The organism is Marinococcus sp. LNHM5E3-2.1 (assembly GCF_056034365.1).
Window position 1 is genome coordinate 57672 of the sequence record NZ_JBQLIB010000010.1, and the last position, 45658, is coordinate 103329.

The 45658-nt window shown below is 48.5% G+C and carries 46 protein-coding genes and 1 tRNA gene (1 of these 47 running past the window's edge); 46 read left to right on the forward strand and 1 reads right to left on the reverse strand.

Annotation, left to right across the window (positions count from 1 at the left end; all coding sequences use genetic code 11):
• The 10 genes from holB to rsmI form a co-directional block, all read left to right on the forward strand.
• Nucleotides 1-571 carry the 3' portion of a DNA polymerase III subunit delta' gene (holB, locus tag ACTRXH_RS11870; RefSeq protein WP_474261179.1) on the forward strand. The gene continues 419 nt to the left of window position 1, outside the view, so 571 of the gene's 990 nt are visible here — the last part of the coding sequence; its start codon lies off the left edge, out of view; its stop codon occupies nt 569-571.
• A gap of 2 nt (nt 572-573) precedes the next feature.
• On the forward strand, nt 574-1389 hold the full coding sequence (locus tag ACTRXH_RS11875; protein ID WP_322525628.1) for a PSP1 domain-containing protein: 816 nt from the start codon (nt 574-576) through the stop codon (nt 1387-1389).
• 32 nt (nt 1390-1421) lie between these two features.
• Nucleotides 1422-1790: a DNA replication initiation control protein YabA gene (gene yabA, locus ACTRXH_RS11880; protein ID WP_462868267.1), complete on the forward strand. Its 369-nt coding sequence runs from the start codon at nt 1422-1424 to the stop codon at nt 1788-1790.
• 98 nt (nt 1791-1888) lie between these two features.
• Nucleotides 1889-2368: an N-acetyltransferase family protein gene (locus ACTRXH_RS11885; protein ID WP_474282244.1), complete on the forward strand. Its 480-nt coding sequence runs from the start codon at nt 1889-1891 to the stop codon at nt 2366-2368.
• On the forward strand, nt 2365-3246 hold the full coding sequence (locus ACTRXH_RS11890; protein WP_474282246.1) for an aldo/keto reductase: 882 nt from the start codon (nt 2365-2367) through the stop codon (nt 3244-3246). The genes ACTRXH_RS11885 and ACTRXH_RS11890 overlap by 4 nt, the downstream gene beginning before the upstream one ends.
• A gap of 126 nt (nt 3247-3372) precedes the next feature.
• Nucleotides 3373-5091 carry an ABC transporter ATP-binding protein gene (locus ACTRXH_RS11895; RefSeq protein WP_474277746.1) on the forward strand — a complete coding sequence of 573 codons (1719 nt, stop codon included), beginning with the start codon at nt 3373-3375 and terminating at the stop codon, nt 5089-5091.
• Nucleotides 5088-6920: an ABC transporter ATP-binding protein gene (locus ACTRXH_RS11900; RefSeq protein ID WP_474261175.1), complete on the forward strand. Its 1833-nt coding sequence runs from the start codon at nt 5088-5090 to the stop codon at nt 6918-6920. The genes ACTRXH_RS11895 and ACTRXH_RS11900 overlap by 4 nt, the downstream gene beginning before the upstream one ends.
• 40 nt (nt 6921-6960) lie before the next feature.
• Nucleotides 6961-7701, forward strand: coding sequence for a tRNA1(Val) (adenine(37)-N6)-methyltransferase (locus ACTRXH_RS11905; protein ID WP_474282248.1), 741 nt, complete (start codon nt 6961-6963; stop codon nt 7699-7701).
• Entirely contained in the window at nt 7688-7975 is a 288-nt protein-coding gene (locus ACTRXH_RS11910; protein ID WP_474282250.1) for a GIY-YIG nuclease family protein, read from the forward strand. The genes ACTRXH_RS11905 and ACTRXH_RS11910 overlap by 14 nt, the downstream gene beginning before the upstream one ends.
• The gene (gene rsmI / locus ACTRXH_RS11915; protein WP_474282252.1) at nt 7941-8810 is read left to right on the forward strand and encodes a 16S rRNA (cytidine(1402)-2'-O)-methyltransferase; all 870 of its coding nucleotides are present in this window, start codon (nt 7941-7943) and stop codon (nt 8808-8810) included. The genes ACTRXH_RS11910 and rsmI overlap by 35 nt, the downstream gene beginning before the upstream one ends.
• A 41-nt stretch (nt 8811-8851) precedes the next feature.
• On the opposite strand, the gene ACTRXH_RS11920 is transcribed toward rsmI, so the two are convergent.
• Nucleotides 8852-9145, reverse strand: a complete 294-nt coding sequence (locus ACTRXH_RS11920) for an AbrB/MazE/SpoVT family DNA-binding domain-containing protein (protein ID WP_022792877.1) — start codon at nt 9143-9145, stop codon at nt 8852-8854.
• A 452-nt stretch (nt 9146-9597) separates the two neighbouring features.
• On the opposite strand from ACTRXH_RS11920, the gene ACTRXH_RS11925 reads away from it, so the two are divergent.
• From ACTRXH_RS11925 to lysS, 36 genes are all read left to right on the forward strand, one after another.
• On the forward strand, nt 9598-9786 hold the full coding sequence (locus tag ACTRXH_RS11925; protein ID WP_474261170.1) for a hypothetical protein: 189 nt from the start codon (nt 9598-9600) through the stop codon (nt 9784-9786).
• Nucleotides 9787-9794: 8 nt separating this feature from the next.
• Nucleotides 9795-11786: a methionine--tRNA ligase gene (gene metG, locus ACTRXH_RS11930; protein WP_474282282.1), complete on the forward strand. Its 1992-nt coding sequence runs from the start codon at nt 9795-9797 to the stop codon at nt 11784-11786.
• Between the two features lie 18 nt (nt 11787-11804).
• Nucleotides 11805-12569 (forward strand): TatD family hydrolase, encoded by a 765-nt coding sequence (locus tag ACTRXH_RS11935; protein ID WP_474282254.1) that lies wholly within the window; start codon nt 11805-11807, stop codon nt 12567-12569.
• Between the two features lie 88 nt (nt 12570-12657).
• The gene (rnmV, locus tag ACTRXH_RS11940; protein ID WP_474282256.1) at nt 12658-13224 is read left to right on the forward strand and encodes a ribonuclease M5; all 567 of its coding nucleotides are present in this window, start codon (nt 12658-12660) and stop codon (nt 13222-13224) included.
• Complete coding sequence (gene rsmA, locus ACTRXH_RS11945) at nt 13221-14099, forward strand: 16S rRNA (adenine(1518)-N(6)/adenine(1519)-N(6))-dimethyltransferase RsmA (protein ID WP_474282258.1); 879 nt, start codon at nt 13221-13223, stop codon at nt 14097-14099. The genes rnmV and rsmA overlap by 4 nt, the downstream gene beginning before the upstream one ends.
• A 120-nt stretch (nt 14100-14219) precedes the next feature.
• Nucleotides 14220-14474: a Veg family protein gene (locus tag ACTRXH_RS11950; protein WP_022792872.1), complete on the forward strand. Its 255-nt coding sequence runs from the start codon at nt 14220-14222 to the stop codon at nt 14472-14474.
• 251 nt (nt 14475-14725) lie between these two features.
• Nucleotides 14726-15589, forward strand: coding sequence for a 4-(cytidine 5'-diphospho)-2-C-methyl-D-erythritol kinase (ispE, locus tag ACTRXH_RS11955; RefSeq protein WP_474282260.1), 864 nt, complete (start codon nt 14726-14728; stop codon nt 15587-15589).
• A gap of 59 nt (nt 15590-15648) precedes the next feature.
• On the forward strand, nt 15649-16491 hold the full coding sequence (gene purR, locus ACTRXH_RS11960) for a pur operon repressor (RefSeq protein WP_474261167.1): 843 nt from the start codon (nt 15649-15651) through the stop codon (nt 16489-16491).
• Nucleotides 16488-16865 (forward strand): RidA family protein, encoded by a 378-nt coding sequence (locus ACTRXH_RS11965; protein ID WP_322525282.1) that lies wholly within the window; start codon nt 16488-16490, stop codon nt 16863-16865. Before purR ends, ACTRXH_RS11965 begins: the two co-directional genes overlap by 4 nt.
• A 341-nt stretch (nt 16866-17206) precedes the next feature.
• Complete coding sequence (spoVG, locus tag ACTRXH_RS11970) at nt 17207-17503, forward strand: septation regulator SpoVG (protein ID WP_474261166.1); 297 nt, start codon at nt 17207-17209, stop codon at nt 17501-17503.
• A gap of 185 nt (nt 17504-17688) precedes the next feature.
• Nucleotides 17689-19077, forward strand: coding sequence for a bifunctional UDP-N-acetylglucosamine diphosphorylase/glucosamine-1-phosphate N-acetyltransferase GlmU (gene glmU, locus ACTRXH_RS11975; RefSeq protein ID WP_474282262.1), 1389 nt, complete (start codon nt 17689-17691; stop codon nt 19075-19077).
• Nucleotides 19078-19093: 16 nt separating this feature from the next.
• Complete coding sequence (locus ACTRXH_RS11980) at nt 19094-20044, forward strand: ribose-phosphate diphosphokinase (RefSeq protein ID WP_091615026.1); 951 nt, start codon at nt 19094-19096, stop codon at nt 20042-20044.
• A gap of 126 nt (nt 20045-20170) precedes the next feature.
• Entirely contained in the window at nt 20171-20839 is a 669-nt protein-coding gene (locus ACTRXH_RS11985; RefSeq protein ID WP_474261164.1) for a 50S ribosomal protein L25/general stress protein Ctc, read from the forward strand.
• 233 nt (nt 20840-21072) lie between these two features.
• Nucleotides 21073-21627, forward strand: coding sequence for an aminoacyl-tRNA hydrolase (gene pth / locus ACTRXH_RS11990; protein WP_474261163.1), 555 nt, complete (start codon nt 21073-21075; stop codon nt 21625-21627).
• 81 nt (nt 21628-21708) lie between these two features.
• Entirely contained in the window at nt 21709-25248 is a 3540-nt protein-coding gene (gene mfd, locus ACTRXH_RS11995) for a transcription-repair coupling factor (RefSeq protein ID WP_474282264.1), read from the forward strand.
• Between the two features lie 25 nt (nt 25249-25273).
• Entirely contained in the window at nt 25274-26836 is a 1563-nt protein-coding gene (locus ACTRXH_RS12000) for a putative polysaccharide biosynthesis protein (protein ID WP_474261161.1), read from the forward strand.
• Complete coding sequence (gene yabN, locus ACTRXH_RS12005; RefSeq protein WP_474282266.1) at nt 26836-28320, forward strand: bifunctional methyltransferase/pyrophosphohydrolase YabN; 1485 nt, start codon at nt 26836-26838, stop codon at nt 28318-28320. Before ACTRXH_RS12000 ends, yabN begins: the two co-directional genes overlap by 1 nt.
• A gap of 2 nt (nt 28321-28322) precedes the next feature.
• Nucleotides 28323-28577, forward strand: coding sequence for an RNA-binding S4 domain-containing protein (locus tag ACTRXH_RS12010; RefSeq protein ID WP_091615012.1), 255 nt, complete (start codon nt 28323-28325; stop codon nt 28575-28577).
• Nucleotides 28578-28798: 221 nt separating this feature from the next.
• Nucleotides 28799-29191, forward strand: coding sequence for an FtsB family cell division protein (locus ACTRXH_RS12015; protein WP_474261159.1), 393 nt, complete (start codon nt 28799-28801; stop codon nt 29189-29191).
• 129 nt (nt 29192-29320) lie between these two features.
• The gene (locus tag ACTRXH_RS12020) at nt 29321-29758 is read left to right on the forward strand and encodes a S1 domain-containing RNA-binding protein (RefSeq protein WP_322525271.1); all 438 of its coding nucleotides are present in this window, start codon (nt 29321-29323) and stop codon (nt 29756-29758) included.
• 147 nt (nt 29759-29905) lie between these two features.
• A tRNA-Met gene (locus ACTRXH_RS12025) sits at nt 29906-29982 on the forward strand.
• A 166-nt stretch (nt 29983-30148) separates the two neighbouring features.
• Nucleotides 30149-30910: a threonine/serine exporter family protein gene (locus ACTRXH_RS12030; protein ID WP_322525270.1), complete on the forward strand. Its 762-nt coding sequence runs from the start codon at nt 30149-30151 to the stop codon at nt 30908-30910.
• A gap of 24 nt (nt 30911-30934) precedes the next feature.
• Entirely contained in the window at nt 30935-31387 is a 453-nt protein-coding gene (locus tag ACTRXH_RS12035; protein ID WP_022792856.1) for a threonine/serine exporter family protein, read from the forward strand.
• Nucleotides 31371-32741: a tRNA lysidine(34) synthetase TilS gene (gene tilS / locus ACTRXH_RS12040; protein ID WP_474282268.1), complete on the forward strand. Its 1371-nt coding sequence runs from the start codon at nt 31371-31373 to the stop codon at nt 32739-32741. The genes ACTRXH_RS12035 and tilS overlap by 17 nt, the downstream gene beginning before the upstream one ends.
• Before the next feature lie 218 nt (nt 32742-32959).
• Nucleotides 32960-33502: a hypoxanthine phosphoribosyltransferase gene (hpt, locus tag ACTRXH_RS12045; RefSeq protein WP_027847186.1), complete on the forward strand. Its 543-nt coding sequence runs from the start codon at nt 32960-32962 to the stop codon at nt 33500-33502.
• A gap of 67 nt (nt 33503-33569) precedes the next feature.
• Entirely contained in the window at nt 33570-35606 is a 2037-nt protein-coding gene (ftsH, locus tag ACTRXH_RS12050) for an ATP-dependent zinc metalloprotease FtsH (RefSeq protein ID WP_474261157.1), read from the forward strand.
• A gap of 215 nt (nt 35607-35821) precedes the next feature.
• Complete coding sequence (gene hslO, locus ACTRXH_RS12055; protein ID WP_298786971.1) at nt 35822-36715, forward strand: Hsp33 family molecular chaperone HslO; 894 nt, start codon at nt 35822-35824, stop codon at nt 36713-36715.
• Between the two features lie 109 nt (nt 36716-36824).
• Entirely contained in the window at nt 36825-37757 is a 933-nt protein-coding gene (cysK, locus tag ACTRXH_RS12060) for a cysteine synthase A (RefSeq protein WP_474282270.1), read from the forward strand.
• A 234-nt stretch (nt 37758-37991) separates the two neighbouring features.
• On the forward strand, nt 37992-39455 hold the full coding sequence (locus ACTRXH_RS12065; RefSeq protein WP_474282272.1) for an anthranilate synthase component I family protein: 1464 nt from the start codon (nt 37992-37994) through the stop codon (nt 39453-39455).
• Between the two features lie 27 nt (nt 39456-39482).
• Nucleotides 39483-40070 (forward strand): aminodeoxychorismate/anthranilate synthase component II, encoded by a 588-nt coding sequence (gene pabA, locus ACTRXH_RS12070; protein WP_474282274.1) that lies wholly within the window; start codon nt 39483-39485, stop codon nt 40068-40070.
• Between the two features lie 2 nt (nt 40071-40072).
• Complete coding sequence (gene pabC / locus ACTRXH_RS12075) at nt 40073-40909, forward strand: aminodeoxychorismate lyase (protein ID WP_474282276.1); 837 nt, start codon at nt 40073-40075, stop codon at nt 40907-40909.
• Nucleotides 40910-40936: 27 nt separating this feature from the next.
• Nucleotides 40937-41779, forward strand: coding sequence for a dihydropteroate synthase (gene folP / locus ACTRXH_RS12080; protein ID WP_474277724.1), 843 nt, complete (start codon nt 40937-40939; stop codon nt 41777-41779).
• The gene (folB, locus tag ACTRXH_RS12085) at nt 41772-42134 is read left to right on the forward strand and encodes a dihydroneopterin aldolase (RefSeq protein WP_474282278.1); all 363 of its coding nucleotides are present in this window, start codon (nt 41772-41774) and stop codon (nt 42132-42134) included. Before folP ends, folB begins: the two co-directional genes overlap by 8 nt.
• A complete protein-coding gene (gene folK / locus ACTRXH_RS12090; protein WP_474261148.1) occupies nt 42134-42649 on the forward strand; it encodes a 2-amino-4-hydroxy-6-hydroxymethyldihydropteridine diphosphokinase in 516 nt (171 codons plus the stop codon). The genes folB and folK overlap by 1 nt, the downstream gene beginning before the upstream one ends.
• A 32-nt stretch (nt 42650-42681) precedes the next feature.
• The gene (gene dusB / locus ACTRXH_RS12095) at nt 42682-43671 is read left to right on the forward strand and encodes a tRNA dihydrouridine synthase DusB (protein ID WP_322525259.1); all 990 of its coding nucleotides are present in this window, start codon (nt 42682-42684) and stop codon (nt 43669-43671) included.
• Between the two features lie 127 nt (nt 43672-43798).
• Nucleotides 43799-45301 carry a lysine--tRNA ligase gene (lysS, locus tag ACTRXH_RS12100; protein WP_474282280.1) on the forward strand — a complete coding sequence of 501 codons (1503 nt, stop codon included), beginning with the start codon at nt 43799-43801 and terminating at the stop codon, nt 45299-45301.
• The last annotated feature ends 357 nt before the right edge of the window (nt 45302-45658 follow it).

Genomic DNA, 45658 nt, shown 5'->3' on the forward strand with positions numbered 1-45658 from the left:
TCTCGCCATTTTATTAACGGAGAATGCTCATTTTCTGCTGGACACGATTCAGTCCCGCGCCCAAAAGATTGCGTTTTCTCCTCCCTCCGTGGAGCGTCGCCGCCATTTGTTTCAGGAAAGGGAAGGTACAGGGGAAATTGCGGCCGGCCTGCTTGCAAAACTGCCTCATGTCCCTGAGCGTGAAAACGACGCAGCACAGGCTGAGTGGATTGTACAGGGCCGAAATCTAGTGATACAATTAACGGAAGAGGTGCATCAGCGCCTTCACAGTGCACTATTGACACTGCAGGATAAATGGCTTGTACATTTTTCAGATAGAGAAGAACTGGACATCGGCTTAGATATGCTGCTTTTTTGGTATCGCGACCTCCTGTCGATCACATACGGTTCGGATGACATCACATACTTCGATCAAAAAGCGACGTTGGAACGAGTAGCCCTTCGTTTTTCAGAGATGGAGGTCGTTGCCCGACTGCAGGCAATTTTAGAAGCAAAGCGCCGGCTCCGGGCTAACGCGAATGCGCAGCTTCTGATGGAACAGCTGCTGATCCAGTTACAGGAGGGATCATGACATTGCATGATGTAGTAGGCGTCCGGTTTAAAAAGGCGGGAAAGATTTATTACTTTTCCCCGAACGGCCATGACGCACAGGTAGAAAGCTGGGTCATAGTAGAAACGGCCAGAGGAATTGAGTACGGGAAAGTAGTGCTTGAAAATAAGCAGGTCAGCGGCGACGACGTCGTATTGCCGCTTAAAAAAGTTATGAGGCTTGCCGATGAGGATGATCATGCTGCTGTGAAAGAAAATAAACAGCTTGAGCAGGAAGCATATGATCTCGGCTGCGAAAAAATTGCGACGCACCAGCTGGATATGAATCTGGTGAATGTGGAATACACCTTTGACCGGAATAAAATTTTGTTTTATTTCACGGCGGAAGGACGGGTAGATTTCCGTCAGCTGGTGAAGGATTTAGCTTCCCAGTTTCGTACAAGGATTGAACTCCGGCAGATCGGGGTCCGGGACGAAGCTAAAATGCTCGGCGGGATCGGCCCGTGCGGAAGAATGCTTTGCTGTTCGACGTTTCTCGGGGATTTTGAGCCGGTTTCCATTAAGATGGCAAAAGATCAGAATCTTTCCTTAAATCCGGCAAAGATTTCCGGCCTGTGCGGCAGGCTTATGTGCTGTCTGAAATATGAAAACGATCATTATGAAACAGCCAAGCGTGAAATGCCGGACGTCGGAGAGCATATTAATACCCCGGAAGGCAAAGGAAAGGTAGCCGGTATTAATATTTTAGAACGTCTCGTACAGGTGAACTACGCAGAAGAAGAGAGAGTATTGGAATTTTCGCTGGATGAGCTGCTTGATGAAGGCTTTATCGCAGGATAACAGTTAAACGGACGGAGAAGGTGGGGGTGCGAGTGGATAAAAAAGAAATCTTCTCCCAGGTGATTCATATGGAAGAGCGGATTGGAAGGCTCCATGATGAACTGGGAGAGCTCAAAGAACAGCTGGCGATGCTTATTGAAGAGAACCAGGCACTCGTACTTGAAAATCAGCATCTGCGTCAGCGGGTGGAAGACAGCGGTGAGGAAATTCAGGAAAAGGAATTAGCCGGAGGGACGTCCCAGCCGGGTCCGAGCCGCATTCAGACGAGCAGTATGGGGGAGGGCTATGACAACCTCGCCCGCTTGTACCATGAAGGCTTCCACATTTGTAATATGCATTACGGCAGCCTGCGGACGGACGGAGACTGTTTATTCTGCCTCTCGTTTTTAAATCAAAAATAAGGAACAAGCAATCTGGAACCGCCTGTCTGTAAAGACAAGCGGTTTCGTTTATATCTTCAGAAGACAAAGTGATGCATTTTCAGCGAGGAGGACATGCAATGATCAGGCCTGTACGAGAGGAAGACTATGAAGCGGTGCGCGGGGTTGCTGAGATCACGTGGGAGCATACGTATGAAAATTTAATACCAGCCCGGGCAAGAGAGGCGTTCATTGAAGCTGCTTACTCTAAAAAAATGTTTGATGTTAAGCGTGGGGAATCCATATTTTTAGCGGCGGTTAGCGAAAGTGTTCTGATAGGCTATATTAACTTGCTCCAGCAGGAGGAAGCAGAGCTCGCAGCTCTTTACGTACTGCCCCGGTATCAGCGCGCCGGCTGGGGACAAAAGCTGTTCGACGCCGGGATGGAATATATTTCTGCTGAAAAGAAAACGATGACAGTGTACGTGGAAGAGGGAAACACCCGGGCTGAAGCTTTTTATGAAAAGCAGGGCTTCCGGGAAACAGAGCGCTTCACAGAAATGTTCATGGAAACGCCGTTAAAAACAATAAAGATGGAGAGAGGATTGAATCATCAATGAGTGATATTTCAAAAACCATCAAAGAACACGTTCAAGGTCGCACGGTGACCCTCCGGGACGGCACAGAGCTTCCGTCGCTTGGTCAGGGCACATGGCATATGGGAGACAATGCCGGGCTGAGAGAGCAGGAAATAGAAGCACTGCGGACAGGACTTGATTATGGAATGACGGTGATTGATACAGCCGAAATGTACGGGGGAGGTAAAGCAGAGCAGCTGGCCGGAGAGGCATTGGAAGGAAGAAGAGAGGAAGCCTTTCTCGTTTCCAAGGTTCTTCCCAATAACGCAGGCGGCGAGAAGCTTGAAAAGGCGTGCGAAGGATCACTTAGCCGTCTCGGGGTGGAACAGCTGGATTTGTATTTACTCCACTGGCGCGGAAGCGTGCCTCTCAAAGAAACCGTGAAGGGTATGGAAAAATTAAAAGCAGATGGAAAAATCAAACGGTGGGGCGTTTCCAACCTCGATACCCGGGAGATGAGGGAACTGCTCTCGCTCGAACACGGAGGTAATGCTGTCTGCAATCAAGTATTATATCATCTGGCTTCAAGGGGGATTGAATTTGATCTGATGCCTTGGATGAAGGAGCAGCGGATGCCGGTAATGGCATACTGTCCACTTGATCAGGGAGGAGGGCGTACGCTTGGGGAAAGCCGGACCCTGCAGAGAATCGCTGAGCGCCGGGGCATGAGCCCGCTGCAGATTGCTCTTGCCTGGACCATTCGCTCAGGGATGGTGTTAAGTATTCCGAAGACCTCCAATCCGGAGCATGTGCGGGAGAATGCCGAGGCGGCTAGTATTACACTGACAAATGAAGAAGTCGAAATGCTAGATAGTGCTTTTCCGAAGCCGCAGACAAAGCAACCGCTCGATATCGTGTAGCTGCCCACCGGCCTTTTCGTATGAGAAGGCCGGTTTTTATGCTGGATCGAGAAGAAATAAGCTGCAGGCGTGTGCTAAAATATAAATAATTCTTTACGCGGGCAGAAATGTGCAAGGGGTCTTTTGATGAAAACTATTTTACGCTACGTTCGTCCTTATAAAGCAGCAGCGGTATTGTCTTTTTTTCTGCTTTTGATTGAATTATCGGTTGAATTATTTCAGCCGCTTCTTCTTGCGAGACTGATTGATGAAGGTCTGGCAAACAATGATATCGGCCTGGTCGTAAGCCTTGGGTTTGCGATGGCAGGTCTTGCCCTGCTCAGCTTTGGTGTCGGGGTACTGAACTGTTTTTTCGCAGATCACGTCGGGCACAGCACCGGCTTTGATCTGCGCAATGAAATGTATAAGCGTGTCCAGGAGTCGAGCCTGGAGAATCTGCAGGATTTCCCGCAGTCCTCGTTACTGACCAGGCTCACCAATGATATTACCCAGGTGCAAAACTTGATTGTAATGATGCTCCGGTTTATGCTTCGTTCGCCGCTTTTGCTAATTGGCGCGACAGTTATGGCTTTTGTGGTAAATGCCCGAATGGCGCTCGTACTGGTGATTTTTATTCCTTTTTTACTGTTGATCCTCGCATGGCTGATGACAAAGGGAATGATTTATTTCGGCAGTTTGCAAAAGCGTATCGATGCCGTAAACAGGGTGATGAAGGAAAACCTTGGCGGCCTTAGGCTTGTACGGGTTTTTGGCCGCGAGCAGCATGAAATTAAACGTTTTTTTGTGCAGAATGAAGCTCTCCAGGCGAGTGCTGTCAAAGCTTTTCGTTATACAGCTCTTACTTCGCCGATCCTTTTGTTTTTAATGAACGCAGCGATTGTGCTCATGCTTTGGATCGGAGGCTCTGCCGTGCAGAACAACGAGGCCCAGGTAGGTGAGGTGGTAGCGGTAGTGAACTATGCTGCAAGAATGACTGGCGCGCTTGGCGTTGTCGGCATGCTGATTACACTGCTTGCCCGGGCGAGAACTTCCGCCTCGCGGATTGAAGAAGTGCTCGAAGGTGCCGAAAAGGAAAATTCCGGCCAGGAGGACGTAAAAGAAGAAGGAAGTATAGACGTCCAGTTTGAGAATGTGACTTTTGCTTATAGCGACAGCCGGGTTCCGGCTCTGAATGATGTGACGTTTCACGTGAAACGCGGCGAGCAGATGGCGGTTCTCGGGGCGACCGGGGCTGGTAAATCTTCTTTGTTCCAGTTAATGCTTCGTTTGTATGAGCCGGTCAGCGGCCGTCTTTTTATTGATAATGCAGACACCAGGGATCTTAACATTGCTTCGTTAAGAACCCAGATCGGCTACGTCCCCCAGGAGGCAAAATTGTTTTCAGGAACGATTCAGGAAAATATTCAGTGGGGGCGTGAGGAAGCCGGAGCTGAGGAAATGAGCAGAGCGGTGGAGACGGCTCAGCTTGAGGAAACGATCCGGGCCCTGCCTGAGCAGGAGCAGACGATGATCGGCCAAAATGGCGTAAATCTTTCGGGGGGCCAGAAACAGCGGGTGACGATTGCCCGGGCATTGCTGAGAAACCCGGGGCTTTTGCTCCTCGATGACAGTACGAGCGCGTTGGATGCGGAAACGGAGGCACAGTTTCTGGAAGCGCTTGAAGCGTACCCGTGTACCTCCATTTTAGTAACTCAAAAGCTTTCTACGGCACTGAAGGCGGATAAAATGCTGCTTCTTGAGCATGGGGAAGTCATTGGATTCGGCACTCATGAAGAGCTGTATGAGGAGTCTGCATTCTACAGACAGCTGTATCAATCACAGTATGGGAAGGAGGCGGCGACATGAAAAGGCACTGGATTACCTCGCCGTTTCAATATAAACATCCGGACATTGATCCTTCCCAGGCAGACGACCGCCCGGACACTGACCAGATACAGAACTGGAAACGTACCACCGCCCGGCTCTGGTCTTATCTGTCCGTTCAGAAATGGCGGCTGACGGCTGTTTTTGTCTGCGTGCTTTTCACTGCCGCCTTTATGCTTTCGGGGCCGCTGCTTCTTGGTCATATCGTTGACCAGTATTTAGTGCCGCAGCGGCTCGAAGGGCTTGGAACGATACTGTTACTGTTGTTTGCTGTGTACGTTGGGTGGGGAGTCATGAGCACCATCCAGACTTATGTGATGATTTCTCTTGCCCAACAGGCCGTTTTTAAGCTTCGCTACCACCTTTTTTCTCATCTGCAGACATTGCCGCTGTCGTTTTTTGACAAACGGCAGGATGGCTCTATCATGAGCAGAATGACGAACGATATGGATAACATATCAACTACCTTAAACACCTCGGTCGTGCAGATCATGACCAGCCTGTTAACGTTTACCGGTATTCTCGTTATTATGTTAGTGATCAGCCCGCTTCTCACCTTTTTTACGCTTTTGTTTCTACCGGTCATGTTTTTGGGTCTGCGCTGGATTACCAGGCGGACCAGACTGTTGTTTCAAAAGCAGCAGCAGGCGGTCGGGGCAGTGAATGGGTATGCTGAAGAAACGATTTCCGGCCAGTCGATCGTGAAGGTATTTTCCAAAGAGCCGCGCGTCATGAAAAACTTTGAACAGGAAAGCGAAACCCTTCGTCATGCAGGATTTTGGGCTCAGACGTATTCCGGTTTTATCCCGAAATGGATGAATTTTTTAAACAATATTAATTTCGCGATTACGGCAGGAGCCGGAGGAATTTTGGCGTATTATGGTGTCGGTGCAGTTACTATTGGTACGATCGTGATTTTTGTGGAATATTCCCGTCAGTTTACCCGGCCGTTGAACGACCTGGCGAATCAGTTTAATGCTCTGTTTGCGGCGCTTGCCGGGGCAGAGAGAATTTTTTCGTTTCTGGACGAAAAGGCGGAGGATCACCGGGAGGAGAGAGGAACAGCCAAGACTGTTTCCGGGGAAGTAAAGTTTCAGGAAGTTACGTTTGGCTATGAAAACGAAAAGGTGCTCCGCGGCATTGATTTTCATGTGAATGCCGGCGAGACAGCTGCTTTTATAGGCCCTACCGGTTCCGGAAAAACGACCGTTATGAATTTAATTATCGGTTTTTACACGGCGGAAGCCGGAGAGATTTATGTGGATCAGACACCTCTTTCTGAATGGAATATTAAACATCTTCGGAAGCAGATGAGCGTAGTTCTGCAGGATGATTTTCTGTTTGAAAAAACGGTAATGGAAAACATACGCTACGGTAATCTGGAGGCTACGGATGAAGAAGTAATAGAAGCGGCAAAAGCGGCCAATGCCCATGCATTTATCGAGCGGCTGCCGGAAGGTTACCAGACGATGCTTGGGAAAGAAGGAAGCGGGTTCAGTCACGGGCAGCGGCAGCTGCTTTCCATCGCCAAGGCAGTGCTGTCCGACCCGAAAATTCTGATTCTTGATGAAGCAACGTCAAGCGTGGACACAGTAACGGAGATGAGAATACAGGAGGCGCTGGGGCGCTTAATGAAAGGCCGTACTTCTTTTGTAGTGGCGCACCGCTTAAATACCATTGAAAAAGCAGATACCATCTACGTAATGGACGATGGAGAAATTGCAGAACAGGGAACGCACAGAGAACTTCTTCGAAAGCAGGGACGATATGCAGCTTTTCAGGAGGCCAATCAGCAGAAGGTGGATATATGAAAAAAAATGTGAATCAATTCAAAATCAGGGGGCTCAGGCAGTGAAAGAGGTATTACAGGCAGGAGAGAGAGTCGACTATACTCCTTCGAGGAAGCCTATTATTCAGCATGAAAATGCTTTTGCGTTTTCCATTGACTCGGTGCTGCTTGCGTACTTTTGCTCTGTGCCGAAAACTGTTGGGAAAATTATCGATCTTGGGACCGGCAACGGGATTATTCCTCTGTTATTAACAGAGCGGAGCCGCGTTCCTGTTACAGGTATAGAAAGACAGCCCGAGCTGTGTGATATGGCGGCCCGGACGATGGCGATGAACGGAGCGGAAGGGCAGGTTACCGTTCAGCAGGGAGACGTACGGACGGTTCGTTCCAGGTATCACGGGGATCAGTGGTCGCTGGTGACGTGCAATCCTCCTTATTTTGATACCGCCCGGGAGACAATGAAAAATAAGCAGGAAAAGCTGGCAAACGCACGCCATGAGGAGCACGGAAGTTTGGAAGAATTTGTCCGTTCCGCTGCATTTTTAGCCAAGCAGAAAGGGAAGGTGGCTATAGTTCTTCGTCCGGAAAGGCTTGCAGAGCTGTTTAGCTACTACCAGAAATACCGGATCGAGCCGAAGCGGATGCAGCTTGTGCATCCAAAGGCAGGGCGGGCGGCAAATATTGTGATGGTAGAGGGAATAAAAGCAGGCAGGCCCGGTTTGGAATGCCTTTCCCCGATTATTGTATATAAGGCGGACGGAGAGTATACAGAGGAGTTTCGGGCGTACTATGGAACAAAATAAACATGTTGTCTATATGCTGCAATGTCGGGACGGGAGCCTCTACACCGGCTATACAAACAATCTGCAAAAGCGGCTGGAAGCCCACAATGCAGGCCGGGGGGCAAAATATACGAAGGGTAGGGGGCCTGTGCGGCTCGTTTATCATCAGAGGTTCCCTACAAAAAGAGAGGCGATGCGTGAGGAATACCGTATTAAGCAGCTTCCCCGCAGTCACAAACAACGGTTAATGAAGGAGGGGCATGATGACCCAGCAGTTCAGCTTTCAAGCTACTGAAAATACCGGCATGCTTTACCTAGTGCCAACACCGATCGGGAATTTAGAAGATATTACTTTTCGGGCCGTCCGCATACTTCAGGAAGCGGAATATATTCTGGCCGAAGATACGAGACAGACAAAAAAGCTTACCCAGTACTATCAAATAGATACGCCTTTAGAAAGCTATCACGAACATAACAAGCGTCAAAAACAGGAAAAAATTCTGCAGTGGCTTACAGAGGGAAAACAGGTGGCGATAGTAAGTGATGCAGGCACACCGCTGGTATCTGATCCTGGTGATGAACTCGTGCAAAAATGCATTGCGCAGGGAATACCGATAGTGCCGCTGCCGGGTGCAAGTGCTCTTCTGCCAGCTCTGACGGCTTCCGGACTCGGGGGCGGCGGCTTTTATTTTCATGGATTTCTGCCGCGGAAGAAAAAAGAGATACGAATGGTTCTGCAAAAGCTTCCGTCAGGAGTGCCGGTTGTTTTGTATGAATCACCCTACCGCCTCCTCGGGACGATCCACTTTCTGCATGAAGAGTGGGGGGACGTGCCGGCGGTCGTGGCAAGAGAATTAACGAAAAAATATGAAGAGTTTGTCCGCGGCACCCTGCTTGAAGCAGCCGCTGCTTTTGAAGACAGAGACATTAAAGGGGAATGTGTATTAATTGTAGAAAAGCCTGTTTCGGATGAATCCGGAGAAGAGGAGCACGGGCCGATGGAGGAGGAAGTCCGGAAGTATGTGGAAGCGGGTGCATCGAGCAAAGAAGCGATTAAAAAAACTGCCCAGCGCCGAAATGTTAAAAAACAGGAAGTATATGCGGCTTACCACGGGTTAAATAAATCATAAAAAAAGAGCCTTCCCCCGAAAGGAAAGGCTTCTTCGTGAACTTAAGCGTTCGATTTATGGTTTTGCACGTAATCCTGAAGATCTTTAATAATTGCTTCAGCGCCCTCAGGGGAAAGAATAATTTTACCATCGGCAAGAGATAAGTTGTCATCCGACACTTCTCCGGTTACCTGGCAGGTCATGTTTGGTTTATATTTCTTCAATACAATGCGGTCATGATCCACATAAATTTCAAGAGCGTCTTTCTCTTGGATTTCAAGTGTGCGGCGGAGTTCAATCGGAATGACTACGCGCCCTAATTCGTCAACCTTACGTACGATACCTGTTGATTTCATTGGTAGGTCCTCCTTAAATTCAGCTTTATTCGTCAAAATTCGACATTTTCTATCTGTACGCTAACAATACCAATGTTTTCTAATACCGTCAACGAATTTGAATTATGATTTCTGTGAAATTTAACAAAAATTTCAATCACTTATACAGAAATAAATCCTTTTATACATCTATTTATATATTAATTTTAAAAAAATAGAACTTAATCAGTCTGATTATGTATAAAAAACCATAAAAATTTATAATAGGGAAATATTTACTTGGATCAAACTAATTTTGTCGAATTGTCGAATGAAAATATTTTTGACGAAAAGGGAAAAAACACATAGTATATTAGTGTAGAAAATATTGGCCCGACGAATGGATGAGTATCTACAGAAGCCGGCACAGAGAACCGGGAATGCTGAAAACCGGTGCGGCGGAACTAGAGAATATGGTCCGGGAGGGCGTCCGTGTGAGCTGTAACAGTAAAGACGGGCCGTCAGCGGCGTTAACGCTGAACTTCCGGGGGCCGGATGCGCCTGGAAATAAGCCGTTGTTTGTAAAAATAACGGAAATTTGGGTGGTACCACGTGAGCGCAGCTTTCGTCCCTTTGACGGACGGAGGCTTTTTTATATTGGAAAAGAATTTACGCGCCTTTGAAGGAGGACATAAATATGCCAGAAGAAAAGAATACTTTTTATTTAACGACGCCGATTTATTATCCGAGTGGAAAGCTTCATATTGGACATGCGTATACGACAGTAGCCGGAGATGCTCTCGCCCGCTACAAGCGCCTGAGAGGCTACGATGTAAAGTACTTAACCGGAACTGATGAACACGGGCAGAAAATTGAAAGAAAGGCGGAGGAAAACGGGGTCAGTCCGCAGCAGTTCGTCGATGATGCAGCGCAGAACATTAAGCAGCTGTGGGACAAATTAAATATTACCTACGATGATTTTATCCGCACGACTGAAGACCGTCACCGTGATGCTGTACAGATCATCTTTGAAAAGCTGAAAGAAAACGGCGATATCTATCTGAGCGAATACGAAGGCTGGTATTCGGTGCCGGACGAAACCTTCTATACAGAAACCCAGCTCGAAGAGAAACAGTACGATGAAGCAGGCAACGTAACCGCCGGTATCAGTCCGGAAAGCGGCCACCCGGTAGAGAAGGTGCGGGAAAAATCGTATTTTTTCAAAATGAGCAAGTATGCGGACCGCCTGCTTCAGTTTTATGAAGATAATCCGGAATTTATCCAGCCGGAATCCCGTAAGAATGAAATGATTAATAACTTTATCAAACCGGGTCTCGGGGATTTGTCCATTTCAAGAACGACCTTTGAATGGGGCATTCCTGTCAAAAGCGACCCGGAGCATGTAGTGTATGTATGGATTGACGCATTGAGCAACTACATCACCTCGCTCGGCTACACGACAGAGCAAGACGAAGAATACCAAAAATACTGGCCGGCGGATGTGCATATTGTCGGCAAGGAAATCGTGCGTTTCCATACTATTTACTGGCCGATTATGCTGATGGCCCTCGATCTGCCGCTTCCGAAGAAAGTGTTCGGCCACGGATGGCTTTTGATGAAGGACGGAAAAATGTCGAAGTCCAAAGGTAATGTGGTGGACCCGATTCCGCTTGTTGACCGCTACGGTTTGGATGCTGTCCGCTACTATCTGCTCCGGGAGGTACCGTTTGGCTCCGACGGAGTGTTCACGCCGGAAGGATTTGTGGACCGGCTGAACTATGATCTCGCAAACGATCTGGGCAATCTTTTAAATCGTACCGTGGCAATGATTAACAAATATTTTGACGGCTCCATCCCGGCTTATGTGAAGGACGCGAGTCCGTATGATGCTTCGCTGCTTGAGCTGATAGAGGCAACCGTCACTAAGGTAGAAAATGCGGTTGAAGAGATGGAGTTTTCAGTGGCTCTGACAGCCATATGGCAGCTTATCAGCCGGACAAATAAATATATTGATGAAACGCAGCCGTGGATTCTTGCAAGAGATGAAAGCGAGCGGGAAGTTCTCGGCTCCGTGCTTTACCATCTGGCGGAATCTCTGCGGGTAATCAGTATACTGATTCAGCCGTTTATGACAGAAACGCCGAAGAGCATCTGGTCGCAGCTTGGTATAGATAAAGAAATTACAGGCTGGGAAACGACAAAATCCTTCGCCCATATAAAAGAAGGCACCAGAGTAGCCGGTAAGGCCGTGCCTGTCTTCCCTCGTCTTCAGCAGGAGGATGAAGTGAAGTATATTATTGAGTCGATGGGTGGTACAGTGAAAGCGGAAGCAGAAGAGGAAGAGGAAACAGAAGAAAACGGGGAAATCACAATTGATGACTTTGGCAAAGTGGAGCTGAAGGTAGCGGAAATCATCGACGCAGAACCAGTCAAAAAGGCTAATAAGCTGCTTAAAATTCAGCTTGACGTAGGGGATGAGAAGCGTCAGGTCGTTTCCGGCATTGCAGAGCATTACACCCCGGAGGATTTAAAAGGCCGGAAGGTGATCTGTGTGACCAACCTGAAAGCGGTGAAGCTTCGGGGAGAATGGTCGGAAGGAATGATCCTGGCTGCTTCTAAAGGAAAAGAACTGACGCTTGCCACTATCGATCAGGCTCTTCCAAACGGATCGGTCGTGAATTAAAGAAAGGACGAGAATGTGATGCTTTTTGATACGCATGTTCATCTGAACGTAGAACAATTCGAAGGAGAAGTCGCAGAAACGATCGAACGGGCTAAAGAAGCCGGGGTCGATTACATGACGGTCGTCGGCTTTGACCGGGAGACGATTCCTAAAGCGATAGAACTGGCGGAAACGTACGATTTTATTTATGCAGCAGTCGGCTGGCATCCGGTCGACGCTGTTGACATGACCGATGAGGACCTGGAATGGCTTGAGGAACTCGCCGGCCATCCCCGGGTTGTAGCCCTCGGAGAAATGGGGCTCGATTATCACTGGGACAAATCCCCGAAGGATGTACAAAAAGAGGTATTCCGCCGGCAGATCCACCTGGCAAAGAAAGTGAACATGCCGATCATTATTCATGACCGCGAGGCCCATGATGATATTGTCGATCTGCTGGAGGAAGAAAATGCGGGAGAAGTCGGCGGTATTATGCACTGCTTTGGCGGCACTGCCGAAACCGCGAAGCGCTGTATGGATATGAATTTTTATATTTCCTTTGGCGGTCCGGTCACGTTCAAAAACGCAAAGCTTCCTAAGGAAGTAAGCAGGGAAATTCCGATGAACCGGCTGCTGGTGGAAACCGACTGTCCGTTTTTGGCCCCCCACCCATACCGGGGCAAGCGGAATGAACCTGCATACGTAAAGCTGGTAGCTGAAAAAATCGCAGAATTGAAAGAAATTCCGTATGAGGAATTGGCTGAACAGACGACAAAAAACGCTAAACAGCTTTTTCGTCTGTAAACGATGAACGGGCCCGCTCTTTCCATGAAAATGGAAAAGCGGGCTGTATCATAGCAAAAGACTAAATTGACTTAGAAGGAAGGTAACCGTGCGTATTTACGAATGTATCGTAGTGGAGGGCAAATCTGATACCGCAGCTGTCCGCAACGCGGTGGAGACAGACACCATTGAAACAAACGGCTCGGCAGTAAGTGAGGAAGCGCTCCGCCGGATTGAACTGGCCAGGGAGCGGAGAGGGGTCATTATTTTAACTGATCCGGACGTTCCGGGCGAGAGAATCCGACGGATAGTCAGCCGGCGCGTGCCGGGGTGCAAGCACGCTTTCTTAACAAAAGGTAAAGCCTTCGGGAGCCCGGGCCAGAGTCTGGGGGTGGAGCACGCTTCTGCAGAAACGATCCGTGAAGCCTTAAGGCACGTGCGCAGCGAAAAAGAGCATCCGGAAGTGACAGCAGCAGTGACAAGGCAGGACCTCCTGGAGCTTGGGCTGTTCGCCGGAAGCGGCTCTAGAGATAAACGCGCCCGCCTGGGGGAAATACTGAACATCGGCTATGCCAATGGAAAGCAGTTTTTGAAAAGGCTGGAGATGTTTCAAATCAGCCAGGCTGAATTTACCGCAGCATATGAACAATTATTGGAAGAGGAGGAGAAGGCGTGAAGGATATAGCAACCCCGGGGCGGACGAAGGATATACTGGAAAGACACGGATTTGCGTTTAAAAAAAGCCTGGGACAAAATTTCTTAATCGACGCAAACATTTTAACGCGCATTGCCCAGGCAGCGGGCATAGAGCCGGAAGACGGGGTCATAGAGGTGGGTCCCGGCATTGGGGCCCTCACAGAGCATCTCGCAAAACAGGCCGGGCAGGTGGAGGCATTCGAAATCGACCAGCGCCTGCTTCCGATTCTTGAAGAAACGATGGCTCCTTATCCGCACGTCCGGGTGCACCACCGCGATATTCTGCAGGTGGACCTCGGAGCGTTTATTCATGAACACATGAGTGAGTGCCGAAGTGTATCCGTCGTAGGGAACCTTCCGTATTATGTTACCACTCCTATACTGATGGCAGTGCTTGAACAGAGGCTGCCGATTAAAAACATTGTGATTATGCTGCAAAAAGAAGTGGCAGAGCGAATGGCGGCCGTGCCAGGTACAAAAGCCTACGGATCCTTATCCATAGCGGTACAATATTTTGCGGAAGCAGAAAAGGTGATGACCGTTCCGAAAACCGTTTTTATTCCGCAGCCGAGAGTCGATTCACTGATTCTCCGCCTGAGAAAACGTTCTGCCCCGCCAGTGCATGTAGTGAACGAGGAATTCTTTTTCCGGCTGGTGCGCGCATCATTTGTACAGCGCAGAAAAACTCTCTGGAACAATTTGCTGAACCAGCTGGCCGGAGCGGAGGGCAAAGGCAGACTGCTGCAGGCGTTTGAGCAGACTGGCATCGATCCGGGAAGACGTGGTGAAACGCTTTCCATGGAGGAATTTGCTCTATTATCCAATGAACTTGCTCCTTTTTATCAAGAATTTTAAGACATTCGGAAAAAGAAGATTTAGTAATTGACATTCAAATTAAAGAATTGGTATAATGAAAAATTTTTGACAACTAACCCGGGTTATGTTAACATAATTTTTAGTGAGGTGGGTTAGACAATGGGAAAAACATTGGTGGAGATTAAAGAAGCGTTGGATTTAAAAGTAGGTAAACGAGTTACGGTAATTGCTAATGGCGGACGCAAGAAAACCGTCGAACGTTCCGGGTATTTAGAGGAAACATATCCTTCCGTCTTTATTGTCAAACTGGACAGAGCCCAGCATCCTGTCGAACGTCTTTCTTACAGCTATACAGATGTACTCACCCAGACAGTCAAACTGTATCTAACGGAAGAAGAAGAGCTTCAGGCTTAACTAACACATACGAATGCAGTCCCCGGACAGCATACAGGCTTTCTGCGCTAAGCGGAAAGCTTTTTTCATTTTTAAAGCCATGTTGAAGAAAGAACAGTAAAAGGCTGGCGAAAGCCCGATTTCCGAATTTACGTGCGCCTGCGGGAGTAAGGGAAGCTTTTCCTGCTGTACATGCTGCAGTTTTTCAACTAAAATGTTAGAAGGTTGAAAGTACGGTAAACGTGGAGGAAGATGAGAGAAGGAGAATGATGGTGAAGTTATCAAAAAAGGCTCCGGCGAAAATAAATCTGACGCTCGATGTTTTAGGTGAACGGGCAGATGGCTATCACGAAGTAAAAATGGTGATGGCCCAGGTGGATTTGGCTGATCGTCTGGAGTTTGAGCGAAGAAAAGATGGAAAAATTGTCGTGCAAATGTCAGAGGGCTTTCTTCCGGAAGACCATAGAAACCTGGCGTACCAGGCTGCAAAGCTGTTAAAGGATAAATACCGTATTGCTTATGGCGTGTCGATTTTCATACATAAAAACATCCCTGTCGCTGCCGGACTCGCCGGTGGCAGCAGTGATGCCGCAGCTACGCTGCGGGGGGTGAATGAGCTGTGGGAAATCGGCGCGGACATGGAGGAACTGGCAGAAATTGGGGCGCTGATCGGCTCGGACGTCTCCTTTTGCGTACACGGGGGAACGGCGATTGCTACCGGACGGGGAGAGCAGATTGAGCACATTGACCCGCCCCCGTCCTGTTGGGTAATTTTAGCTAAACCTCCTACAGGTGTTTCCACCGGGGAAATTTACCGCAGAATCGACGCGGCTAAAAAACGCCAGGAGATGACCCCGGCGATGGTGGAAGCGATTCGGAATAACAATTATGAACAGCTTTGCCGCTCTTTATCCAATACCCTTGAAGAAGTAACTCTGCCGCTTTATCCCGAAGTGGGGCAGATTAAAGCCCGCATGCTCGATTCCGGTGTGGATGCTGCACTGATGAGCGGCAGCGGTCCTACTGTTTTCGGACTGGTGGATAAGGAAAGCAAAGTAAGCCGTGTGTATAATGCGTTGCGTGGTTTCTGCTCCCAAGTGTACGCGGTTCGCCTGTTGAACAACCGAAACGCTTGATAAAATCCGTATGAAAATGGTATATTCTTGCTAAATATTCGGATTTTACGGAGGTAAGCATGAAAAAACTGAAACGAAGCGGCCGATTGGTTGATATGACCAATTTTTTACTGCAGCATCCACATGAACTTATCTCTCTTGGTTATTTTACGGAGAGGTATGATTCCGCCAAATCCTCGGTAAGTGAAGATTTGACTATCATTAAAGAAATTTTTGAAACCCAGGGTGTTGGTGCACTGCGTACGGTAGCAGGCGCGAGCGGCGGCGTGCGATATGTACCAAAAGTGGAAAAAAGCACCGCAGAATTGTTTGTCGGAGACCTGTGTGAAAAACTGGAAAACAAAGAACGGCTGCTGCCTGGAGGGTATTTATATATGATGGATATCCTTGGGCGTCCACGTACGATGAACGAAGTGGGGAAAATGTTTGCTTCTGTTTTTGCGGACAGGCAGATTGATGCCATTGTCACTGTGGCTATGAAAGGCATCCCGCTTGGACACGCGATTGGTACGTATCTTGACGTACCTGTAAGTATTGTCCGAAGAGACCACCGGGTTACGGAAGGATCGACCGTGAGCATCAATTACGTGTCAGGTTCATCGAGACGCATTCAGACAATGTCCTTAGCGCGGAGGAGCCTGCCGGAAGGATCTAACGTCCTTGTAGTGGATGATTTCATGAAAGCAGGCGGTACGGTGAGCGGAATGATAGAGCTGCTGCAGGAGTTCCGGGCAAATGTGGCAGGCATCGGAGTGCTTGTGGAAGCTGAAGGCGCGGGAGAGCGTCTGGTGGATGATTACGTAAGCATCGCAAGAGTGGAAGAGGTAAACGAAAAGACAAAAAACATCCGTGTAGTTCCCGGTAATTTTCTAACAAAGCTCGAAAAGGAGAGATCACGATGAAGGAAGTATTTACTAAGCAGGCTCCAGAGGCTATTGGTCCGTATTCGCAGGGCATTAAGGTAAACAATGTATTTTACAGCTCCGGCCAGATTCCTTTAACGACGGCTGGTGAAGTTGTAAGCGGTGGAGTTGAAGAGCAGACGCACCAGGTTTTTCAGAATCTGCAGGCAGTACTTGCTGAAGCCGGTTCTTCGCTGAATCATGTTATTAAGGCAACCGTATTTATTAAAGATATGGATGAATTTCCGGTTATTAATGAAGTGTATGGTTCTTACTTTCAGGAGCATCAGCCGGCCCGTTCTTGTGTCGAAGTCGCCCGTCTCCCTAAGGATGTAAAAGTGGAAATTGAAGTTATTGCTTTACTGGCTTCATAAAAAACAGTGCTCTGTGCTGCCTTCGCGAATGGCAGCCGGGGTGCTGTTTTTTTGCGATATGGGTAGAAAAGAGCATAAAACAGGCCGATAAGAAGAATAACGGAGAGATTTTTAAAGACAGGACTTTTAGCTCGAGCAAAAAGATATGGTAACATACATGAAACATCGTTATACTGAATACATGTTTATATACTTTAAATCAAATATATCTGCAGACGATTTTTTGTCCGGGCAGGACTTTGCGGAATAATATAGAAATCAATAATCAGCCTCTTTACGCTTGATGCGAAAGAAGAGATACATATAGATGAGAGAGTTAATAAACCAAAGGTGGTGAAAACATGCAGGTAACAGATGTCAGGCTGCGCCGGGTAAATACTGATGGACGGATGAGAGCGATTGCTTCTATTACATTTGATGAAGAGTTTGTGGTCCATGATATTCGGGTCATTGATGGAAATAACGGTCTCTTTGTTGCTATGCCGAGTAAACGCACCCCTGATGGGGAATTCCGTGATATTGCCCATCCTATTTCGTCAGCAGCGAGAGAAAAGATCCAGTCCGCTGTATTGGCAGAATATGACGAGCAGGAACAGCAGCCCGCAGAAAAAAATTTTAACGAAGCCGGCGCTTCGTAACTTCATACGTACCAGGGCAGCGATAACGGTCTCGATGGGGCCGTTATTTATTTTTGGCTGTAAACGAAATCGGGTGGATAGGTAAACGTTCATTATGTAGAATAGGTAATAGTGTATTCTTGAAAACCTACAGCTTTTAAGATATTATTCTTAATGGACAAAAATGCGCATATGGAGGAACCTACATGAACAATCGCTATGCCGTTATTTTAGCTGCCGGAAAAGGCACCCGCATGAAATCCAGTCTCTATAAAGTACTTCATCCTGTCTGCGGAAAACCGATGGTGGAGCACGTAGTGGATGAGCTCGAAGACGCCGGTGTCGATCAATTGGTGACGGTGACCGGCCACGGGGCGGAAGCTGTCGAAGAGCATTTAAAAGAGCGTACTTCCTATGTTCTTCAGGAGGAACAGCTTGGCACGGCTCATGCTGTAATGCAGACAAGGCAGATGCTTGAGGGGAAAAAAGGAACAACTATCGTTGCGTGTGGAGATACTCCACTGATCCAGGGGAGCACGATGCAGGCGCTGATGGATCATCATGAACAAACGGAAGCAAAAGCAAGCATTTTAACAGCCGTAGCAGACGACCCCGCCGGGTACGGACGGGTCATCCGGGGCGGCAGCGGGGAAGTTGTCCGTATCGTTGAACATAAGGATGCAGACGAAACGGAAAAAAGCATCCGGGAAATTAATACGGGGACCTACTGCTTTGATAATGAAGCCTTGTTTCATGCCCTCAGCCAGGTGGATAACAACAACGTTCAGGGGGAATATTACCTTCCGGATGTTATTGGTATCCTTCAGGAACAGGGAGAAACCGTATCTGCCTGGACCACCCCAGACTTTTCTGAGACAATCGGGGTGAACGATCGTGTGGCTTTATCCCAGGCTGAAAAAGCCATGAAGCGCCGCATTAATGAACATTGGATGCGACAGGGAGTAACTATCATTGATCCGGAGAATACTTATATCTCCAAGGAATCTGTGATCGGTGCTGATACAGTAATTGAGCCCGGGACAATTCTCCGCGGCAGTGTACATGTAGGAACCTCCTGCCAGCTCGGCCCGCATTCAGAAATCAGCAACGCAGTCATTGGCAGCGAAACAGTGGTCCGTCAATCGACAGTGACGGACAGCGAGGTAGGAAACTCCGTACAAATCGGCCCTTATGCCCACGTCCGGCCGGCTTCGTCAATCGGTGATGAAGCCAAAATCGGCAATTTTGTTGAAATCAAGAAAGCCTCCATCGGACAGGGAAGCAAAACGTCCCACCTCAGCTACATTGGAGATGCAGAGGTAGGAAAAAATGTGAATATCGGCTGCGGCTCCATCACTGTTAATTACGACGGTATGGGCAAGCATTTAACGAAAATCGAAGATAACGTATTTATTGGATGCAACTCCAATCTTGTAGCTCCGGTAAACGTTGGGAAAGGCGCTTACGTAGCAGCAGGTTCCACTATTACTTCGGATGTACCGGAGGATGCGCTTTCCATTGCACGGGCAAGGCAGACGAATAAAGAAAACTATGTAAGTGAAAAATTAAATGCAGATAAAAAGCAAAACAAGTGACGGAGGGAATTAAAAAATGTCCACGATGGATCGCTCCAATTTGAAAGTATTCACCCTGAACTCGAATCCAAGGCTCGCAGAGGAAATTGTTGAACAGATCGGTACAACAATGGGGCTCAGCTCTGTAAAACGATTCAGTGACGGCGAAGTGCAGATAAACATTGAAGAAAGTATCCGCGGCTGCGATGTCTTTTTGGTCCAGTCAACTTCAGACCCGGCCAATGAACATCTAATGGAGCTTTTGATTATGATCGATGCCATGAAGCGGGCTTCGGCAAAAACGATCAGCGTTGTCCTCCCCTATTACGGTTACGCACGTCAGGACCGTAAGGCCCGGGCGAGAGAGCCTATTACAGCCAAGCTGATTGCCAATCTGCTGGAAACAGCTGGAGCGACCAGAATTTTGAGCCTGGACCTGCACGCGACGCAAATTCAGGGATTCTTCGATATTCCGGTGGATCAGCTGCAGGGAGAGCCTATTTTGTCCCGTCACTTCAACGAAAAAGGCCTGGAAGATCTCGTTATTGTATCGCCTGACCACGGAGGCGTGGTGCGCGCACGCAGAATGGCAGACCGCTTAAAGGCTCCTATTGCGATTATTGATAAGCGCCGGCCGCGTCCAAATGTTTCAGAGGTTATGAATATCGTCGGTGACGTAAAAGGCAAAACGGCAATCATTATTGATGATATTATTGATACCGCCGGAACAATTACTCTCGCAGCGGATGCGTTAATCGAGTCGGGCGCAAACCATGTGTATGCGTGCTGCACCCATCCGGTACTTTCCGGCCCGGCAATAGAAAGAATCGAAAATTCCAGGATTGAAGAACTTGTCGTAACAAACTCCATCGTGCTCCCGGAAGAGAAAAATATCGATAAAGTAACACAGCTTTCCGTCGGCCCGCTTATGGCTAAAGCAATTATTAACGTCTTTGAGCAGACTTCGGTCAGCCGCTTGTTTAATTAATCTACAAGAAAATCAATGGTTTGAATAAGCCATTGATTTTTGATGTGGATTCTGGTATAATTCTGTCTCAAGTGGGCAAAATTACGCGAACACGTGAAAATAAAATTTAATTATGAGGTGAATACCATGGCTACGCAGTTAACTGCAGCTCGTCGTCCTGAAACAAAACAGTCAGTGACGAAAAAACTCCGCAGAGAGGGCACGATTCCAGCCGTTATTTATGGCAAGAAAACGGAAAGCCAGCCTATCTCTGTCGACAACGTTACATTCCTAAAAACGATCCGTGAAGCCGGGAAGAACGGCATCATTGATCTGACTATTGAAGGCGAAAACAAAAAGCACCAGGTCATCGTGCATGATATGCAGGTTGACTCCATCAAGGATTACTTTATCCATGTTGACTTCTTTGAAGTAGACATGACTTCCGAAATGGAAGCAGACGTTGCTGTAAGCCTCGAAGGCGAAGCGCCAGGGGAAAAAGACGGCGGCGTTGTCTCCCACATGATGTTCAATATTACTGTCAGCGCACTGCCTGCTGAAATTCCTGACAGCATCAGCGTGGACATTTCGACATTGAATGTCGGCGACTCCATTCAGGTAGCAGATCTTCCAGAAGGTTTGAACTACACGATTACGAGTGAGCCGGAAGAAACGATTGTTACTGTTCTTGTACCGGAAGAAGAGCCGGAAGAGCCAGGCGAAGAAGAAGCAGAAGAGCCTGAGCTTGTAGATGCGGATGAAGAATCCGAAGAAGGCGGTTCTGAAGAAGGCAGCAACGACAACAACAATTCATAATCACTGCACCAAAGCTGACGGAGGGCGTGCTGCCTTCCGTCATAAATAAAGATCGCAGGCGACTCTGTTTTACAGGCGCCCTGCGATCTTTATTTATGCTATGCTGTTAAGCTGAAATATCTTAAAATAAGACAAGCACTGTAATCGTTTTAAACGTCAAGAAGCAGTTTTTTTAGTACAATATGAAGAAGCAGCCTGAACATTATACGTACGAGGCAGAGCGGGGGACCAGCATGAAATTTATTGTCGGGTTAGGCAACCCGGGAAAAAAATATAAAAAGACACGTCATAACGTCGGATTTGAAGCTGTTGAAGAGCTCGCTTCCATGTGGAAGCTGTCATGGAAAAAAAGCAAGTGGAGGAGCGAAACTGCCGAAACAATGGCAGGGGGCGAAAAAGTGATACTGGTAAAGCCTTTGACTTATATGAATCTTTCGGGAGAAGCGGTAGGCCCGATGCTTGATTTTTATAAAGCGTCCCCGGAAGACGTTCTAGTTGTGTATGATGACCTGGATCTCGTTCCCGGCACGGTCCGCCTGCGTAAAAAAGGCGGGCACGGCGGCCATAACGGTATACGCTCGTTAATTGAACATCTGGGTACGAAGGAATTCAAGCGGCTCCGCATTGGCATTGGAAAGCCGGAGAAGGCGTCTGTGATCGACTATGTTCTCGGCACCTTTCCACCGGAAGAGAGAAAGCATATGGATGAGGCAGTCAAAAAGGCCGCAGCCTCGGCGGAAGCATGGAGCAGTAAATCATTTGATGAAGTGATGAACGAGTTTAATTAATAAAACGGGGTGGGACTGCCAGGTTCCGCTCCCCTTTTGCGTGATAAAAAAAGAGATCGCCATAAACAGGGAGGAACGAGCATGAAGGGTTTACCATCGATATTGGCCTCCAATCCGGAGATCAGCGCAGTTATCAGCGACCTCCAGAACGGGGTTTCGGAGCAGCTGATTTCAGGGCTCAGCGGCTCGGCAAGAACGTTATTTATGACGCTTGCCCAGGAGAAGACGCAAAAGCCTCAGCTGGTAGTGACGCATACGTTGTATCAGGCGCAGAAGCTGTACGATGATTTGTTGGAATGGTCAGAGAAGGACGTATTAATTTATCCGGTCAATGAGCTTATTTCTGCTGAAATTGCGGTAGCGAGCCCGGAAATGAGGTCACAGCGGATTGAAGTACTTGACCGTCTGGTCAGCGGCTTTGACGGAATTATTGTAAGCCCGGTGGCCGGCCTGCGCCGCCTGCTGCCTCCGCCTGCTGTCTGGGAAGCAGCCCAGTGGCCGCTGCATAACGGGGACGATCTTGATCTGGATGCGTTTCAGCAATTTCTCTATGCTTCCGGCTACCAGCGGGCCGATATGGTGGCGGCTCCCGGTGAATTCAGCATTCGCGGCGGTATTATTGACATTTACTCGCTTACGGCGGACAATCCGGTGCGCCTGGAGCTGTTTGATACAGAAATTGATTCTCTTCGTTTGTTTAATCCGGAGGACCAGAGGACAATTGAACAGATTACTAAAGTGAATATTAGCCCGGCTCAGGAGACAATTCTTTATCCGGAACAGTTTCAGCGCGCAGCCTCGCAGCTTGAGGACAGCCTGGGCAAAACGCTGAAAACGGTCAAGGACGACACCGTGAAACAGAAGGTGCAGGAGCGCCTGTCGGAAGAGCGGGAGCAGCTGCTGCAGCACGTACGTTTTCAAAGTCTGTACAAATATATGCAGTTTTTCTATGAAGAGCCGGCTACCCTGAGCAATTATTTTTCCCCGGAAACGGTCTTTTTTATCGATGAAGTGAGCCGGGTACAGGAAACAGCAGAACGGCTGGATGAAGAAGAGGCAGAATGGCGGACAAACATGGTGGAACAGGGGGAGCTGCCGGTAGAGATGCAGCTTTCGGTGCCGTTCCATACGCTTATGAAAAACATCGATTTTCCGAAGGTGCTTTTTTCTTTATTCACCCGCAGTTTATCCGAGTTTCACCCGCGCCGGGTGGCGAACGTCACGAGCAAGGCGATGCAGCAGTTCCACGGCCAGCTGCCGGTACTGAAAAATGAAATTGAACGCTGGCAGAACGGCGGATTTCGTATCGTTTTTGCCGCTGAGACCAAAGACCGGCTCGAACGGCTGCAGAGAATTCTCGATGATTACGGAGTAGAAGCAGAGCGCGCAGACAAGGATGGACCGTTTACGCCGGGACGGCCTGCTATTGTGCAGGGGCGGCTCGACAGCGGATTTGAACTGCCGTTGGAGAAGCTTGCCGTCATTACAGAGCAGGAGACGTTCACCAAGCAGGTGCGCCGCTCAAGACGCCGGGAAAAGCTGAACAATGCCGAACGTATCAAGAGCTATTCGGAGCTGCAGGTGGGAGACCTGGTGGTTCACGTGAACCACGGCATCGGGAAATACCTGGGGATGGAAACTCTGGACGTTGGAGGAGTGCACCAGGATTTCTTAAACGTGTCCTATGCGGGCAACGATAAACTGTATGTGCCGGTCGAACAGATTGACCAGGTTCAAAAGTATGTGGGGTCAGAAGAAAAGGATCCGAAAATCTATAAACTCGGCGGCAACGACTGGAAGCGTGTAAAACGCAAAGTACAGTCCTCTGTGGAAGACATCGCCGACGACCTGATCAAGCTGTATGCAGAACGGGAGGCTACGAAAGGGCACGCCTTTAACCGGTATGCGATGGAAGAGCAGGCGTTTGCTGCTACGTTCCCTTACCAGGAAACGGAGGATCAGATAAAAGCAATTGAAGAAATCCGTGAAGACATGGAGCGCGAACGTCCGATGGACCGCCTGTTGTGTGGGGATGTCGGCTACGGAAAAACAGAGGTGGCAATACGGGCAGCGTTCAAGGCAGTAATGGACGGCAAGCAGGTGGCCATTTTGGTGCCGACAACGATTTTGGCCCAGCAGCATTTCGATACGCTCACAGAGCGTTTTGCCGACCAGCCGATCAACATCGGCTTAATGAGCCGCTTCCGGACGAAAAAACAGCAGAACGAAACGACCCGGGGACTGAAGGCAGGAAGCGTCGATATTGTGATCGGCACGCACCGTGTGCTTTCCAAGGACGTACAGTTTCATGATTTAGGTCTGCTGATTGTCGACGAAGAACAGCGGTTTGGAGTTACTCATAAAGAGAAAATCAAACGGCTTAAGGCAAACATTGACGTGTTAACGCTGACGGCGACGCCGATTCCAAGAACGCTGCATATGTCGATGCTCGGTGTTCGTGATCTTTCAGTTATTGAGACCCCGCCGGAAAATCGTTTTCCGGTACAGACGTATGTGATGGAATACAATCCGACGCTCGTTAAAGAAGCCATAGAACGTGAAATCAGCCGTGGCGGCCAGGTGTACTTTATGCATAACCGGGTGGATAATATCAGCCGGATGGCTGACCAGATTTCGATGCTTGTGCCGGAAGCAGAGGTCGCCTACGCTCACGGACAGATGAACGAGCAGGAGCTTGAATCAGTCATGGTGGAGTTTTTAGAGGGCAACAAGGATGTACTGGTCACAACAACGATTATAGAAACAGGAGTCGATATCCCGAACGTGAATACGCTTATTATTAACAATGCTGACCGGATGGGACTTTCTCAGCTGTATCAGATCCGCGGCCGGGTCGGCAGGTCCAATCGCGTAGCGTATTCGTATTTCACGTACCAGCGCGACAAAGTGCTTTCTGAGGTTGCGGAAAAGCGGCTGCAGGCGATCAAGGAATTTACGGAGCTCGGCTCGGGCTTTAAGATTGCCATGAGAGATCTTTCCATCCGCGGCACGGGTAATCTGCTCGGTGCAGAGCAGCATGGCTACATTGAATCCGTTGGCTTTGATTTGTACTCACAGATGCTTAAAGAAGCTATTGAAGAACGTAAGGGAGATAAGCCGAAGCAGCAGGAGCCGGAGATGGAGATGAATATGAAAGCAGATGCCTACATCCCTGACTTTTATATTGACGACTCCAAGCAGAAAATAGAGATGTATAAACGCTTCCGGGGGCTTGAGACACTTGAGGATATGGAAGATCTGCAGAGTGAGATGATCGACCGCTTCGGGGAATACCCGGTGGAAGTGGAAAAGCTGTTTATTCTCAGTAATATTCGTCTGCGCGCGGAAGCTTCCGGAGTGGAGTCGGTTTCCCAGGAGGCTAACAAAACCATTATTCTAGTGGGTGAAAAAGCAAGCAGTGAAGCAGATGGTGCTTCGCTGTTCGGACTTGTAAATGATCTGGGACGTCATATAGGTATCGGGACCAGCGGGAAAAAGATTCAGATATCAGTGCAGCACCAGCGGCTCGAAGAAATGAAAATACTCACTTCTGTGCAGGCGGTCGTAAAAGGGGTACAGGAAGCAAAAAAAGAGCCGGAAGAAACAACGTCCACGAAATAGAGCGGGCGGATGGAAGGGACCGAAGATGACAAATGACAAACGCTCTTTCGCGCGTTTACTAAAAAGCGTTTCCCTGCTGACAGCAGCTGCCCTGATAGGAAAAGTATTCAGCGCTGTTTACCGGATTCCATACCAGAATATGACCGGGGATATTGGGTATTATGTTTACCAGCAGGTGTACCCGTTCTACGGTATAGCGATGATTCTTGCTCTTTACGGATTTCCGGCTGTACTGGCTGGTGAAATGATACAGCAGAAAAAAGCATCCGACCGGCTTGAAACGATGAAAGCGGCTGGAGTGGTGCTGATATCTGCAGGAGTATCGGCTTTTGTGCTTCTGTTTCTTTTTGCGCCCGTGGTGGCTGGATTCATGGGAGATGAACAGCTTACGCCGGTACTTCGTATGACTTCATTCGTCTTTCTCCTCGTTCCTGTACTTTCGCTTGGACGCGGATATTACCAGGGGAGAGGGAAAATGGAGCCGACAGCTTTATCGCATGTAGTAGAGCAGGTGTGCCGGGTAACCTTTATTTTGTTGTCTGCCTGGGCAGCAGTATCGGCTGGGCAGGGGGTATATAACGTAGGTGCCGGAGCTATGGGAGCTTCCATAGCAGGCGCCGGTGTTGGGGCTTTGATTCTGCTGCTTCTCTGGTGGTTTCAGCATCGTCGCAAACCCCTGCCTTTTCTTTTTCGGCAAGCCGGAAACGAGTATAAAACAATGGTGAAAAAACTGCTTATCCCGGGAGTAGTTGCCTGTCTCGGTGCAATGGTGTTTTTATTTTATCAATGGATAGATGCGTTTACTGTAGTCCCCGGCCTTGAGGCTTACGGTGTTTCCGGACAGGATGCAAAAGAAACGAAGGGTGTTCTGGACCGGGCACAGCCGCTTCTCCAGTTCGGCACGGTAGTATCTACGGCGCTCGCAGCAGCTGTACTCCCTTCGCTGCGCGGACAGGAAGGAGTTTTCCTCGGTGGGCTTGCTCTTCGGATCAGTCTGGTTATCGGCGGAGCGGCGGCTGTAGGCCTTTATACAGTAGCTGACTTTGTGAATGTGATGCTGTTTGAAAACAGCAGGGGAACAGAGCTTATGGCTGCGCTCGCTATTTCACTTCTGTTTAGCGGATGGATTGTAACTGCGAACGCGATTCTCCAGGGGGGAGGCTATGTCCGGATAGCTGCCGGATCAATAGTGGCTGGAGGAATCATAAAGCTCGTCGGAAATATAGTGCTTATACCGTCCTTTGGCGCAGTTGGTGCAGCTGCGGCAACGATCGGCGGCCTTGCTGTTACGAGCCTTCTGCAGGGAGCGCTTCTGCAGAAGTACCGGCTGATTTCCTGGCCTTCCCCCAGGTGGTGCGTCTGCTGGGTGACTCTTTTAGTCCTGCTTGGCGCTGGACTGTGGATGCTGCAGCTGCCTGCCGCCAGCGTAGACGCACGGACGGTCGCTGGCATGTGGGCCCTGGGTCTGGCCGGGGCCGGCGTGGCATTGTGCCTTGCTCTTGTCAAAGGCTTAAAACTTTTCGAACGCCAGGAGTGGAACATATTTTCCGCAGGCGGAAATAAGAATGAAAAGAGGGGGACTTCCTAATGAATAATGCAGACACGCGACCAGTTATTACCGTTTTAGGGCTCGGAGCAGGAGATGCCGGGCAGCTCCCCCTGGACGTTTACCGTCGTCTCCGCGCAGCTTCCTCTCTGTATTTACGTACCAGGGAGCACCCGGTAGTCAGAGAGCTTCAGGAAGAGCTGCCGGCGCATAAAACCTTTGACCAGGTCTACGAACAGACAGATTCGTTTGAAGAGGCATACGGAATAATGACGGAAGAGCTGCTTATGGCTTCCAAAGCTTCCGGGGAAATTTGTTACGCAGTCCCGGGTCATCCGCTAGTGGCAGAAATGGTGGTGCAGCACCTGCTTGAAGCAGAAAAGGCCGAAAAATGCCGGGTGGACATCGTGGGCGGACAAAGCTTTTTAGACCCTGTCTTTGCAGCCCTGCGGCTGGATCCGAGTGAAGGCTTCCAGCTGCTGGATGCGACGGCGCTGAAAAGAGAAAACGTGCAGACCTCCATCCATTTGCTGCTTACCCAGGTGTACGATCGTATGACAGCTTCAGAGGTGAAGCTGACGCTGATGGAGCTGTATCCGGAAGAGCACATCGTGCACATGATTTCCGGAGCGGGAACCGGAACAGAACGGCTTCAGAAGCTGCCGCTGTACGAGCTTGACCGCGAAGACTTTGTCGATAATCTAATGTCCGTTTATGTGCCGCCGCTGCCGTTTTCGGCCCGGTTCGGAGACTGGGACAAATTGCGCAGCATTATCGCCTCTCTCCGGGCTCCGGACGGGTGCCCATGGGACAGGAAACAAACGCACCAATCGCTGAAAAAATACCTGCTCGAAGAAACCTATGAAGTATTAAGTGCCATCGATGCTGAAGACGACGACAACCTGCAGGAAGAGCTGGGGGACATTTTGCTTCAGGTGATGCTTCATGCTCAAATTGGGGAAGAAGAAGGCTTTTTCACCATTGATGATGTAGTGGAATCAGTAACGGAAAAAATGATCCGCCGGCATCCGCACGTGTTTGCAGAGTCAGCGGCGGCTACCCCGGAAGAAGTGAACACGCAGTGGGAACAGATTAAAAAAGCTGAAAAAAGCAAAGATGGCGAAGAGGATTCTGTACTGGCGGATATTCCGCAGGCAATGCCGGCACTAATGAGAGCCTACGAAATTCAGAAAAAGGCAGCAAAGGCCGGGTTCGACTGGGGCGATGATGCTCCGATGTGGGACAAGCTCCACGAAGAAATAGACGAATGGAAAGCGGAGCTTCGTGCAGAAAACGAACAAAACAGCTCAAAGGAATTTGGGGATATTTTATTTGTGCTCGTTAATCTTGCCCGGTTCTTTCGCGTACATCCGGAGGAAGCGCTCGAACAGACGAATCAGAAGTTTTTCCGTCGTTTTGCCTACATTGAACAGAAAATGAATGAAGAAAACCGGCACTGGAAGGAAGAAAACTTTCTGCAGACAGCGGAAGCATGGTGGCAGGAAGCGAAGAAGGAGGAACGGTAACGGTGAGAATAGATAAGTTTTTAAAGGTGTCCCGGCTGATTAAGCGAAGAACTCTTGCAAAGGAAGTAGCTGCCCAGGGACGCATTACGGTAAACGGTAATCAGGCGAAAGCCGGAACGGAAGTAAAGCCTGGGGATGAAATCATCGTACGTTTTGCTTCGAAGACATTAAAATTAAGAGTGGAAGCCATTAAAGATACAACGAAAAAAGATGAAGCAGAATCGATGTATACACTGATGGAAGAAGAAAGTAAATAATACGAACGGCCGTTCCTTTTTGGGGCGGCTTTATTATTCAGTATGGAAGAAAACCTGCGAAAACAGAAAAAATAAAGCGAAAAACTGTAATAAAGAGGAAAAACCGTGTTGAAACTCTTTCGCTGCTCCGTTATGATTAACATAACTAAAATCGTAAACGGTTTATAAAGCGCTTGTTTTACAACAAAGCTTGCAGAGACAAGCGAAGGAGGAGCTCTTGATTGATTGAAGAAAAGAAAAAAGTAACAAACATTCATAGACCGCACTCCCACCAGCAGACACAAACAGATGCCCGTAAAGAAGCCTCAGTACAGAAGCAGCGCCGTGGATTGAAAAAAAGAATGACTGCTTTAACCGTTGTTACTGCCTTTGTCGTCATATTAATGGGAATTACTTTATTCTCACAGTGGCAGACCATTGCAGCCAATAATGAGGAGCAGCATCAGATGGAAGAGCAGATGGCGAACCTTGAGGATAAAGAAGCGGATTTAAATCAGCAGGTGGAGGATTACAACGACCTTGATTACATAGCAGAAGTCGCCCGGGAAGAGTATTATTTAACTAAAGAAGGGGAAACGCTTTATAAACTTCCGGAAAGCGATTCATCTAATTGACATTGTTTTTTGGCTTCGAGTATAATTACTTGGACACAGAGAAATTGAAAACGTGAGGCGTTTCTCTTTCTTTTGCACTAATCTCTTTTTATATTTCATATAGGATCCATAAGGAGGAGCATTTTTTAGATGGCAATTGAAGTGGGCAGCAAGATACAGGGCAAGGTTACCGGCATTACGAAGTTTGGCGCTTTTGTAGAAGTGGAGCCGGGAAAAACGGGTCTCGTTCACATTAGTGAAGTCGCGGATAAATACGTGGAAAACATCAGTGATTTTCTGTCCGTCGGGGATGAAGTGACAGTAAAGGTGATGAAGGTAGAGGATGATGGAAAAATCGGACTCTCCATCCGTAAGGCGCAGGACCGTCCTCAGGAAGAACGCCCGAAAAGCAGCGGCAGCGGTCGCCCAAAAAGCGGGGGAGACCGGCCACGTGGAGGATCGAAGCCTCCGCAGCAGCGTCCGGCAAGCTTTGAAGACAAAATGAGCAGCTTCATGAAAGACAGTGAAGAACGCCTGGCCACTATCCGTAAGCAAACTGAAAAACGAGGAAAAAAATCCCGCAAGTAATGCCGAAAGCTTCCAACCCTGGAGAGAGCCTGCCAACGCACGGCAGGCTCTCTTTGTTTGGGGAAATGCTTCAGCAGAAATTAATTTCATAGCGCATATTGACTTTTAATACAAAAACAATTTATAATCGTGAATGTCGCAATAAATGGCGGCGTAGCTCAGCTGGCTAGAGCGTACGGTTCATACCCGTAAGGTCGGGGGTTCGATCCCCTCCGCCGCTACCAAATTATAACTTGAATGCTTCCACTGCCAATTGGGCAGTGGTTTTATTTTGTTCCAGATAATTAAAGCGGTTTCACTGCTGAAAACTACTTTTGTTCCGCTGGCGAGTATTCTATACTTTAAGCGAAAGCACATTTACATATTAATTGAGGAAGGGCGGGGAGGCACGTGGAAAAAGCAGATGACATTATGGCTATGTGTCTGCATGCCGGACAGCTTATGCTCCGCTACGGTTCAGAAACGTTTCGGATAGAGGACACAATGCGGAGAATGGGCCGGGCTGCCGGAATGGAGCAGGTGAATACATTTGTGACGACAACAGCTATCTTTTTGTCGTTTAAATCGCCTGTAGACCAGCGTGATCATATACAGATGCTCCGAATTGAGGAGCGTTACCAGGATTTGAGCAAGGTGACCTCAGTCAACCAGTTGTCGAGGGAATACGTGAGTGGTCTTCTTACTTCAAGGGAAGTAAAGAAGCAGTTAAAAGAAATCGAAGAATCACCGATGAATTATCCTGTATGGTTCATTTACCTGGCTTCCGGTATTGGCGGGGGCGCTTTTTCTTATTTGATCGGCTCGAGCATTATGGATATGCTGCCGGCCGCACTTGGCGGACTCGTGACAGCGGTAGCGCTCGTACGCTACCAAATGAGGCTGAAAGTGAAGTTTTTCTCGGAGTTTCTGGCCTCATTCACGGGTGCTTTAATAGCCATGCTGATGGTGCAGATGGGACTTGTAATGAATACCAACCAGGTAATTATCGGCACGATTATTCCTCTTGTACCAGGTGTGCCGCTGACGAACGCGGTGCGTGATTTAATGTCGGGAGATCTGGTGGCAGGAGTAGCCAGGGGCGCCGAAGCGGCTGTCTCAAGCATGTCTATAGCAGGCGGTGTGGCAGTAGCACTCACAATTTTTTTCGTATAGACTGAGGAAAAGAGGGAAATAACGATGGCGATGTTTGCATTAGAGCTGGGCCTTTGTTTTGTCGCGACGATCGCTTTTGCGATTATTTTTAATATTCCGCTCCGGCTCGTCTGGTGGGGCGGGTTTATCGGTGTAGGCACGTGGGCGATTTATTCACTAATGCCGGTTTTAGGCCTGTCGCTCGTTTTTGCGGCGGCGGTAGCTGCATTTTTTGCTTCGTTTGTCAGCCAATGGTTTGCCCGGTTTATGAAAGTCCCGGTGACAACCTTCAGTCTCCCGGGAATCATTCCACTGATCCCTGGCAGCAGGGCGTATGAAACGATGCTTGCATTCGTACAGGAACGGTATTTATACGGACTGGAGCAGGGCGTGGAAACAGTGCTGCAGGCCATTGCAATTGCGGCTGGCCTCGTGTTCGCATTTTCGGTATTTTCTGTTGGCAAAGGGGTGGGCCAGCGTTATGAAACACATCGTTGAAGAATGGATCACCAGATGGGAAATGATACCACCGGGAGCGAAAGTACTCGCAGCGGTCTCCGGGGGCCCGGATTCCATGGCAGCTGCGTCCATCCTGAAAAGCTTACAGAGTAAATATGAATTCACCCTGGGAATTGCGCATGTAAACCATGGCTTCCGTCCGGAAACATCGAAATCCGAGGCGCAGATGGTGCGGACGTGGGCGGAGCATCAGCAGCTGCCTTTTTTTTCGGCGGCAATGTTTATGAAAGAAACCCCTGATGAAAAGGCGACACAGGCAGCGGCCCGGAAAAAAAGGTATGATTTCTTTTTCCGCACTATGGAACATTTTGACTACAGCGTTCTGATGACCGGCCATCATGCAGATGATCAGCTTGAAACGATGATCATGCAGGCAGCTTCGGGCCGGTCGCTTCTCGGTGAAGAAGGAATTGCCCCGAAGCGTGCAATGAACGGTTTGAAGGTTGCACGTCCTCTGCTTGGTGTGAAAAAAACAGAAATTCTGCTCTATTGCAAAGAGCACGGCATACCTTACGTGGAGGATGAAAGCAATGCTACGGACGATTACAGGCGTAATCGGGTGCGCCGCCACGTCATTCCGGCGCTGACAGATGAATTTCCTTCAGTGCATCAGCACATGCAGAAAAAATATGAATGGCATAAAGAACAGCAAAACTATATGCGCAGCCAGGCAGGTGCTTTTCTCGATTTTTACGGAGAAAAGCTGGAACTTAATTATGCAGCTGTAAGAATGGATTTTTTTCATGAAACCCCTCTTGCTTTACAAAGGGAAACGGTTTCGCTACTATTAAATTATTATTTTTCTGCAGAAGAAACAGGTATTTCGGCTTCTTTGGTGGATTCCTGTATCAGTCTGGCTTCTGCCGCCGGCGCTTCAGGAGAGCTTCATTTACCCGGGGGGATACTGGTCCGCAAATCTTACGATAGGCTGGAATTCTTATGCAGGGGAAAATCCGGCCCTTCTTTTCCTGAACTGGTCCGTATTTCTGACTACGGTAACTACAAATACGGCCCCGGGGTCGTCAGGGTAAGTCGTGACCGTCCGGAGGATGCGGATTGGTGGGTGGCTGTCCCGGAAAGAATTCTTTCGTTCCCGATATACGTCAGACCCCCGCGCGCAGGGGACCGAATACATATACCAGGCATGAAGGAAGCGAAAAAAATTCATCGTCTGTTTATAGACGAAAAAGTTCCAAAGCATGAACGTGCGCACCGGCCCGTATTTACAGATGAAAAAGGGACTATTTTATGGCTCCCCGGCCTGCGTGCCTCCTTTCGCTATGAAAAAGAATCAGCCTATTTCGTATGGAAAAAGCACTGGGCAGGCACGTGAAATAAGAAGTGACAATTTCGGAAAATTTGTTGTGCAGGGAAGCAAATTCCCTTTATACGTGCTATGATTGAAAATGGACCATTTTTAACAATGGCAGCTTATAACATGGTTGTAATGCTTCTGTTTTGTGACTATAGTTTTATAAAATAAAACAGCGGCTGTTAAAATTCAGCCCGGATGAAAGAATGAAATTCGCTTGGGAGGGTAAAGACATTCAGATGCACGACGAAATACAGGATATATTAATCTCGGAAGAAGAACTGCAGACAAAAATTAAAGAACTGGGCACAACGCTTACGGAAGAATATGACGGGCGTTTTCCTTTAGTGATCGGAGTTTTAAAAGGAGCACTTCCTTTTATGGCTGATATTGTCAAGCGCATGAACATTCATCTTGAGATGGATTTTATGGACGTTTCAAGCTACGCCGGGGGCACGGTTTCCACTGGGGAAGTTAAAATTATCAAAGACCTGGATACAACGGTTTACGACAGAGACATCGTAATACTTGAAGACATTATTGACAGCGGGCGCACGCTTAAATACTTAATCAGCCTCCTGCAGACCCGGGGAGCAAAGTCGTTAAAAGTGGTAACGCTCCTGGATAAGCCGGAGGGACGGGTAGTGGACCTTACCGCAGACCTGGTTGGCTTTACAGTGCCGGATGAATTTGTTGTGGGCTACGGTCTGGATTACGCAGAAAGATACCGGAATCTGCCGTATATTGGTGTATTAAAGCCCGAGATTTATCAAGGCGGATGATTAGGAACAGACAAGTGAATATGATACTATTATTGCAGCTTTCGATGTATGCAGGAGGAGGTCAGGAATGAACCGAATTTTTCGTAACACTGTGTTTTGGCTTTTTTTATTCCTGGTTATTATAGGGATTATCAGCTTTGCCCAAAACGATGGTGCAGATACAAATACAATCAGCAGTACAGAGTTCAATGAACGTCTTAGTGAGAACGAATTTGCTACTATTACGCTCCAGCCCGAGGGCGGAGTTTACAATGTAACAGCTGCCACCAGTGAAGATACTGAAAATGCGGAAACGTACGAGTCGTATATTCCGATGACAGATGAATCAACACAGCAGCTGCAGACAGCACAGGGGCCTAACGGCAACGCTGTCGAATTTGATACGCAGCCGGAAGAAGAAACGAGCGGCTGGGTTACTTTCCTTACAACGATGATTCCATTCATCATTATCTTCCTTCTGTTCTTCTTCCTGCTCAGCCAGTCCCAGGGCGGCGGCAGCAAGATGATGAACTTTGGTAAAAGTAAGGCGAAGATGTACCAGGAAGACAAAAAGAAGGTGCGTTTTAAAGACGTAGCCGGTGCGGAGGAAGAAAAGCAGGAGCTTGTAGAAGTCGTTGACTTTCTGAAAGATGCCCGTAAATTCTCCAACATCGGTGCCCGTATTCCAAAAGGCGTACTTCTTGTCGGTCCTCCGGGTACAGGTAAGACGCTGATCGCCCAGGCGGTCGCCGGAGAAGCAGACGTACCGTTCTTTTCCATCAGTGGTTCAGACTTCGTGGAAATGTTTGTCGGTGTCGGTGCTTCCCGTGTACGTGACCTTTTTGAAAACGCGAAGAAAAATTCACCGTGTATTATTTTCATTGATGAGATTGACGCAGTGGGAAGACAGCGTGGTGCCGGCGTCGGCGGCGGCCACGATGAACGGGAGCAGACGTTGAACCAGCTTCTGGTTGAAATGGACGGCTTTGCCGGCAATGAAGGTATCATTATCATTGCAGCGACTAACCGTGCCGACGTACTCGACCCTGCACTTCTCCGTCCAGGACGTTTTGACCGTCAGATTCTTATTGGCCGTCCGGATGTAAACGGCCGGGAGGAAATCCTTCAGGTGCATGCGCGCAACAAGCCGCTTGCAGAAGACGTTAACTTCCGGGCCATCGCACAGCGTACGCCTGGTTTTACCGGGGCGGACCTCGAAAACCTTCTGAACGAAGCGGCGCTTGTGGCAGCCCGTGCTGATATGCAGAAGATTAGAATGACGCATGTGGAAGAAGCGATTGACCGCGTTATTGCCGGTCCTTCGAAAAAATCACGCGTTATTTCAGAAAAAGAACGTAACATCGTGGCGCACCACGAAGCAGGCCACACAGTTGTTGGTATGAAGCTTGAAAACGCGGATATGGTGCACAAGGTAACCATCGTTCCGCGCGGCCAGGCCGGCGGTTATGCAATGATGCTTCCGAAGGAAGATCGTTACTTTATGACCAAGCCGGAGCTTCTCGATAAAATTGTCGGCCTGTTAGGCGGCCGTGTGGCAGAGGAAGTTATGTTTAACGAAGTGAGTACAGGTGCTCATAATGACTTCCAGCGTGCTACAGATATCGCCCGCCGCATGGTTACCGAATACGGTATGAGTGAAAAGCTCGGCCCGCTGCAGTTTGGCTCAAGCGGCGGCGGCCAGGTATTCCTCGGCCGTGACATGCAGAACGAACAAAATTACAGTGACGCTATCGCTCACGAAATTGATAATGAAATGCAAAGAATCATTATGGAATCGTATGAACGCTGTAAACAGATTCTTACGCAGTACAAAGACCGGCTTGAGCTTGTAGCCCAAAGCCTTCTGGAGCTGGAAACGCTCGATGCAGAGCAGATCCGTTCCCTTGTTGAAGATGGCAAGCTTCCAGAGGATCACTATTCGAATAAATCGGATGAAGAGATGGGTGCTACGAAAAGCGAAGAGCAAAAAAATGAAGAGGAGCAGGCTGACCACGTCCTAAAAGATGACAGCGGTGAATCTTCTTCGGAGGAAACCTCTTCTGAAGAAACGACAACTTCTTCGGACTCGGGCTCCGACAGCGACGATACGAATCGTCGTGACTAGCATGAAAGAAAGGGTGCCTTTAAGCGGGCATCCTTTTTTGTATGCTTAAAAGAGAGCGGATGTTTTTCTCCGCACGTTCTGCGGTATAGCATAAACAGAAAGCATGCGAGCGGATTAGTTGTTTTTCAATTGGTTTTGTACAATACTATGTATCAGGTTTTCAAAGATAATATTATGATATAGAGAGCAAGAGTGGAAAGGAAGGAATTAAATCAATGAAGGATTATTTAGTAAAGGCAACAGCGTTTAATCATCAGGTTCGTGCTTACGCCGTACACACGACAGAGATGGTGGATGAGGCGGTCAGACGCCACCAGGCATGGCCGACTGCTTCGGCGGCTTTAGGCCGGGCGATGACAGCGGGTTCCATGATGGGAGCGATGCTTAAAGGCGACGATAAACTGACCATTAAAATTGAAGGGCATGGGCCGATGGGTCCAATTATTGTCGACAGTAACTCTTCGGGTGATACGAGGGGGTATGCTCACAACCTGCAGGTTCACTTCGATTTAAACGACAGCGGTAAACTGGACGTAGCCCGTGCCGTCGGTACAGAAGGAACCTTATCGGTAGTTAAAGATCTTGGCATGCGGGACATGTTTACCGGCAACGTTCCGATTGTTTCCGGTGAACTCGGAGACGATTTTACGTATTACTTTGCGAATTCCGAGCAGCTGCCTTCGTCTGTCGGTCTCGGAGTGCTTGTAAACCCGGATAACTCTGTAAAAGCAGCAGGCGGGTTTATTATTCAGGTTCTTCCTGATGCAGAGGAAGAATATGTAGCGCGCCTTGAGCAGCAGATACAGCAGATGCCGCCGGTGTCCAAGCTGATTGAACACGGTAAAACCCCGGAGGAAATTCTTCATATTATCCTCGGTGAAGAGGTGAACGTGCTCGATACCCAGCCGGTTCAATTTTCCTGCCAGTGCTCTAAGGAGCGGGTGGAAAATGCGATTATTTCTCTTGGCACCGACGAACTCCAGGACATGATTGAAAAGGACGGGGGAGCCGAGACAACTTGTCACTTTTGTAACGAGGTCTATCACCTGGATGTGGATGATCTGGAGCGTTTGAAAGAGCGCACCTCTGAAATTGAAAACCGCTCCTAGATTATTTATGCGCCTTTTGATCTACAGATTGACAGAAGTTGACCAAATTGATACGATTAAATTATAATAAAACCAATAAATTTACTTGGTGTTTGAAGGAGGAGCATGAATGAAGGCTGCAAATAACGTTACAGAACTCATTGGAAATACTCCCGTAGTAAAACTAAACCGTTTAACTGGGGAAAATGATGCAGATGTTTATTTGAAACTTGAGTATATGAATCCAGGAAGCAGTGTTAAAGACCGTATTGGTCTTGCTATGATCGAAGCTGCTGAACGGGATGGCCGTTTAAAAGAAGGGGATACAATCGTTGAACCAACAAGCGGTAACACAGGCATCGGCCTTGCGATGGTAGCTGCTGCCAAAGGCTATCCGGCGGTGTTGGTAATGCCGGAAACAATGAGCATGGAGCGTCGCAATCTTCTTCGTGCATACGGTGCGGAACTGGTGCTTACACCAGGACCTGACGGCATGGGTGGTGCGATTTCTAAAGCGAATGAGCTTGCTGAAGAAAAAGGCTACTTTATGCCGCAGCAGTTCGAAAACGAAGCCAATCCGAAAATCCACCGTGAAACCACCGGCCGCGAACTGCTGGAGCAGATTGACGGGCCGATTGATTCCTTCGTTTCCGGAATCGGGACCGGTGGCACGATTTCCGGTGCAGGCGGCCTTTTGAAGGAGCACTATCCGGGGATGCGTATTGTAGGTATTGAGCCGGCAGATTCCCCAATTTTAAACGGCGGAAATAAAGGCCCTCACAAAATTCAGGGCATCGGTGCCGGTTTTGTACCTGGTACGCTGAATACAGACATTTACGATGAAGTAGCGGTAGCAACCACGGAGCAGTCGTTTGAATATGCCCGCCGCGCTGCCCGCGAGGAAGGCATTTTGGGCGGTATTTCTTCCGGATCGGCTATTTATGTGGCTCTTCAGGAAGCGAAAAAGCTCGGCAAAGGCAAAAAAGTTGTGGCTGTTATTCCTAGTAACGGAGAGCGCTACTTGAGTACGCCTCTTTACCAGTTTGAAGACACTGTAGACTGAGATAAAAAATGTTTAAAAGTCCGTACCCTCAAAAAGGGACGGGCTTTTTTTATGGAAATAGCTTTAATGATGCGCTTTGGTTTATTTGGAGTGAATGGGAACGAAAAAGGGTAATGAAGCAAACGCAGCGTTCTGATTGTTTTTTTATAAAAAATTTCGTAGACTTGGTAGAAATGTAAAGAGAATTTTCTGTAAAAAAAGAGAGAATTGGATGAAACCGGGGGCATACACATAATGGATGAGCGACTGGCCCGAGGGCCTCAAGCAGGAGAATCATATACACAGACTACGACGTCGTTTTTTCAGACGAATGACCAGTTTTTTCAGGCGTTCGACTTTCTTGCCAGGGAAGAACCTTACCATGTGCTGCTTGAAAGTGGACGTCAGGGCGAACTCGATATCGCTGGCCTTTGCCCCTTTGCGGTAGTGGAAGGGAAAGATGGAGAGACGAGCCTTCATAGACATGGAAGTACTGAAATGCATGCAGGAGATCCACTTGAAGCATTGGCAAAATGGATGGAGCCGTACAATCTTCCAGAGGATCCGGATCTGCCGCCGTTCCAGGGGGGAGCGGTAGGCCAGATAAGCTACGATTATGTACGTTATATTGAACAGCTGCCGGAACTCGCGGTGGATGACCTTAGGATGCCGGATGCGTACTTTCTACTGTATGACCTGTTTTTCATTCATGATAAAAAAACCGGGGAAACGTGGGTATGGCATTTACATGCTGAAGAGGAAGACGCCGTTAAATTCGTCGAGAAATGGAAAAAAACATGGATGGAGGCGGCAGAAAAGTCTGCCGGACAGGAGCGTTCAGAATCGAAGGGGGCTGTATCTGCCGAAAAGTCGGTGCCCTCCTTTTCCGGGGAATTGTTCGGCGGAGCAGTAGAGCAGATTAAAGAGTATATTGCTGCGGGGGATGTCTTCCAGGTGAATTTATCCACTCGCCAGACACAGCTTTTGCATACCTCTGCCTTTCATATTTATCAAAAGCTGAGAGAGCTGAATCCCTCCCCCTATATGGGCTATATGCATACACCGGACTGGCAGACGGTCAGTGCCTCCCCGGAGCTTCTGGTAAAAAAACGGGGTGCGGAGGTGTCCACCCGCCCGATTGCCGGAACCCGTTCGAGAGGGAAGGACGAACAGGAGGATATGGCGCTTGAACAGGAGCTGATGGGCACAGAAAAAGAGCGGGCCGAGCATGTCATGCTCGTCGATCTTGAAAGAAATGATCTGGGCCGTGTCTGCCGCTATGGTTCTGTAAAAGTGGATGAATTAATGGCAGTGGAAAGGTATTCCCACGTGATGCATATTGTCTCTAATGTAAGAGGAATACTTGCTGAAACAGAGCAGGTGTATGATATGATAAGGGCAGTGTTCCCGGGAGGGACGATCACCGGTGCTCCGAAAGTACGGACAATGGAAATTATTGAAGAGCTCGAGCCGGTACGCCGGGGTTTTTATACAGGAGCGTTTGGCTGGATCGGCTACAACAAGGATGCAGAGCTGAACATTTCTATTCGCACCATGCTTGCCAAGGACGGGTACGCCCATGTTCAGGCAGGGGCCGGGATCGTTATCGACTCTGATCCAAAAGCAGAATACAAAGAATCAATCAAAAAAGCCAAAGCGTTATGGGAAGCGAAAAGACAGAGTGAAGCAGAGGCCGGCATCACCCACGAGCAGAGCTGAGACTAGAATAGAAAGGAAGATTTTCGCATGATTTTAATGATTGATAACTATGACTCGTTTACGTACAACCTCGTGCAGTACCTCGGAGAAATGGGAGAAGAACTCGAAGTGCGGCGCAACGACCAAATCACGGTGGAGGAGATTGCCCATTTGAATCCCGATATTCTGATGATTTCCCCGGGGCCCTGCAGTCCGGATGAGGCGGGGATCAGCGTCGAAGCGATACGCCGCTTTGCCGGTGAAATCCCGATTTTTGGTGTCTGCCTCGGCCATCAGGCGATTGCGCAGGCTTTTGACGGCGATGTTGTACGGGCGGAACGGCTGATGCACGGAAAAACATCGGAGATCCACCATGACGGTGTGAGTATTTATACCGATCTTCCAAATCCATTGACGGCTACAAGATACCACTCGTTAATTGTGAAAAGAGAAACACTGCCGGACTGCTTTGACATCACCTCTGAAACGGAAGCCGGGGAGATTATGGGTATTCGCCATCGCACCCTTCCTGTGGAAGGCGTGCAGTTTCACCCTGAATCGATTATGACCGGTGAAGGGAAACAGATGCTCAAGCGCTTTGTGGATCGGCACCGGCAGTCGGAAGAGGTGCTGTAGCATTGTATGTATATATAGACGGTGAGGTAAAGAAGGCGGGCGAAGCTCGTCTTTCTGTGTTTGATCACGGTTTTATGTACGGGCTCGGCTTATTTGAGACGTTTCGGGTGTATAACGGGCACCCGTTTTTGCTGAATGCTCATATGGAAAGGCTCGAAGCCGGCGCAGAAGAGCTCGGCATTGTCTTCCGCTATGAACGCGAAACGGTGGAGGCAGAAATTCAGCAGCTGCTCGACGCCAATGGGCTAGAGAATGCCTACGTACGATATAATGTATCCGCAGGGCCCGGAAGTCTGGGGCTTCAAACGACTCCCTATCTTGAGCCGGTTATTGTTATTTACATGAAGCCGCTTCCGGCAGCGGGAGCAGAACCTATGCAAAAGGACGCCTTATGGCTTCAGCTGAGGCGCAACAGTCCGGAAGGCCGGGAACGCATGAAGTCCCACCATTATATGAACAACTGGCTCGCCAAGCAGGAAATAAAAGACCGTCCGGAGGCGGAAGGTATTTTCGTCAATAGCGGGGGATATGCTGCAGAAGGCATCGTGTCCAATATTTTCTGGCGGAAAAGAGATACTTTGTACACACCGGCAGTGGAGACAGGTATTTTAAACGGCATTACCCGTCAATTTGTGATACAGTTAGCACATGAAAATGACTACACCGTGGAGGAAGGCCACTTCCTCCCGCAGGATATAGAAGCGGCAGAAGAAATGTTTGTCACGAATTCTATTCAGGAAATTGCAGCGGTCCGTGCCCTTGGGGATTATTATTTTCCGAGCTATTCAGCGGCCCGGCTGCTGCACCGCCGCTACCAGAAAGAAAGAGAGAGAAAATAAAAGCTGGCACGGCAGGGAGGAGAGAAAATGCGCAATCAGGTAATGCGATGGAAGAATTGGGAGCTTGATTTTTCCTTAAAAACGTTTGTCATGGGGATTTTAAATGTGACGCCGGATTCCTTTTCTGACGGAGGCCGTTACAGCGAGGTGGAGCATGCTGTCGCGCAGGCAGAAAAACTGGTGGGGGACGGAGCGGATATTATCGATATCGGCGGGGAGTCCACACGCCCCGGGGCGGCATTTGTAGAAGCAGAAGAAGAGCAGCGGCGGATTGTCCCGGTGCTCGAAGCCCTGAGGGGCCGTATAGGCGTACCTATCAGCGTGGACACCTATAAAGCGTCCACCGCCGAGGCAGCTGTTAAAGCTGGGGCGGATATCATTAATGATGTGTGGGGAGCAAAAGCAGATCCCGACATGGCCCGGGTAGCAGCTGAATACGACGTGCCAATAATTTTGATGCACAACCGGGATAATACTGAGTACCAGGATTTGATGCCGGACATGATTCAGGATATTTATGAAAGCATAGCCATTTGCGAGAAGGCCGGAGTCAAAGCAGACCGTATTATTCTGGATCCCGGCATAGGCTTTGCAAAAACCTATGAGCAGAATCTGGAAGCGATGCGGAAAATGGATCAGTTTACGTCGCTTTCGTACCCCGTACTTCTTGGCAGCTCCCGTAAATCGCTCATATCAAAAACGCTTGAGCTTCCTGCCGACGACCGGGTAGAAGGAACAGGCGCTACAGTAAGCCTTGGTATTGAACGCGGGTGCGATATTGTCCGTGTGCATGACGTAAAAGAAATGACGCGCGTAGCCCGGATGATGGACGCTATGCTCGGAGTAAGAAAGGAGCATTCGGTTGGATAAAATTCATTTACAGGGAATGGAGTTTTACGCTTATCACGGAGTGTTTGAGGAGGAAAACAGGCTCGGCCAGCGCTTTCGCGTCAATTTAGTACTCGAAGCGGATCTAAAGCCGGCAGCGACAGAGGATGACGTAGAAAAAAGCGTTAACTATGCCGAAGCATTCGAAGCGGTGAAAGATGCCGTGGAAAACCAAACATTCCGGCTGGTAGAAACTATTGCTGAAAAAATCGCTGAAACAATATTTGCGCGTTTTGAAATCGTTAAGCAGCTTCATGTAAAAGTGATTAAACCGGATCCTCCAATTCCGGGACACTACGATCATGTTGCCATTGAAATGACCAGGGTTCGTCCGTAATGCCCCAGGTTTTTATTGCCCTGGGGTCAAACCTCGGGAAACGGGAAGAGTATTTAAAGCGGGCGGTTCAGGCTATGCAAAAGGAGAAGCAGATGCAGCTGATAAAGCTTTCCCCGGTGTATGAAACCGCACCGGTAGGGGTGGTCGATCAGCCGCATTTTCTGAATATGGTTTCTGAATGGAGCACTGATTACGGACCGGAAGAACTGCTGGAGGCGCTTCACCGGATCGAGCATGAGCTTGAGCGCATACGTGAAGAACGATGGGGGCCGAGAACGGTGGACCTTGACATTCTTATCTATGATGAAGAAAATATGAACAAGGAGCATTTAATTATTCCGCATCCCCGGTTAACTGAGCGGGCCTTTGTTCTGGTCCCCTTTTTTGATATTGCCCCCGACCGTTTTGTTCACGAGGACAAGACGGTTCGTTGGTATGTAAAAAATCTGCCAGAGAAAGAACGGGCTGACGTAGTATACTGGGGCGAGCTGTCAATAGAAAACAACGACGCGTGAAAAATAAAGACAACACATAGGAGGTTGCTGTGGTGTTAAAAATTCGTGACATAGAAATGAATAACCCGGTGGTGCTTGCTCCGATGGCGGGAGTCAGCAACCCTGCTTTCCGGCTGATTGCGAAGGAATTTGGAGCAGGGCTCGTGTGCGCAGAAATGGTAAGCGACAAAGCAATACTGCATGAAAATGAAAAATCGATGCGGATGCTCTACGTGGATGAAAGGGAAAAGCCGCTCAGTCTCCAGATTTTTGGCGGGGACAAAGAAACGATGGCCGGGGCTGCTGAAGTAGTGGATCAGCATACCAATGCAGATATCATTGATATAAATATGGGCTGTCCTGTGCCGAAAATCACTAAGTGTGATGCAGGGGCCAAGTGGCTGCTTGATCCGGATAAAATCTATCAAATGGTAAAAGCAGCTGTGAACGCAGTAGATAAGCCCGTAACGGTAAAAATGCGGATGGGCTGGGATGACGAGCACATACTGGCTGTGGAGAATGCTCAGGCAATTGAGGCAGCCGGCGGCGAAGGCGTAGCGGTACACGGGCGCACCCGGGTGCAGATGTATGAAGGTGTGGCAAACTGGGAAATACTTAAGGAAGTAAAAGACGCCGTGAACATCCCGGTAATTGGCAACGGGGACGTCTCTACTCCCCAGGACGCCCAGGCGATGCTTGATACGACTGGAGTGGACGGAGTCATGATCGGCCGTGCCGCTCTCGGGGACCCTTGGATGTTTTACCGGACAGTACAGTATTTGGAGACAGGAAAGCTTGTAGAAGAAGAACCAACTCCAAAGGAAAAAATGGATGTGTGTATCGTGCATATGGATCGTTTGATAGAGTTGAAAGGTGAAGATGTGGCTGTGCGGGAAATGCGCAAGCACGTGGCCTGGTATCTAAAGGGCATGCACGGCGGCTCTAAGGTACGGGGTAAAGTAAATGAACTGAATACACGCGATGAAGTGGCGGAAACACTATATAATTTTGTCGGTTCTACGGAAGCTCCCAGTATGGCATAAGCATTTGCACGCAGAGCGGCTTCTTCCAGGGAAGCCGCTCTGTTTATGAGTGCTGGAATAAAACTGGAAACAAAAGGTATTATATAATAGAAGAAAAAATTAAAAGCGATCTAAAGGGGAGACTACTATGAGCCAGGATCAAGAGCTGAACGACCAGTTCCGTGTACGGCGTGAAAAAAGAGAAGCGCTGATTAATGAAGGGAAAAACCCATTTGGAGAACGCTTCGCGCGTACTTATGATTCAAAAACTATGCACCGGGAGTTCGACGCCTTCTCTAAGGAAGAGCTGAGCGAAAAAAATACGGATATTACGATAGCGGGGCGCATGGTCACTAAGCGTGGAAAAGGGAAAGCAGGATTTGCCCACCTGCAGGATCTTGAAGGGCAGATTCAGATTTACGTACGGAAAGACGAAGTCGGCGACGAAGCATACGAAGGCTTTAAGGATATGGATATTGGAGACATTGTCGGGGTGCGCGGCCGTGCATTTAAAACAAATGTAGGGGAATTATCTGTGCGGGCCACAGAAGTAACGCTCTTAACAAAGGCTCTTCGCCCGCTGCCTGATAAATACCATGGACTTCAGGACATTGAACAGCGCTACCGCCAGCGTTATTTAGATCTTATTGCAAATCCCGAAGTGAAAGATACGTTTATCATGCGGAGTAAGATCATCCAATCCATGAGAAATCATTTGAACCGTCAGGGCTTTTTGGAAGTGGAAACACCAATGCTGCATACAATACCGGGTGGAGCGTCTGCGCGTCCGTTTGTTACTCATCATAATGCTTTGGACATGGAGCTGTACATTCGTATTGCGATTGAATTGCATTTAAAGCGTTTGATTGTCGGTGGCATGGAAAAAGTATATGAAATTGGCCGCGTCTTCCGGAATGAAGGTATTTCCACCCGCCATAACCCTGAATTTACTATGATGGAATTGTATGAAGCCTTCGGAGACTATGAAGATATTATGGACCTGACCGAAAGCTTGATCGTACAGATCGCAGAAGATGTACTTGAGAGTACCACGCTCCAATACGGAGACGAACAGATTGAACTCGGTAATCAGTGGAAAAGAATGCACATTGTAGACGCTGTCAAAGAAGAAACCGGCGTGGATTTCTGGCAGGAAATGAGTGACGAAGAAGCCAGAGCGCTGGCTAAAGAACATAATGTGCCTATTCGGGAAACGATGTCCTTTGGTCATGTGGTTAACGAATTCTTCGAGCACTTTGTGGAAGAAAAACTAATTCAGCCTACTTTTGTTTACGGTCATCCGCTCGCTATTTCTCCGCTTGCAAAGAAAAATGAAAAAGATTCCAGATTTACAGACCGCTTTGAATTATTTATTGTAGGACGTGAACATGCAAACGCCTTTAGTGAGTTAAACGATCCTGTAGATCAGCGGGAGCGGTTCGAAAAACAGGTGGAAGAAAGAGAAGCTGGAGATGAAGAAGCTCATATGATGGACTACGATTATCTTGAAGCAATGGAATACGGACTTCCACCAACAGGAGGGCTCGGTATAGGCATTGACCGGCTGGTGATGCTGCTAACGAACTCTGCTTCTATCAGAGATGTGCTCTTGTTTCCGCAAATGCGCAGCCAGGCTTCCCACGAAGAGTAGACAGTTTTCTGCCGGCTTTCTGACTCGAAAGCCGGCATTTATATAAAAAATTAAAAGAAAATATAAAAATGGGTTGCGTACAAATAAGAAACGATGATATATTATTTTTTGTCGCCGTAAAGAGAGCGGCAGGCTGTTCAGGCAGCTGAAAAAAGTTATTGACTTAATAACGCTCCGGTGTTAATATATAAAAGTCGCGAAAATAACGACAGATTGTTCTTTGAAAAGGAAAGACAAGCCAGAGCCCCAATCAAAAGCAACACATTTTTAGGGCATTTCGGATGCCACAGCATCAAACTTTTTACGGAGAGTTTGATCCTGGCTCAGGACGAACGCTGGCGGCGTGCCTAATACATG

Excerpts from the sequence above, each read along its gene's own strand:
- glmU (WP_474282262.1), top strand. The coding sequence starts at position 17,689 with ATGAACAATCGCTATGCCGTTATTTTAGCTGCCGGAAAAGGCACCCGC.
- ACTRXH_RS12065 (WP_474282272.1), top strand. The coding sequence starts at position 37,992 with ATGGATGAGCGACTGGCCCGAGGGCCTCAAGCAGGAGAATCATATACA.
- ACTRXH_RS12035 (WP_022792856.1), top strand. The coding sequence starts at position 30,935 with ATGGCGATGTTTGCATTAGAGCTGGGCCTTTGTTTTGTCGCGACGATC.
- hslO (WP_298786971.1), top strand. The coding sequence starts at position 35,822 with ATGAAGGATTATTTAGTAAAGGCAACAGCGTTTAATCATCAGGTTCGT.
- lysS (WP_474282280.1), top strand. The coding sequence starts at position 43,799 with ATGAGCCAGGATCAAGAGCTGAACGACCAGTTCCGTGTACGGCGTGAA.
- folP (WP_474277724.1), top strand. The coding sequence starts at position 40,937 with ATGCGCAATCAGGTAATGCGATGGAAGAATTGGGAGCTTGATTTTTCC.
- ACTRXH_RS11980 (WP_091615026.1), top strand. The coding sequence starts at position 19,094 with ATGTCCACGATGGATCGCTCCAATTTGAAAGTATTCACCCTGAACTCG.
- purR (WP_474261167.1), top strand. The coding sequence starts at position 15,649 with ATGAAAAAACTGAAACGAAGCGGCCGATTGGTTGATATGACCAATTTT.
- ACTRXH_RS11935 (WP_474282254.1), top strand. The coding sequence starts at position 11,805 with ATGCTTTTTGATACGCATGTTCATCTGAACGTAGAACAATTCGAAGGA.
- ACTRXH_RS11920 (WP_022792877.1), bottom strand. The coding sequence starts at position 9,145 with ATGAAATCAACAGGTATCGTACGTAAGGTTGACGAATTAGGGCGCGTA.
- ACTRXH_RS11900 (WP_474261175.1), top strand. The coding sequence starts at position 5,088 with ATGAAAAGGCACTGGATTACCTCGCCGTTTCAATATAAACATCCGGAC.
- pth (WP_474261163.1), top strand. The coding sequence starts at position 21,073 with ATGAAATTTATTGTCGGGTTAGGCAACCCGGGAAAAAAATATAAAAAG.
- ACTRXH_RS11950 (WP_022792872.1), top strand. The coding sequence starts at position 14,220 with ATGGGAAAAACATTGGTGGAGATTAAAGAAGCGTTGGATTTAAAAGTA.
- ftsH (WP_474261157.1), top strand. The coding sequence starts at position 33,570 with ATGAACCGAATTTTTCGTAACACTGTGTTTTGGCTTTTTTTATTCCTG.
- cysK (WP_474282270.1), top strand. The coding sequence starts at position 36,825 with ATGAAGGCTGCAAATAACGTTACAGAACTCATTGGAAATACTCCCGTA.
- rsmI (WP_474282252.1), top strand. The coding sequence starts at position 7,941 with ATGATGACCCAGCAGTTCAGCTTTCAAGCTACTGAAAATACCGGCATG.
- ACTRXH_RS12000 (WP_474261161.1), top strand. The coding sequence starts at position 25,274 with ATGACAAATGACAAACGCTCTTTCGCGCGTTTACTAAAAAGCGTTTCC.
- hpt (WP_027847186.1), top strand. The coding sequence starts at position 32,960 with ATGCACGACGAAATACAGGATATATTAATCTCGGAAGAAGAACTGCAG.
- ACTRXH_RS11890 (WP_474282246.1), top strand. The coding sequence starts at position 2,365 with ATGAGTGATATTTCAAAAACCATCAAAGAACACGTTCAAGGTCGCACG.
- ACTRXH_RS11985 (WP_474261164.1), top strand. The coding sequence starts at position 20,171 with ATGGCTACGCAGTTAACTGCAGCTCGTCGTCCTGAAACAAAACAGTCA.
- ACTRXH_RS11895 (WP_474277746.1), top strand. The coding sequence starts at position 3,373 with ATGAAAACTATTTTACGCTACGTTCGTCCTTATAAAGCAGCAGCGGTA.
- ACTRXH_RS11965 (WP_322525282.1), top strand. The coding sequence starts at position 16,488 with ATGAAGGAAGTATTTACTAAGCAGGCTCCAGAGGCTATTGGTCCGTAT.
- ACTRXH_RS12020 (WP_322525271.1), top strand. The coding sequence starts at position 29,321 with ATGGCAATTGAAGTGGGCAGCAAGATACAGGGCAAGGTTACCGGCATT.
- folK (WP_474261148.1), top strand. The coding sequence starts at position 42,134 with ATGCCCCAGGTTTTTATTGCCCTGGGGTCAAACCTCGGGAAACGGGAA.
- yabN (WP_474282266.1), top strand. The coding sequence starts at position 26,836 with ATGAATAATGCAGACACGCGACCAGTTATTACCGTTTTAGGGCTCGGA.
- mfd (WP_474282264.1), top strand. The coding sequence starts at position 21,709 with ATGAAGGGTTTACCATCGATATTGGCCTCCAATCCGGAGATCAGCGCA.
- ACTRXH_RS11910 (WP_474282250.1), top strand. The coding sequence starts at position 7,688 with ATGGAACAAAATAAACATGTTGTCTATATGCTGCAATGTCGGGACGGG.
- spoVG (WP_474261166.1), top strand. The coding sequence starts at position 17,207 with ATGCAGGTAACAGATGTCAGGCTGCGCCGGGTAAATACTGATGGACGG.
- ACTRXH_RS11885 (WP_474282244.1), top strand. The coding sequence starts at position 1,889 with ATGATCAGGCCTGTACGAGAGGAAGACTATGAAGCGGTGCGCGGGGTT.
- tilS (WP_474282268.1), top strand. The coding sequence starts at position 31,371 with ATGAAACACATCGTTGAAGAATGGATCACCAGATGGGAAATGATACCA.
- pabA (WP_474282274.1), top strand. The coding sequence starts at position 39,483 with ATGATTTTAATGATTGATAACTATGACTCGTTTACGTACAACCTCGTG.